Below are 56,095 nucleotides of genomic sequence, written 5' to 3'. Positions count from 1 at the left end.
TCCCCGCGGCTGGTGACGACGTAGGGGATGTCGAGGTCGCCGTACAGCTCCAGCAGCTTGTCCGGCGGGGCCAGGTCCGACTTCGTCATGACCAGCAGGGGTTCCAGGCCGCCGTCGTAGGCCGCCACCAGGCAGCGGTCGATCAGCCGGGGCCGGGGCTCGGGGTCGGCCAGGGCCGTGACGATCGCCAGCTGGTCGGCGTTGGCGACCACCACCCGCTCGTAGGGGTCGTCGTCGTCCGCGGTGCGGCGCAGCACCGAGGTGCGCTCCCCGATGCGGACGATGCGCGCGAGGGTGTCCTTCATGCCGGAGAGGTCGCCGACGAGGGCGACGCGGTCGCCCACGATCGCCGCCTTGCGGCCGAGCTCGCGGGCCTTCATCGCCATCACGACCCGGTCCTCGACGAGGCAGGTCAGACGGCCTCGGTCGACGGTGAGGACCATGCCCTCGGCCGCGTCCTCGTGCTTGGGACGGATGTGGGTGCGCGGCCGGTTGCCCTTGCGGTTGGGGCGGCTGCGGATGTCGTCCTCGTCGGTGTGCTTGCCGTAGCGGCGCATGGCGGAAGTCCCTAGGCCCCGAGCATCCCGGTCCACAGCTCCGGGAAGTCCGGCAAGGTCTTCGCCGTCGTCGCCACGTTCTCGATCCGCACGCCCTCGACCGCCAGCCCGATGACCGCGCCGGCCGTGGCCATGCGGTGGTCGTCGTAGGTGTGGAAGACCCCGCCGTGCAGGGGGCGCGGGCGGATGTGCAGTCCGTCGGCCGTCTCCGTCACGTCCCCGCCGAGCTCGTTGATCTCCTTGGTGAGCGCGGCCAGCCGGTCCGTCTCGTGCAGCCGCAGGTGGGCCACGCCCCGCAGGGTGGAGGGGGAGTCCGCGAGGGCGGCGACCGCGGCGATGCCCGGGGTCAGCTCACCGACGTCACCCAGGTCGACGTCGACGCCGTGCACCGCGCCCGAACCGGTGAACACCAGGCCGTAGTCGGTCAGTTCGCAGGAACCGCCCATCTCGGTGAAGATCTCGCGCAGCCGGTCGCCCGGTTGGGTGGTGCGCGCGGGCCAGTCGGGGATGACGACCCGGCCGCCGGTGACCAGCGCCGCCGCCAGGAACGGCTGCGCGTTGGACAGGTCCGGCTCGATCGTCAGGTCCCGGCCGAGCAGCGCGCCCGGCGTGACCCGCCAGACGTTCGGCTCGCCGCCCGACTCCGGGGTGTCCACCTGGGCGCCGACCGCGCGCAGCATGTCCACCGTCATCCGGATGTGCGGCAGGGAGGGGAGCGTCGAGCCGGTGTGGCGGACCTCGATGCCCTGGTTGAAGCGCGGGCCGGACAGCAGCAGGGCGGAGACGAACTGCGACGACGAGGACGCGTCGATCTCCACGGGACCGCCGTCCAGCGCGCCCCCGCCGTGCACCGTCAGCGGCAGCGCGCCCCGGCCGTCGTCGTCGATCCGGGCGCCGAGCACCCGCAGCGCGTCGATGACGCCGGTCAGGGGACGTTCGTACGACCGGGGGTCGCCGTCGAAGCGGACCGGGCCGTCGGCGAGCGCGGCCACCGGCGGCAGGAACCGCATCACCGTGCCGGCGTTGCCGACGTCGACCGTGGCCGGGCCGCGCAGCCCCGCGGGCAGCACCCGCCACGCCTCACCGCCGTTCTCGGGACCGCCCGCCACGGTGGAGCTCGACGACACCGTCTCCTCGATGCCCACGCCCATCGCCCGCAGCGCGTCGGCCATCAGCAGGGTGTCCCGGGAGCGGAGGGGACGGCGCAGCCAGCCCGGCTCGGAGGCGAGGGCGGCGAGGACGAGAGCACGGTTGGTGACCGACTTGGACCCCGGCACGTGGACCGTCGCGTCGACGGCTCCGCTCGCGTGCGGGGCGGGCCAGAGGGCGGTGTGGACGGGGTTTTCCGGCATGTGCCCACTCTATAAGCAGGCCGGGATCCGGGTGCGGCGCCGTTGTGGCTGGTCCGGCCCCGCGGCGGGGACGCTCGTCGTCCCCCGTGCCCCCATGTCCCCGCACCCGCATGTCCCCACGTCTCCGCACGCGCATGTCCCCACGTCCCCGCACCCGCGCGGGCGCCCCGGTGACCGGCGCTGGTGGCCACGGCCCCGCGCGGCCGTGGCGACCCCTGCGTCCCCGGGACGGGCGCGCGTCCCCACCGCCCCGGCCCCCGCGGGGGATGCCTCCGGGAGCCCGCCCCCGCGGGGAGGCTCACCCGAAGCCCCTCACCACCCCAACAGCCACCGCCCGCCCCCCATCAGGGAGCACAGGCTCACCGCGTGGAACAGGAACAGCCACAGCCCCGCCGGTACGTGCGTCAGGCGCGCGAGCTGGTCCGCGTCCGAGTCGCCCGCCCCGCCCCGCGACCGCTTCGCCTGGAGTTCGAACGCCGGCCGCACCCCGCCCAGCAGCAGGAACCACACCACCGCGTACGCGAACGCCGCCTGCACCTGGGGGCCGGTCAGCCAGGAGACCAGCAGGAAGGCGCCGCCTGTGAGGATCACGGTCAGGGCTCCGTACGCGTTGCGGATCATGACCAGCATGGCGATCAGCAGCGCGGTCGCCAGCCACAGCAGCAGGGTGATGCGGCCGGCGCCGAGCAGGGCCGCGCCGCCCAGGCCGAGCAGGGGAGGCGCGGTGTAGCCGGCGGCCGCGGTGAGGATCATGCCGAGGCCGTGCGGCTTGCCCCGGCTGACGGTCAGGCCGCTGGTGTCGGAGTGCAGCCGGATGCCGGTGAGCGTGCGGCCGGTGAGCAGGGCGACCAGGCCGTGGCCGCCCTCGTGGGCGATGGTGATCGCGTTGCGCGATATCCGCCACAAGGTGTGCGGCACCACTACGGCGAGGGCCGCCGCCACAGTGGCCAGCACCACCCACAGGTCGGGGTCGGGCTGGGTTCCCGTGAGGCGGTCCCAGAGGTCGGGCAGCGCGGTGGCGGCGGAGCTGTCCATGTGTCCCGGTGGCTCCCTCTCGTCTTGTGTCGACCGCGTCCTGTGTCGACGGGTGTCGGCGGTGTCGGCTCGTCCGGTGCGTGCCGACAGGTCTCGTCGCCCGGCTCCCGGCCCGGGGCGGTGGCCGGGGGGCGGGTGAGCCTGGCAGTGTGGCACGTATGTGCGGACGGTATGCAGCGAGTCGCAGGCCCGAGGATCTCGCAGGAATCTTTGAGATCGAGAGGTGGGAGCCCGAGGAGTCCCTGGCCCCCGACTACAACGTGGCGCCCACCAAAGAGGTCCACGCCGTCCTCGACCGCCCCCTGAAGGACGCCGGCGACCGGCGTCCGGTTCGCCAGCTGCGCAAGCTGACGTGGGGACTCGTGCCCTCCTGGGCCACGTCGCCCGAGGGCGGCGCCCGGATGATCAACGCCCGTGCGGAGACCGTCCACGAGAAGCCGTCCTACCGCCGTGCCTTCGCCGCCCGGCGCTGCATCCTGCCCGCCGACGGCTACTACGAGTGGGTCACCGGCCGGCAGGAGCGGGAGCTGGAGGTCGAGGGCAGGAAGAAGCGGCCCCGCAAGCAGCCGTACTTCGTGCTCCCGGCCGACGGCTCGGTGTTCGCGATGGCCGGGCTGTACGAGTTCTGGCGCGACCGCACCCTGCCCGACGACCACCCGCGGGCCTGGTGGGTGACCTGCTCGGTGATCACCACCGAGGCGGAGACGGCCCCGCTCGCCGTGGCCCCGGCCGACGGCCCGCACGCGCTCGCCGACATCCACCCCCGGATGCCCCTGATGCTCACCCCCGACCGCTGGGACGCCTGGCTGGACCCGGCGCGCACCGACGTCGAGGACCTGCGCTCCCTGCTGGAGCCGCCGGCGTCCGGTCTGATGCGCGCCTACCCGGTGTCCACGGCCGTCAGCAACGTCCGCAACAACGGCGCGGAGCTGCTGAAGGAGCTGGAGGGGCCCGAGGAGGGCACACTCTTCTGATGTGACTGTGACTGTGACTGTGACTGTGACTGTGCCGGCCGAGACCTGATGTGACTGTGCCGGCCGAGACCTGATGTGACTGTGACGACCGAGACCCTGATGTGACTGTGATGTGACTGTGACGACCGAGACCCTCCTCACGGACGCGGGGAACGCGCGCATCACCTGGCACCGGGCCGGGAAGGCGCGGCTGCTGCTGGCGGTGAGCCACGGCGCCGGCGGCGGCATCGAGGCCCGCGACCTCCAGGCGCTCGCCGCCGCCCTCCCCGCGCACGGCGTGACCGTGGCCCTCGTCGAGCAGCCCTGGCGGGTGGCCGGCAAGAAGGTGGCGCCCGCGCCGAAGACACTCGACGTCGGCTGGCGCGGGATCTGGCCGGCCGTCGCGAAACCCGGGCTGCCGGTGATCGCCGGCGGACGGTCGGCGGGCGCCCGCGTGGCCTGCCGCACCGCCGCCGAGCTCGGCGCCCACGCCGTGCTCGCGCTCGGTTTCCCGCTGCACCCGCCGGGCCGGCCGGAGCGGTCCCGCGCCGCCGAACTCCTCGGCGCCGGGGTGCCCACCCTGGTGGTCCAGGGCGGCAACGACCCGTTCGGCAGGCCCGCGGAGTTCCCGGAGGGGCCGTACGAGCTCGTCGAGGTGCCTCACGGCGATCACGGCCTGGCCGTGCCCAAACGGGCGGGGATCAGCCAGGAGCAGGCTCTGGAAACGGTCACCTCCGCCGTCGTCCGATGGACCGCGGGCCTGGGGTGACGGGCGGGGAATGTTGCGGCGCGGGGCGCTGTTGAGGCGGACGGAAGTGCTGAACACGCAGCACCGACGTCGTGGGAGAGGAAGTCCGCCGCATGGGTTCGACCATCTGCCCGCTCGCCGCCCACCACCACCCGGTGGACGGGCCGCGCCCGGGAGAGTCCGATTCGAGCCGCAGCAGCCGCCCGGATCTGGACTGGACGGTGCTGCACGCGGCCAAGACCACTCCTTTCGGAGCGGCGGCAGGCACCGGTCGTCGTCTATCCTCCGATTCGAGTGGGGCCGGTGTCGGTCCCGCCCGCGATCTTGAGGAGGTGGGTCCGGTCACCGGTACCGACGCAGGGACCGACAACGGCCAGGCGGAGCTGCCCGAGGGCCAGGGCGCAGGCGTGGGAGCGAGCCCGGAGTCGACCGCGGAGCGCAGCGCGCGCTTCGAGCGGGACGCGCTCGAGTTCCTCGACCAGATGTACTCGGCCGCGCTGCGCATGACGCGCAACCCGGCCGACGCCGAGGACCTGGTGCAGGAGACGTACGCCAAGGCGTACGCGTCCTTCCACCAGTTCCGCGAGGGCACCAACCTCAAGGCCTGGTTGTACCGGATCCTCACCAACACCTTCATCAACTCGTACCGCAAGAAGCAGCGCGAACCCCAGCGCAGCGCGGCCGAGGAGATCGAGGACTGGCAGCTGGCGCGCGCCGAGTCGCACATGTCGACCGGTCTGCGGTCGGCCGAGTCGCAGGCGCTGGACCACCTGCCCGACTCGGACGTGAAGGCAGCGCTCCAGGCCATTCCCGAGGAATTCCGCATCGCCGTGTACCTCGCCGATGTCGAGGGCTTTGCGTACAAGGAGATCGCGGACATCATGGGGACACCCATCGGTACGGTGATGTCCCGGCTGCACCGGGGCCGCCGGCAACTGCGCGGCATGCTCGAGGACTACGCCCGAGAGCGCGGGCTGGTGCCGGCCGGCGCCGGCAAGTCGGACGAAGCGAAAGGCTCGGGCTCATGAGCTGCGGAGAGCCGCACGAGACGGACTGCGGTGAGGTCCTCGACCATCTCTACGAGTTCCTCGACAGTGAGATGCCGGACGTCGATCGCGACAAGTTCAAGCAGCACTTCAGCGAGTGCTCGCCGTGCCTGGAGAAGTACGGGCTGGAAGAGGCGGTGAAGAAGCTCGTCAAGCGGTGCTGCGGCCATGACGACGTACCCTCCGACCTGCGTTCCAAGGTCATGGGCCGGCTCGACCTGATCCGTTCGGGACAGACCGTGCCCGAACACGACGTGACGGCCGCCCCGCAGGAGTCCTGACGACCGCCCAGCGGGAGTACCGGCGGTCGCCCAGCAGGCGTTCCGGTGGCCGTCCCGCCGGACGGGGCTGAACGGCCACGCGCCGGAGCCCTGACGAACGCCGTCACCCGAATGTGCTAATCCGCGGGTGATACGCCCATAGAGCCACCCCCCGCCACCCTAGGCTCCGGAACCTGAACCGGAGCCTGCGGAAGGCGTGGCCGGGGGGAGGGTGGCATGGGAGAGATCCCGGTGCGGGCGCGGGTGTACGTGGTCTGCGTCGCCCTCGGGGCCCTGCCCTGTCTGCTGCCGCTGCCGTCGGTGCGCACCCCCTGGTGGGCGGTCCCGCTGCTCGCCGCGCTGTACGCCGGCGGTGAGCGGATCGCCCGCCGCCGCTTCGCCGGCACCTTCTACCCCGTGCTGCTCGCCGGGGCCTTCCTGCTGCCGCCGTACGCCGCCGCGCTCGTGCCGCTGCCCGGCGCGCTGCTCTCCGCCGTCGAGCAGCGGCCCTGCCTGCCGCGGCGGATCTGCCGCGCCGCCCACCTGGCGATCGCCGTGTGGGCGGCCGCCCGCGTGCACGGCGCGCTGGACGCGCGGCACGCCGTGGAGGCCTCCGACTTCCCGCAGGTGTTCCTGCCGGCCGGAGCCGCCGTCCTGGTGTTCTGCGCGGTGCTCGCCGCGCTCGACGGCTCGATCCTCGCGCTGGCCGAGGGGCTGCCGCCGACGCGGGTGTGGTGCGGGCTGTTCCGGGGGTCGCTCGCGCCCGTCGCGGTGCACGGGCTGGCCGGGCTGATGATGGCCGTCCTCTGGCACAGCCCCTACGGGCCGGTCGCCGCGCTGCTCGTGCTCTTCCCGATGGCCGTCTCCTGGTGGATGTTCGCCCAGTACCACCGGGAACGGGCCGCCCACCAGGCCACGATCCGCGCGCTGGTGCAGGCCGTCGACATCAAGGACGGGTACACCCGCGGCCACAGCGAGCGGGTCGGACAGGCCTCGATGATGATCGCGCGCGAGCTGGGCATGGACGAGGGGCGGGTCGAGGTGCTCCGCTTCGCCGGGATCCTGCACGACGTCGGCAAGCTCGGCGTCCCCACCCGGCTGCTGCGCAAGGACGGGCCGCTGACGCCGGAGGAACGCCGGGTGATCGAACTGCACCCGGAGTACGGGCACGAGATCACCCGGGGCATCTCCTTCCTCGGTGAGGCCCGCTCGGCGATCCTCCACCACCACGAGCGGGTCGACGGCAGCGGCTACCCCTACGGGCTGGTGGGCAGCCAGATCCCCGAGTGCGCGCGGGTGGTGGCGGTGGCCGACGCCTTCGACGCGATGACCTCGACCCGGTCCTACAGCAGGGCGCGTCCGGTGGCGGTGGCCCTGGAGGAGCTCCAGCGGTGCTCGGGCTCCCAGTTCGACCCCCGGATGGTGGCCGCGCTGGTCCGGGTGATCGGCCGGGAGGGGTGGCGGCCCGTGGTCACGGCCGACGAGCCCCGGCCCACGGTGCCGCCCCCCGCCCCCGTCCCCGGCGGGTCCGGAGCGCGCCGATGACCACCCGCCGCCCCCTGGCCGCCCTGCACGGCAGCGCCGCCGTCCTGGTCGCCGGCTCCCTCCTGGTCACCTTCCGCTCGGGCGTCGAGGAACGCCCCGTCGCGCTCGCCTTCGGGGTCCTCGTCGCCGTCGGCGAGCTGACCCTTCCACCCTCCAGGCTCCTGCCGGCCGGGGCGGCCCTGAGGAGCGGGCCCGCGCCGCGCGAGGCCGCGCCGCTCGGGGCCGCCGGGGCGCTGTCGTACGCGCTGCTCGGCGAGCACGCCGGGCAGGCCTCGCACCACGGCGTCGCGCAGGTCGTCTCCGTCGTGTTCGCCGCCTCCCTGCTCGGCACCGTGCCGCACCTCGCACGCGGGGAGGGGCCCGTCCTGGACCACCTGGCCCGCCGGGTCCTGGCCGTCGGCTTCGCCGCCGTGTGCTTCCAGCCCCTCTACCACCACGGGGTGTTCGACCGCTGGAGCGGCCCTGCGTACGCCCTGCTGCTGCTCGCGCTGCTCGTCCTCACCGTGCTGTGCGACGCGGTGGTCGCGGCCGCGCTCGCGCACTCCCGCACCCGCTGGCCGTTCGCCCCGCTGCTCCGCGACGAGCTGCGGTCGGTGCCCGGGATCGGGTCGGCCGTGTGCGCGACGGGCGCGGTGATGGCGCTCGCGGTGGCCGTGGTCGGGCTGTGGGCGCTGCCCGTGTTCTCGGTGCCGCTGCTGCTCACCCAGCACTCCCTGCGCCGGTACGCCGCCGTCCGCGCCACCTACCGGCAGACCATCGCCTCCCTCGCCCGGGCCACCGAGATCGCCGGGTACACCCCCGCCGGGCACGCCCGCCGGGTCGCCGCCCTCAGCCAGGCCGTGGGCCGGGACCTGGGACTGACGGAGCCCGAGCTCACGGTCCTGGAGTACGCGGCGCTGATGCACGACATCGGCCAGCTCAGCCTCGTCGACCCGGTCCCGGCCGGGGCCACGGCCGGGCTGCCGGTCGCGGAGCAGCGGCGGATCGCGCTGCTGGGCGGGGCCGTCGTCCGGCAGACCGGGGCGGACGGGCAGGTCGCGGCGGTCGTGGAGCGGCAGGCCGACCCCTATCCCGAGCAGCCGGTCGCCGCCCGGATCGTGCGGGTGGTGAACGCCTACGAGGAGAAGGTGCGCGACGCCGGCCCCGGCGGACCGCTCACCGCGCTGGAGGAGCTGCGGCTGGGGACGGGCACGAACTACGCTCCCGAGGTGGTGGAGGCGCTCGCCCGGGTACTGGGGGACCAGGGGCGTGGCGGATGAACGCCACGGCCGGAGGGGCCCGCGAGCGGGGGTCGGGACGGTCTGACCCTCCCCGCCGATGGGTAACCCATGGGTAATGAGCGACCTTCCAGCCACACGTGGTTGGATGCGAGGGAGAGGGTGTCCGGGGGCACCGGCCAGCCCACACCACGGAACTGGCAGGCGGGAATCGTGAGGATCTTCGGCAAGGTACGGCACCGGCCCTCCGCCTCCTGGCGGCAGGCCACCGACCGCGCGTTCACCCTGATCGGCGACGGCCGGTACGAGGACGCGGGTGCGCTGCTGACACGTGCCGCCGATCTGGAGCCCTGGCTGTCGGAGTCCTGGTTCAACCTCGCCCTGCTGCACAAGTTCCGGCACGACTGGGAGCAGGCCCGCACCGCCGGACTGCGCGCGGTCGCCCTCCTCGACCGGGAGACCGGCGCCCCCGACTGGTGGAACGTCGGCATCGCGGCGACCGCCCTGCAGGACTGGCCGCTGGCCCGCCGCGCCTGGCAGGCCTACGGGCTGAACGTGCCGGGCGGTGCCGCCGTCGCCGGCGAGCCGCTCGGCATGGACCTGGGCAGCGCCGCCGTACGGCTGTCGCCCGAGGGGGAGGCCGAGGTGGTGTGGGGGCGGCGGCTGGACCCGGCCCGGATGGAGGTGCTGTCGATCCCGCTGCCGTCGTCCGGGCGGCGCTGGGGCGAGGTCGTCCTGCACGACGGGGTGCCGCACGGCGAGCGGACCACGTCCGCCGGGCACGCCTACCCCGTCTTCGACGAGATCGAGCTGTGGGCGCCGTCGCCGGTGCCGACCTGGGTGGTCCTGCTGGAGGCCGCCACCGAGTCCGACCGGGACGCGCTGGAACAGCTCGCCGGCGACGCGGGGTTCGCCGCGGAGGACTGGTCGTCGTCGGTGCGGCTGCTGTGCCGGATGTGCTCGGAGTCGCGGATGCCCTCCGACGAGGGCGACGGCGAGCACCTGGACCCGCACGACCACAGCGAACCGGGGCATCCCGGGCCGCTCGGGCACCGCACCGACGGGCAGTTGTGGGTGCCGGAGCGGGAGTGCGGGGTGGCCGCGCCGGCGTCTTTGGTGCGGGGCCTGCTGGACGGGTGGGTCGCCGACAGCCCGGACTCCAGGGACTGGCGTGATCTCGAAGAGGTCTGCTGAGGCCGCCCCCCGGCTCCGGGCCCGTCGGGGCCGGTCCCGCCCGCGCGGCGGAGCCGCAGGTCGGACCCGGCCCGGCGCCCCCTCACGGCGCCTCCCCGTACCCTGTATCCGCAACTTCACCCCCCGTTTTGAGGAAGGCATCGTCGGTCATGGCGCAGCAGGACACCGATCAGCAGCACGCGGGCGTGCTCCCCGTGGACGACGAGGGCTTCGTCATCGACACCCAGGACGCCGAGGAGCGGGAGCGGGCGTACCGCGAGCGCGGCACCTCGCGGCCGATCACCGTCGTCGGCAACCCGGTGCTCCACAAGGAGTGCGCGGACGTCACCGAGTTCGACGACGAACTGCTCAAGCTGGTGGACGACATGTTCGCCAGCCAGCGCACCGCGGAGGGCGTGGGCCTGGCCGCCAACCAGATCGGTGTCGACCTCAAGGTCTTCGTCTACGACTGCCCCGACGACGAGGGCGTGCGGCACACCGGCGTGGTCTGCAACCCCAAGCTCGTGGAACTGCCCGCGGACCGGCGCCGGCTGGACGACAGCAACGAGGGCTGCCTGTCGGTGCCGACCGCGTACGCGCCGCTCGCGCGGCCGGACTACGCCGAGGTGACCGGTCAGGACGAGAAGGGCAACCCGATCAAGGTACGCGGCACCGGATACTTCGCACGGTGTTTGCAGCACGAGACCGACCACCTCTACGGGTACCTGTACATCGACCGCCTCTCCAAGCGGGAACGCAAGGACGCGCTGCGGCAGATGGCCGAGAACGAACCTCGCTACCCCGTGGTGGCCAACGGCTGAGCCACGCTCCGCGCCCCCGCACCCACCGACGCCTGGCCGGGATCCCTCCCGGCCGGGCGTCGTTCGTGTGCCCGACGCGCGGTCGATCGCTGCTGCACATCCGCTGATCCGCAATCGGTCATCGGAGGGGCTTTCTCGTCAGGTTGAGGGAGCGAATGCAGCAAATCCGTTCCCAGAGCGGTCAGTTGTAGTGCTGAATGGATGTGCGGGGATACGCAACGGCGCACGCCCGGCATGGCGGGAGAGGTGTGCGCCACTGGCGGCTGAGAGGGGTTGTTCGTGCCAGCTTTCCCATACAGCACCACATACAGCACCACATGCAGCACCACGGCGACGGTGACCGCGGTCGCGGTCCCGCCCTCGCTCTCCCTCCCGGTCGTCGAGGCGGTGTTTCCCCGGCAACTGCACCCGTATTGGCCCCGGTTGCAGGAGAAGACGCGCGCCTGGCTGCTGGAAAAGCGGCTCATGCCGGCCGACAAGGTCGCCGAATATGCCGACGGCCTGTGCTACACCGACCTGATGGCGGGGTACTACCTCGGTGCCTCCGAGGAGGCCCTCCAGGCCATCGCCGACTACAGCGCCTGGTTCTTCGTCTGGGACGACCGCCACGACCGCGACGTCGTGCACGGCCGGACCGGCGACTGGCGGAGGCTGAGGTCCCGCCTGCACGCGGCGCTGGACGCGCCGAACGCGCACCTGCGTCACGAGGATCCGCTGGTCGCCGGGCTGGCGGACAGCGTGGGCCGGCTGTTCTCCTTCCTCCCCGGCACCTGGAACGCCCGGTTCACCCGGCACTTCCACGCCGTCATCGAGGCCTACGACCGGGAATTCCGCAACCGCGTCGAGGGGCGGATCCCGGCCGTCGAGGAGTACCTCGCGCTGCGCCGGCTCACCTTCGCCCACTGGATCTGGACGGACCTGCTGGAGCTGAGCGCGGGGCACGAAATACCGGAACCGATACGAAAACATCCGGCCTATCGGCGGGCAGCCCTGCTGAGTCAGGAATTCGCCGCCTGGTACAACGACCTCTGCTCGCTTCCCAAGGAAATAGCGGGCGATGAGGTGCACAATCTCGGAATCAGTCTCGTCACCCATGAGGGAATGAGCCTGGAAGAGGCTGTCGAGGATGTCCGGCGGCGCATCGAGCAATGCATATCGGAGTTCCTTGCCGTGGAGAAGGACGTACTGCGGCTGGCCGACCGGCTGGACGACGGGACGGTCCACGGAAAGCAGGTGAGCACCGCCGTCGGTGCCTGTCTCGCGAACATGCGCAACTGGTTCAGCTCCGTCTACTGGTTCCACCACGAGTCGGGCCGCTACAGGGTCGACAGCTGGGACGACCGGTCCACCCCTCCGTACGTCAGCAACGAACCGGCAGGTGAGAAATGACCGTCGAGTCGGTGAACCCCGCGACGCCCGACGCCCCGGAACTGCGAGAGCCGCCCCTGGCCGGCGGCGGGATTCCGCTTCTCGGCCACGGCTGGAGGCTCGCCAGGGATCCGCTGGCCTTCATGACCCGGCTGCGCGACCACGGCGACGTCGTCCGCATCAGGCTCGGCCCCAAGACGGTGTACGCCGTCACCGCCCCCGCCCTCACCGGGGAGCTGGCCCTCAGCCCCGACTACATCATCGCCGGACCCCTGTGGGAGTCCCTGGAGGGCCTGCTCGGCAAGGAGGGCGTGGCCACCGCCAACGGGCCGACGCACCGGCGCCAGCGGCGCACCATCCAGCCCGCGTTCCGGCTCGACGCCATCCCGGCCTACGGGCCGATCATGGAGGAGGAGACGCACGCGCTCGCCGAGCGCTGGAAGGGCGGCGGGACGATCGAGTGCACCTCGGAGTCGTTCCGCATCGCGGTCCGCGTCGCCGCCCGCTGCCTGCTGCGCGGCCGGTTCATGGACGAACGAGCGGAGCGGCTGTGCACCGCCCTCGCCAGTGTGTTCCACGGTACGTACCAGCGCATGGTGGTACCGCTCGGGCCGCTGTACAAACTACCGCTTCCGGCCAATCGGGAATTCAACCGGGCCCTGGCCGATTTGCATCTCCTGGTCGACGAGATCATCGCCGAACGCCGGGCGTCCGGTCAAAGGCCGGACGATTTGCTGACGGCATTGCTGGAAGCGAAGAACGACAATGGCGACCCCATCGGGGAACAGGAGATCCACGATCAGGTCGTCGCGATACTCACCCCCGGCAGCGAAACCATCGCGGCCACGATCATGTCTCTGCTGCTGGTCCTCGCCGACCACCCGGAACACGCCGACAAAGTACGGGCCGAGGTCGAGGCCGTAACCGCGGGGCGGCCCGCCGCATTCGAGGACGTGCGCAAGCTGACGCACACCAACAACGTCGTCATGGAAGCCATGCGTTTGCGTCCCGCCGTATGGATATTGACGCGGCGGGCGGTCACCGACACCGAACTCGGCGGGTATCGCATTCCGGCCGGTGCCGACATCGTGTACAGCCCGTACGCGATCCAGCGCGACCCCCGTTCCTACCGGCGGCATCTGGACTTCGACCCCGACCGGTGGCTTCCCGAGCGCTCGGGCGACGTCCCGAAGTACGCCATGCGGCCCTTCGGGGTGGGCAACCGCAAGTGCCCCAGCGACCACTTCTCCATGGCCCTGCTCACGCTGGTCACGGCGGTGCTCGCGAAGACGTTCCGCTTCGAGCAGGTCGCCGGCTCCGACGACGCGACCCGGGTGGGCATCACCCTGCGCCCGCAGCGGCTGCTGCTGGCGCCGGTGCCCCGCCGAGAGGACGCTCCTCCGGCGGACCGTCAGGCGGCCGAAGGCCCGCGGAACGTGCGCCGGTAGGCGTTCGGGGTGATGCCCAGGGCCCGCACGAACTGGTGCCGCAGCGCCGCCGCCGTCCCGAAACCGGCCCGCCCGGCGATCGCGTCGACCGTCTCGTCCGTCGCCTCCAGCAGGTGCTGGGCGAGCAGGACGCGCTGGCGCAGGATCCAGCGGTAGGGGGTGGTGCCGGTCTCCTGCTGGAAGCGGCGGGCGAAGGTGCGCGGCGCCATGTGGGCACGGGCCGCCAGCTGCTCCACGGTGACCTCCCGGTCGAGGTGCCGCTCCATCCAGGCGAGCACCTCGCCCACCGTGTCGCACCGCGACCGGGGCAGCGGCCGCTCGACGTACTGGGCCTGCCCGCCGTCGCGGTGCGGCGGTACGACCATCCGCCGGGCGATCCCGTTGGCGACCTCGGGCCCCTGCTCCTTGCGCACCAGGTGCAGACAGGCGTCGATCCCGGCGGCCGTGCCGGCCGAGGTGATCACGGGGTCGTCGTCGACGTAGAGGACGTCGGGCTCGACGCTCGTGCGCGGATACCGCCGGGCGAGCTGCTCCGCGTGCCGCCAGTGCACCGCGCAGCGCCGCCCGTCCAGCAGCCCCGCCGCGCCCAGCACGAACACCCCGGAACAGACGCTCAGCACCCGCGTCCCGCGGTCCACGGCCCGCCGCAGCGCGTCGAGCAACTCGGGCGGGTAGTCGCGCACCAGGTACGACTCCCCGGCCGGCACGGCGATCAGGTCGGCGCTCTCCAGGCGTTCCAGACCGTGCTCCGTGTGCACGCCGAAGCCCGCGGGGGTGGTCAGCGTGGGCCCCTCCGCGGAGGCGACCGCGAAGTCGTACACCGGCAGCCCCTCGTCACTGCGGTCGATGCCGAACACCTCGCACACCACACCGAGTTCGAAGGGGTGCACGCCGTCGAGGACGACCGCGGCCACGTTCTTCAGCATGCCGCCAGTGTGCCGCGCGAGTGGCAGTAATTTGAAGGTGCAGGGCAGTTCTGCCGCTGTCATGAGCGTCACGGGAGCTCGATGCTTACCCCCATGAACGCACTCAGCCCCTACCTCACGGTCCTGGCTCTCTTCCTCCTCCTCGCGGGTCCGGCGCTCGTGGGACTGGCCCGCGAACGCCGGATCGACCGTCAACTGCGGTCGGCGAGGGCTCAGAAGTCCTCGTCGAGGTCGACCGTGCCCTCCACGGCCACCTGGTACGCCGACACCCGGCGCTCGAAGAAGTTGGTCAGCTCCTGAACGCCCTGCAGCTCCATGAAGGAGAACGGGTTCTCCGAGCCGTACACCGGGGCGAAGCCGAGGCGCGTGAGGCGCTGGTCGGCGACGCACTCCAGGTACTGCCGCATCGAGTCGGTGTTCATGCCCGGCAGGCCGTCACCGCACAGATCGCGGGCGAACTGCAGCTCGGCCTCGACGGCCTCCCGCAGCATGTCGGTGACCTGCTGCTGGAGCCGGTCGTCGAAGAGGTCCGGCTCCTCCTTGCGGACGGTGTCGACGACGTCGAACGCGAAGGACATGTGCATGGTCTCGTCCCGGAACACCCAGTTGGTGCCGGTGGCGAGGCCGTGCAGCAGGCCCCGGCTGCGGAACCAGTAGACGTACGCGAAGGCGCCGTAGAAGAACAGGCCCTCGATGCACGCGGCGAAGCAGATCAGGTTGAGCAGGAAACGGCGCCGGTCGGCCCGGGACTCCAGGCGGTCCAGCTTCTCCACCGAGTCCATCCAGCGGAAGCAGAACTCGGCCTTCTCGCGGATGGAGGGGATGTTCTCGACGGCGGCGAAGGCGGCCGCGCGGTCCTCCGGATCGGGGAGGTAGGTGTCCAGGAGGGTCAGGTAGAACTGGACGTGGACCGCTTCCTCGAAGAGCTGCCGGCTGAGGTAGAGCCGCGCCTCGGGGGAGTTGATGTGCTTGTACAGCGTCAGCACCAGGTTGTTCGCGACGATCGAGTCGCCGGTCGCGAAGAAGGCGACCAGCCGGCCGATCAGGTGCTGTTCGGCCGGGGTGAGCTTGGCGAGGTCGGCCACGTCCGAGTGGAGGTCGACCTCCTCCACGGTCCAGGTGTTCTTGATGGCGTCCCGGTAGCGCTCGTAGAAGTCCGGGTAGCGCATGGGGCGCAGAGTCAGCTCGAAGCCGGGGTCGAGAAGGTTCTTCACGGTGGAGCTCATTACTGGCAGGCCTCGCAGGACTCGGGGTTTTCCAGGGAACAGGCGACGGCGTCCTCGGGCGCCGGCCGCTGGACGGGAACGGTGGCCTGTGCGGCGCGGGCGATGCGGGTCGCCGGGCGCGAGCGCAGGTAGTACGTCGTCTTGAGGCCCGACTTCCAGGCGTACGCGTACATCGAGGAGAGCTTGCCGATGGTCGGCGTCTCCAGGAACAGGTTCAGGGACTGCGCCTGGTCCAGGTACGGGGTGCGGGCGGCGGCCATGTCGATCAGGCCGCGCTGCGGGATCTCCCAGGCGGTGCGGTAGAGGGCGCGGACGTCGGCCGGGATCCAGGTGAAGTCCTGCACCGAGCCGCCCGAGTCGCGCAGCGCCTCGCGGGTGCGCGCGTCCCAGACGCCGAGCTCCTTGAGGTCCCGCACCAGGTAGGAGTTGACCTGGAGGAACTCGCCGGACAGCGTCTCGCGCTTGAACAGGTTGGACACCTGCGGCTCGATGCACTCGTAGACGCCCGCGATCGACGCGATGGTGGCGGTCGGCGCGATGGCGAGGAGCAGGGAGTTGCGCAGCCCGGTGGCGGCGATGCGCTCGCGCAGGGCCGCCCAGCGCTCCGGCCAGGTGAACTCGACGCCGTAGTGGTCCGGGTGCAGGACGCCCCGGGCGGTGCGGGTCTTCTCCCAGGCCGGCAGCGGGCCGTTGCGTTCGGCGAGGTCGGCGGAGGCCTCGTACGCGGCGAGCATGACGCGCTCGGCGATCCGGGTGGAGAGCGCCTTGGCCTCGGGGGAGTCGAAGGGCAGGCGCAGCTTGAAGAAGACGTCCTGGAGGCCCATCGCGCCGAGGCCGACCGGGCGCCAGCGGGCGTTGGAGCGGCCCGCCTGCTCGGTCGGGTAGAAGTTGATGTCGACGACGCGGTCGAGGAAGGTGACGGCGGTGCGGACGGTGTCGTCCAGCCGCTGCCAGTCGATGCCGTCGCCGTCGACGAAGGCGCCGAGGTTCACCGATCCCAGGTTGCAGACCGCCGTCTCCCCGTCGTCGGTGACCTCCAGGATCTCCGTGCAGAGGTTGGAGGAGTGCACGACGTGGCCCGGCGTCGCGGTCTGGTTGGCGGTGCGGTTGGCGGCGTCCTTGAAGGTCATCCAGCCGTTGCCGGTCTGCGCGAGGGTGCGCATCATCCGGCCGTACAGCTCGCGCGCCGGGATCGTCTTCCGCGCCAGGCCCGCCGCCTCGGCCTCGCGGTAGGCCGCGTCGAACTCCTCGCCCCACAGGTCGACCAGTTCGGGCACGTCGGAGGGGGAGAAGAGGGACCACTGCGCGTCGGCGTCCACCCGGCGCATGAACTCGTCGGGGATCCAGTGCGCGAGGTTCAGGTTGTGCGTACGGCGGGCGTCCTCGCCGGTGTTGTCGCGCAGCTCCAGGAACTCCTCGATGTCGGAGTGCCAGGTCTCCAGGTAGACCGCGGCCGCGCCCTTGCGCCGGCCGCCCTGGTTCACGGCGGCGACGGAGGCGTCGAGGGTCTTCAGGAACGGGACGATGCCGTTGGAGTGCCCGTTGGTGCCGCGGATGAGGGAGCCGCGGGAGCGGATCCGGGAGTACGACAGCCCGATGCCGCCGGCGTGCTTGGAGAGGCGGGCGACCTGGTGGTAGCGGTCGTAGATCGAGTCCAGCTCGTCCTGGGGGGAGTCGAGGAGGTAGCACGACGACATCTGGGGGTGCCGGGTGCCGGAGTTGAAGAGCGTGGGGGAGGAGGGGAGGTAGTCCAGGCGGCTCATGAGCCCGTAGAGCGCGGCGACCTCGTCCACGGCCCGCGTGGTGTCGTCCTCGGCGAGTCCGGCGGCGACGCGCAGCAGGAAGTGCTGGGGCGTCTCGACGACCTTGCGGGTGATCGGGTGGCGCAGGAGGTAGCGGCTGTGCAGGGTGCGCAGGCCGAAGTACCCGAAGCGGTCGTCGGCGTGCGGGTCGACCAGCGCGTCGAGCCGCGCGCCGTGCAGCCGTACGAACGCGGCGGTCCGGTCGGCGATCAGCCCCTCCCGGTGTCCCACCGCGACCGACCCGGTGAAGGAGGTGACGCCCTGGGAGGCGGCCTCGGCGCGGATGCCGAGGGTGAGCAGACGGGCGGCCAGCCGGGAGTAGGCGGGGTCCTCGGAGATGAGGCCGGCGGCCGCCTCCGTGGCCAGCTCGCGCAGTTCCGTCTCGTCCGCCCGCGCGGAGCGGCCCCGCAGGGCGGCGGCGGCGACCCGGCCCGGGTCGGCGTCGGGCAGGTCGGCGGTCAGCTCGGTCAGGGTCCGCAGCAGGGCGGTACCGGGACCGTCGGTGTCCTGCGGGGTGACTGAGGCCGGATCGGCTGGCGCGATGGTCACGTGGGGCTCTCCCTCGCTCGGCAAGGGGCCTGGCGGAGAGCAGGGGGGCAGCACACGAGCGCGCACGGCGTCGCGTCCACCGGCCCACTCCACGAGGCCCGGACGTCAAGGCACCCGAGCCGGACGGCCGGGCGCACTGTCGGCAGGTCCTCGGACTGGACAGGTGTGCGCACACGGGTAGGGGCGCACACCTGTACACCGTTGCGGGACAGTTCCGGATTCGCACCGGATTCCCCTGCGGCGACAGCGAGCACGAGCATACATCTTGTGCTCGCCCGTCACGCCACCCCCAGATGTTGTGTTGCGAGTGATCTCAGAGCGTCAACCGGTAGGCCATGAGAGTGATGTCGTCCAGGTGCGGCACGGGATTCCAGTCCCGCTCGGGTGTGCGGACGAAGCCCAGGCGCTCGTAGAGCCGGTGGGCGGTGTGCATGGCCCGCTGGCTCGACAGCACGACGGCCGTGCAGCCCCGCGTGGTCCGCGCACGCTCGACACAGGCCCGCACGAGGGCCTCGCCGGCGCCCCGGCCGCGCTGCTCGCGGGCGACCGCCAGCGCGCGGATCTCGGCCTCGCCGGGGCGGGCGATGTCGGCGACGGGCCCGGGGCCCGGTACGAAGGTGACCCCGCCCAGGAGCAGGTCGCCCGCCACGGCCACGAGGACGGTGGCGGCGGCCGCCCGCGCGGCCACGTCCTTCAGCACGGGCAGGTACGGGTCGCCCTCGCCGTAGTCGAGGAGTCCGTCGTCGAGGTAGGCGCGGGCGGTCAGGTCGCCGAGGCCGGCGTACTCGGAGGGTTCCGCTTCCCGGATCCGTATGTCCATGGCGCGCAGTCTGCCCCACGCACACGACGGTGGGCCGCCGGATTTCTCCGCCGGCCCACCGCGAGCTCTGCCGCGTGTGACGTTCTGGCTAGTGGGACGTTCTGGCTAGTGGGACGTTCCGGCGGTCGCCGGCGGCAGCTCCACCTGGACGCCCGGGTCGCCGGCGTCCGCCGTGTAGTCCTCCGGGCTCGTCTCGTCGACGCCCTCCGGGGCCTTCAGCGCCTTCAGGACGAAGGTCAGGACCACCGTCACCACCACGTTCAGCACGAACGCCGTCAGACCGATGTACCCGATCTCGCCGATGCCGGGGATCTCCTTCGCCGACCCGCCGAAGTGCTTCTGGGTGGGGGAGGCCACGCCGTACGCGGCGAGCGTGCCGTAGGCCATGCCGACGGCCCAGCCCCCGAGCAGCGCCCAGCGGTGGAACCAGCGGGTGAACAGGCCGCCGACCAGGGCCGGGAAGGTCTGCAGGATCCAGATGCCGCCGAGGAGCTGGAAGTTGATGGCCACCGTCTTGTCCATCGTCAGGACGAAGGCCAGGGCGCCCACCTTCACCAGCAGCGAGACCAGCTTGGAGACGCGGGTCTCCTCCTTGGGCGTGGCGTCCGGCTTGATGAAGTCCTTGTAGATGTTGCGGGTGAACAGGTTCGCGGCCGCGATGGACATGATCGCCGCCGGGACCAGCGCGCCGATGCCGATCGCGGCGAAGGCCACGCCCGCGAACCAGTCCGGGAACATGTCCTCGAACAGCTGCGGGATGGCCAGCTGCCCGTTGGTGACCTTGACCCCGGCCGCGATCGCCATGAAGCCCAGCAGGGCCAGCAGGCCGAGCATGAGGGAGTACAGCGGCAGGATCGTGGTGTTGCGGCGGATCACCTCACGGCTCTTCGAGGACAGCGTCGCGGTGATCGAGTGCGGGTACATGAAGAGCGCCAGCGCGGAGCCCAGGGCCAGCGTGGCGTACGTCCACTGACCCGCCTCGGCCGGCACCAGCGCGCCGCGCGGCTTGTCCGTCGCCGGGTTGACCTGCGCGAACGCGTCACCCGCCTGGGCGAAGACGTCGTCGAACCCGCCCAGCTTGATCGGGATGTAGATGATCGCCACCGCGATCACGATGTAGATCAGCGTGTCCTTCACGAACGCGATCAGGGCGGGGGCGCGCAGCCCCGACGAGTACGTGTACGCGGCCAGCACGCCGAAGGCGAGCAGCAGCGGCAGGTCCTTGACGAACCAGTTGGTGTTCTCGCCGCCGCCGACGCCCATCACGTCCAGCACGGCCTGGATGCCGACGAGCTGGAGCGCGATGTACGGCATGGTCGCGAGGATGCCGGTGAGGGCCACGGCCAGCGACAGGCCCTTGGACCCGAACCGGCCGCGCACGAAGTCCGAGGTGGTGACGTACCCGTGCTTGTGCGAGACCGACCACAGGCGCGGCAGGAAGGTGAAGATCAGCGGGTAGACCAGGATCGTGTACGGGACGGCGAAGAAGCCGGACGCGCCGGCCGCGTAGATCGCCGCCGGGACCGCCACGAACGTGTAGGCCGTGTACAGGTCGCCGCCCAGCAGGAACCAGGTGATCCAGGTGCCGAACGACCGGCCGCCCAGACCCCATTCGTCGAGGCTGTGCTCGTTCTCGGCCCTGCGCCAGCGGGCCGCGAGGAAGCCCATGACGGTCACGGCCAGGAAGAAGAGGACGAAGACGGCGAGCGCGACGCCGTTCACACCGTCGTTCACCGGGACGCACCCCCGCCCGAGGCCCTGCGGGCGCGCTGGTCACGCCGCCACAGCTGGTACGCGATCACCGTGAGCGCGGTGGAGACCAGCACCCAGGCCATCTGGTACCAGTAGAAGAAGGGGACGCCGATCAAGGTCGGCTCCACCTTCGCGTACGAGCCGACCCACAGCATCGCCACGAAGGGCGCGAACAGGCAGAGGGCGATGACGACGCGCACGGGCGTCACCACCGGACCTCTTGAGACTTCTGATGCTTCCGACATCGGGCGGCTCCATCCCCTCGTTGATCGCGCGGGCAACGCACGCGAAATGTAGGGGACGAATAAACGTCGACGGAAGACCTCGTCCGGATACCGGGCCCTTCGGTCCTGCCCGCTCCGCCCGCGCCGGGGCGGGCCGCCTACTCCTGCGGGCGCTTCAGCCGGGCCACGAACTTGTACCGGTCCCCCCGGTAGACGGACCGCACCCACTCCACCGGCTTGCCCTCCTTGTCCAGGGAGTGCCGGGACAGCATCAGCATCGGCAGGCCCACGTCGGTGCCGAGCAGACCCGCCTCGCGCGGGGTGGCCAGCGAGGTCTCGATGGTCTCCTCGGCCTCGGCGAGGTGGACGTCGTAGACCTCGGCGAGGGCGGTGTAGAGGGAGGTGTACTTCACCAGCGACCTGCGCAGGGCGGGGAAGCGCTTGGCCGACAGATGCGTCGTCTCGATCGCCATGGGCTCGCCGTTGGCCATGCGCAGCCGCTCGATGCGCAGCACGCGTCCGCCGGCGGTGATGTCGAGGAGCCCGGCCAGCCGGTCGTCGGCCGTGATGTAGCCGATGTCCAGGAGCTGGGAGGTGGGTTCGAGGCCCTGGGCGCGCATGTCCTCGGTGTACGAGGTGAGTTGCAGCGCCTGGGAGACCTTCGGCTTGGCGACGAACGTGCCCTTGCCCTGGATGCGCTCCAGCCGGCCCTCGACCACCAGCTCCTGAAGGGCCTGGCGCACGGTCGTGCGCGAGGTGTCGAACTCGGCCGCGAGGGTCCGCTCGGGCGGCACCGGGGTGCCGGGCGACTGGGTCTCCGTCATGTCGAGCAGGTGCTTCTTCAGGCGGTAGTACTTGGGCACGCGCGCGGTACGGACGGTAGCCCCACCCTCGTTCTCCGCACTGCTGACGTCGGTACTCATGGCCTGCCTTCCCGGCTCCGGGTGCCGAACGGCCGACATCCCATCGGCCGCGGCTCACATCGTGGCACGGGTTCGTGGGCGGGGTGACCGGTGCGGGTGACCTCGCACGCTCCGTGATCCCCTCTGTATACCCGCGGGACCCGTCTTGGTCTAGTCCAGCACGCCGCCGGGGGGCGGTGGTTCGTTCCGCGCGGGGCCTCCGGCAGGCGCCCCAGAAATTGAAAAGTCCCTGCATATCGCGGTCGCGTAACGGACGACTCCACGCCCGTGAAGCACCCTTGACAGCCCTATTGGTCTGAGCCAAGCTCCCCCGTACTGGTCTACACCATTGGTCCAGGTCCTGGCCCCACGGACGGTACGCGTTGACGCTCGACCGCGGCGGGGAGGCAGGGGGGTTTGTGGCATCCCTGAGGAGGATGGCGTGAAGCGCAAGCTGATAGCCGCGATCGGTATCGCGGGCATGATGGTCTCCATCGCGGCGTGCGGGGACAGTGACAACGGGGGCTCGGACAAGGGCACCGAGGCCAAGGAACTGACGGTCTGGCTCACCGTCGACGCCCAGAACAACTGGCCCGAACTGGTGAAGGCCGCCGACGCGGCGGTGCAGAAGGAGCACCCCGGCCTCGAGATCAACCACGAGTACTACGGCTGGCCGGACAAGAACGCCAAGCTCGACGCGGTCCTCGCCACCGACAAGGCCCCCGACGTCGTCGAGATGGGCAACACCGAGATGCTCGGCTACATGGTCAAGGGCGCCTTCGCCCCCCTCGACGCCTCGCGGTTCGACAACTCCTCCGCCTGGCTGGACGGCCTCAAGGCCTCGGTGACCTACGAGGACAAGACCTACGGCGTCCCGTACTACGCCGGCGGCCGTGTCGGCAACTGGCGCAAGGACCTCTTCGCCGCCGCGGGCGTGAAGACCGCCCCGACCACGTACGCCGAGCTGACGGCCGCCCTGGACAAGGTCCAGGAGAAGGAGGGCGACACCTTCAGCGCCTGGTACCAGCCCACCCGCGACTGGTACGCGGCCATGTCCTTCGTCTACGACGCCGGCGGCTCCATCGCGGTCGAGTCGGGCGGCGAGTGGAAGGCCAACCTCTCCTCGCCGGAGTCCGTCAAGGGCCTCAACGAGTTCAAGAAGATCGTCGACGCCTACATGCACGGCGACAAGACCAAGGACGAGTCCGACCGCTACATCGTCTACGGCCAGGGCAAGTCCGCCATGATCTTCGGCGCCGCCTGGGAGGGCGCGACCGCCGAGGCCCCGGAGAACGACAAGACCGGCAAGCTCAAGGGCAACCTGGAGAACTTCGTCGTGCCCGGCCCCTCCGGCAAGAACCTCCCGGTCTTCCTGGGCGGCTCCGACCTCGCCGTGCCGGTGAAGTCGGACGCGCAGGACCTCGCCGCCGAGTGGATCAACGCCTTCACCGGCCCCTCCGGCCAGAAGGGCCTGATGGCCAAGGGCAACCTGCCCAACAACAAGACCGACCTCGCGACCCTGAAGAGCGACCCCGAGACGGTCGTGCCGGCCACCGCCGCCGAGTCCAACTGGTTCGTCCCGATGGCCCCGGGCTGGGGCCAGGTCGAGAAGGCCCAGGTGCTGCAGACCATGCTCCAGAACATCGGTACCGGCAAGAAGACGGTCGAGGAGGCCGCGAAGGAGGCGGACGCCGCGATCGACAAGGTCATCAACACCAAGTGACCTGAGAGCAGGGCCCGGCCCCCGGGGGCCGGGGGCCGGGGGCCGGGGCCCTGCTTCCCGTACGACCGAGGGACCGCTGAGGAGCGCGCGGATGAGTGCCGCAGACACGACCACTGCCGAAGTGCCGCCCATGCGGCCGTCACCGCTCCCGGGCGCGGGAGCGAAGTCCCCGCACCGACCACCCCGCGGGCGGGCCCCGGGCGGGACCCCGGTCCCCTGGCTGCTGCTCGCCCCCTGTCTGCTGGTCCTGCTGCTGGTGATGGGCTATCCGCTGGTCCGCCTGGTCACCCTGTCCTTCCAGAAGTTCGGGCAGTCCCAGCTGTGGGGCTTCCAGCCGGCCGAGTCGGTCGGCTTCGACAACTTCACCGCCGTGCTGGGCGACGGCGAGTTCTGGGCGGTCGTCCTGCGCACGATCGTCTTCGCGGCCGGCTGCGTGATCTTCACGATGGTCGCCGGCATGCTGATCGCGCTGCTGCTCCAGCGGGTCTCCGGCTGGGTCAGGACGCTGGTCAACATCGCCCTGGTGGCGAGCTGGGGCATGCCGATCATCGTCGCCACGACCGTCTTCAAGTGGCTCTTCGACGCCGACTACGGCATCCTCAACGCGGTCCTGAGCAAGCTGCCCGGTGTCGAGCTGATCGGCCACAACTGGTTCGCGAGCGGACCGCAGGGCCTCGCCGTGATCATGCTCCTGGTGGTCTGGGGAGCCGTCCCGTTCGTCGTCATCACCCTCAGCGCCGGCCTCACCCAGGTCCCCAAGGAGCTGGAGGAGGCCGCCCGCCTCGACGGCGCGGGCAGCTGGGGCGTCTTCCGGTACGTCACCCTGCCCGTCCTCAAGCCGATCGTCGTGATGCTCACGACCCTGTCGGTCATCTGGGACATGGGCGTCTTCCCGCAGGTCTTCGTGATGCGCAACGGCCATCCCGAGGCCGAGTTCCAGCTTCTGACGACGTACTCCTACGACCGCGCCTTCGTCGTCAACGACTACGCCCAGGGCTCGGCGATCGCCCTGATCACCGTACTGCTGCTGCTCGGCGTGGTCGCCGTCTACATGCGCCAGATGCTGAAGATCGGAGAGGTCGAATGAGCACGGTTTCCGCTCCGGGGCGGTCGAAGCTCGGCTGGAACCTCCTCGGTCTCCTCGTCTTCGTCACCGCCGGCTTCCCCGTCTACTGGATGCTCAACACCGCGTTCAAACCGGCGAAGGACGCCATCGACCCGGACCCGAGCCTGCTGCCCACGGGCCTCACCCTGGCCAACTTCGGCCGGGCGCTGGACATCGCCGACTTCTGGGGACCGGTCGCCCGCAGCCTGGTCGTCTCCCTGACGGTCGTCGCGATCGGCGTCGCCGTCGGCATGCTGGCCGCCCTCGCCATCTCCCGGTTCGCCTTCCGCGGCCGCAAGATCGTGATCGTCGGCATCCTGGCCGTCCAGATGGTCCCGCTCGTCGCCATGATCATCCCGGTCTTCCTGCTCCTGAACGACCTGGGCCAGTACGACCGGCTGACCGGCCTGATCATCACCTACCTGACCTTCATCCTCCCCTTCACGGTGTGGACGCTGCGCGGCTTCATCGTCAACATCCCCAAGGAGCTGGAGGAGGCCGCGATGGTCGACGGCTGCTCCCGCACCGGCGCCTTCCTCCGCGTCGTCTTCCCGCTGCTGGCCCCGGGCATGGTCGCCACCTCGGTCTACGGCTTCATCCAGGCCTGGAACGAGTACCTCTACGCCCTGATGCTGCTCAGCCAGAAGAACCAGACCGCGACCGTCTGGCTCGGCAACTTCACCACCAAGCACGGCACCGAGTACGCCCCGATGATGGCCGGCGCCACCATGATGGCCGTACCGATCGTCGTCCTCTTCCTCCTCGTCCAGCGCAAGATGGCCGCGGGTCTGACCGCGGGCGCCGTGAAGGGATAACGCCCCGATGACGACACTCGCCAGCGGCACCGACACTCTGACGCGCGACGCCCTGACGGTCCTCCAGCCCGGTTTCCCCGGCACCACCGCCCCCGACTGGCTGCTGCGCCGCCTGGGTGAGGGCCTCGCCTCCGTCGGCCTGTTCGGCCGAAACATCGCCTCCCCCGAACAACTCGCCTCACTGACCGCCCAGTTGCGCGCGGAACGCGACGACGTACTCGTCGCCATCGACGAGGAGGGCGGCGACGTCACCCGCCTGGAGGTGCGCACCGGCTCCAGCTTCCCCGGCAACCACGCGCTGGGCGCGGTGGACGACGTGGAGCTGACCCGGCAGGTCGCCCACGAACTCGGCCGGCGACTCGCCGCCTGCGGGGTCAACTTCAACTGGGCCCCCTCGGCCGACGTGAACTCCGACCCCGGCAACCCCGTGATCGGCGTCCGCTCCTTCGGCGCCGACCCCGCCCTGGTGGCCCGGCACACCGCCGCCTACGTCACCGGCCTGCAGACGGCGGGCGTCGCCGCCTGCACCAAGCACTTCCCGGGCCATGGCGACACCGCCGTCGACTCCCACTACGCCCTGCCCCGCGTCGACGCCGGCCCCGAGCTGCTGGCCGCGCGCGAGCTGGCCCCCTTCCGCGCCGCGATCGCCGCCGGCACCCGCGCGGTGATGAGCGCCCACATCCTCGTCCCCGCCCTGGACCCCGACCGGCCGGCGACGCTGTCCCGCCCCGTCCTGACCGACCTCCTGCGCGGCGACCTCGGCTACGACGGCCTGATCGTCACCGACGGCATGGAGATGCGGGCCGTCGCCGCCACCTACGGCATCGAACGCGGCAGCGTCCTCGCCGTCGCCGCCGGCGCGGACGCCATCTGCGTGGGCGGCGGCCTCGCCGACGACGAGACGGTACGCCGCCTGCGCGACGCGCTCGTCACGGCCGTCCGCACGGGCGAACTGCCCGAGGAGCGCCTGGCGGACGCGGCACGGCGGGTACGGGCGCTGGCCCGCTGGTCGGCCTCCACCGCCGTGTCCGCCGACGGGGGCGCGCCGCGCGCCGACGTGGGTCTGGCCGCCGCCCGCCGCGCCCTGCGCCTCACCGGCGCGGACCGCTTCACACCGCTCACCGACGCCCCGTACGTCGCCGCCCTCACGCCCGTCGCCAACATCGCCGTCGGCGACGAGACACCGTGGGGCGTGGCCGCCGAGCTCGCCCGTCTCCTGCCGGGCACCGCGACGGGCAGCTTCACCGGCGAGCACGCGGGGCGCGCGGCGCTGGCCGCGGCGGGGGAGCGGCGCATCGTGGCCGTGGTCCGCGACGAACACCGCCACCCGTGGATGGCGGCGGCCCTGGACACGCTCCTCGCCGCCCGCCCCGACACGCTCGTCGTCGAGATGGGCGTCCCCCAGGCCGCTCCCCGCGGCGCCCTCCACCTCGCCACCCACGGCGCGGCCCGCGTCTGCGGCCGGGCGGCGGCGGAGGTCATCGCGGGCGGCCGGTGACCCGCCGGTCCGCCGCACGCCGAAGGCGCCGGCCCCCTTCCGGGACCGGCGCCTTCGGCGTGCGTGACGACAGGGCCTGGCTAGATGCCCTGCCACCGCGGCTTGTTCGCGTACGTGTGCCGGAAGTACTCGGCGAGCTTCAGCTTGGACGCGGCGGCCTCGTCCACGACGACCGTGGCGTGCGGGTGCAGCTGGAGCGCGGAGGCGGGGCAGACCGCGGCGACCGGCCCTTCGACGGTCGCCGCGACCGCGTCCGCCTTGCCCTCGCCCGTCGCGAGCAGCACCAGGTGCCGCGCCTCCAGGATGGTGCCGATGCCCTGTGTGATGACGTGGTGCGGGACCTGCTCGATGTCACCGTCGAAGAACCGGGCGTTGTCGACGCGGGTCTGCTCGGTCAGCGTCTTGATCCGCGTCCGCGAGGCGAGCGAGGAGCACGGCTCGTTGAACCCGATGTGCCCGTCGGTGCCGATGCCGAGCAGTTGCAGATCGACCCCGCCGGCCTCGGCCAGCGCCCGGTCGTACGCCTCGCACGCCGACGGCACGTCCTCGGCCGTGCCGTCGGGGCCGAGGAACGCGTCCATGCCGATGCCGAGCGGCTCCAGCACCTCCCGCCGCAGCACGGAGCGGTAGGACTCCGGATGGTCGGCGGGCAGCCCCGCGTACTCGTCGAGCTGGGCGATCCGCGCCCGTGAGGTGTCCACGGCACCGGAGCGCACCCTGGTCGCGAGCGCCTGGTAGATCGGCAGCGGGGTGGACCCGGTGGCCACGCCGAGCAGGGCGTCGGGCTTGCGTCGCAGGAGCTGGGCCATGGCCTCGGCGATGAGTTCGCCGCCCGACCTGGCGTCCGGAACGATGACAACTTCCACGCTGGGCCTGCCGTTCTGGAGAGAGAGCTGAGGGCTGGAAGGAGGGTGTGGGGAGGGGCTCGACACGGGCGACTGGAAGGCTAATGTGGTTTAGACCAATCTAGCAGAGGGGGGTCCCGCGGGCACGGCGCACGACGGCGGCCGGCCGGTGCGCGGGACCGTCCGGCGCACGCCCCGGCGCCGACGCGACGGCGCGAGCGGGAGGAACGCGACGCGTTCGCGGAAATTGCCCCGTCCAACGGCCCCGCGGAGCAACCCGCACAGGCTAGGCTGCGGGGTGGACGCCAGGGCGTCCGACCAGTCACCCGGAGCCGGGCCGCCGGTACGCGGACCGATTCCGGCGCACCACCTCCGGCGCATGGACACAGGCAAGTGGTCCAGTCCACAATCGTGTGGACGTCGTGCGAAGGAGCACCACCGCACTTCCGCCTTCCCCGCACAGGAGGGCGGACCGAGGATCCGGAGCTCTCTGCCCTGACTGCCCCGGCTCCTCACCTTTCGGCCGACCGGGACCGCACACCCCACGGCCGGGATTGCTCCGGGCTGCGGTGCCGGGAGGGTTGAGGGTCCCTCTCAGGCGCCGCGGCCCGCGGGTGTTTTTCGGCCAGGTCCGGCGACCCGGGTACGCTCGCAGACGTGCCCTCCATGAACGAACTCGTACGCCAGCACACCGCACTCGGCGACTCCGACCTCGAGTGGCTCCACCTGCTGGTCTCGGAGTGGCAGCTGCTCTCCGACCTCTCCTTCGCCGACCTGGTCCTGTGGGTCCCCACCCGCGACGGCACCCGCTACGTCTCCGTCGCCCAGATGCGCCCCAACACCGGGCCCACCTCCTACCAGGACGACATGGTCGGCCACCTCGTGCCCCGAGGCCGCCGCCCCCTGCTGGACGCCGCCCTGGACGAGGGCCGGATCGTGCGCGAGGGCGACCCGGAGTGGCGCGAGGAGGTTCCCGTCCGGGTCGAGTCCATCCCCGTCCGGCGGGAGGGCCGTGTCCTGGGCGTCATCGCCCGCAACACCAACCTGCTCACCGTGCGCACCCCGAGCCGTCTGGAGCTGACCTACCTCCAGAGCGCCTCCGACCTCGCGCAGATGATCGCGGCCGGCTCCTTCCCCTTCCCCGACCAGCAGATGGACATGGACGCGGCCCCCCGGGTCGGCGACGGCCTGATCCGCCTCGACGCTGACGGCATCGTCCAGTACGCCTCCCCGAACGCGCTGTCCGCCTACCACCGCATGGGCCTCGCCTCCGACCTGGTCGGCCAGCACCTCGGCCAGATCACCGCCGAACTCGCCCCGACCCGGGGCCCGGTCGACGAGGCGCTCGCCAAGGTCGCCAGCGGCTGGGCGCCCCGCGAGTTCGAGATCGAGGCCCACGACGGGGTCATCCAGTTCCGCGCGATCCCGCTCAAGCCCAAGGGCGCCCGCATCGGCTCCCTCGTCCTGCTCCGGGACGTCACCGAACTGCGACGCCGCGAGCGAGAGTTGATCACCAAGGACGCCACCATCCGGGAGATCCACCACCGGGTGAAGAACAACCTCCAGACGGTGGCGGCCCTGCTGCGCCTCCAGGCCCGGCGCATCGAGTCCGAGCGCGGCCGGGAGGCCCTGGAGGAGGCAGTGCGCCGGGTCGGCTCGATCGCCATCGTGCACGAGACGCTGTCCCAGAACCTGGACGAGCGGGTGGAGTTCGACGAGATCGCCGACCGCGTCCTCGCCATGGTGGCCGAGATCTCCCCGGGCAAGGTCACCGGCCGCCGCAGCGGACGCTTCGGCATCCTGGACGCGGAGGTCGCCACCCCGCTCTCCATGGTCCTCACCGAGATCCTCCAGAACGCCCTGGAGCACGGCTTCCGCGAGGGCGACACCGGCACCGTCGAGGTGTCCGCCGTCCGGGGCGGCTCCACCAAGGAGGCGCGGCTGCTGGTCACCGTCCAGGACGACGGCGTCGGCCTGCCCGCCGGCTTCGACCCGCACACCTCCGGCAACCTCGGCCTGCAGATCGTACGGACGCTGGTCGAAGGGGAGTTGGGTGGCACCTTCGACATGGTCCCGGCCCCGGAGCGCGGCACACAGGTCATCCTGGACATCCCGGTGCAGGCGCAGAAGTAGGGCCCCGCACACAGCACGAAGCCCCGGACCCCGGTACACAGCACGAAGCCCCGGACCGTTCCAGGTCCGGGGCTCGAATGCTCGTTGCCAGCGATTGCTGCGCATCGGGGGTACTGCGCGCTGCGGCTCGGGGGCGGGAGTTGCGTACTCGCTGTACGCGCCGCCAAGCTCAGGCTGTGTGCGGGGCGGGTGTTGTCAGGCGGAGGCCTGACGGGCCCGGTTGCGGGCGGCGCGGCGCTTCATCGCGCGGCGCTCGTCCTCGCTGAGACCACCCCAGACGCCGGAGTCCTGGCCGGACTCGAGCGCCCACTGCAGACACTGCTCGATAACGGGGCAGCGACGGCAGACGGCCTTGGCTTCCTCGATCTGCAGCAGCGCAGGACCGGTGTTGCCGATGGGGAAGAAGAGCTCGGGGTCTTCCTCGCGGCAAACGGCGTTGTGACGCCAGTCCATGGCTGCTACCTCTCCTTGGTATTACGTGCAAGTTGCTTGTGAATGTGAACGCTTTCACGAATCCCTCAACAAGTGAAGGGCCACCAGCCAGGTTCCCTGGCGTGGTCCTGTGGATTGAAGAGGGGTTCTGGTGATCAGTGGAGGCTGGTGTTGCGGGCCGTCCCGATCGCCACGTAGAGACTCGCAAACCTCAGCGGCGGATACAACCCCTTCCGGAAAGTTTTTTTTGATTCCTCGGTGTCGACTAGGTCACAGCCGTACTTCCATGGGGTGGATCCTGGCCTAAACGTTCGAGTGAAAGGACTTCAGCCCTTTCTGCTCACACAATCACACGCAGTGCACGGCGTACGCCTGTGAACGTCACGCTGGTGCGGAGCCCCAGGTGGTCACCGTCCATCTGGAGAGGCAGCGGCACCTTCGAATGCAAGGTGAACTGGTCCAGGTCGTGCAGGGACACGGCGTGCTTGCCATAGGGGCCCCGCTCGGGGGACGAAGTGAGCAACTGGGTCCCATATCGGACAACCGCGGCGGTGGACAGGCGGCTGAGACCGAATACGTCGAGCCCGGTATCGAACGAAGCCTTAGGTGACGCGTACACCGGGCGATTGCCCAGATAGGTCCACGGAGCCGTGTTGCAGACGATGGACAGCACCAAATCGGTCACCGGCTCGGCGCCCGCACGCTCCAGGGTGATCGAGCCGTGCCGCCGCTGCGGTTCGCCCAGGAGCTGGCGCACGGCCTGGCGGACGTAGAGAGCGTGTGTGGATTTCCTGCCGCGTTCGCGGTGCTGCTCGACCCGGCCCACCACACCCGCGTCGAAGCCGAGCCCGGCGTTGAAGGTGAACCAGCGGGCCGGCACCGCCTCGTCCTCCGTGCCGGGCGTGCCCGAGGTCAGCCCCAGCCCGACCGTGCGCTCCCGGCCCTCGCGCAGCGCGTCCAGCAGGGCACCGGTCGACTCCACGGGATCGTTGGGCAGACCGAGGGCGCGGGCGAAGACGTTGGTGGAGCCGCCGGGGACGACGGCGAGGCCGGGCAGGCGCTCGGGGTCGGGCCCGGCGTGCAGCAGGCCGTTGACCACCTCGTTGATCGTGCCGTCGCCGCCCAGGGCGACGACCATGTCTATGTCCTCGCTCTGCGCCGCCTGCCGGCCCAGATCGCGCGCGTGCCCCCGGTACTCGGTGGTGACCGCCTCGAGCTTCATCTCGCTCGCGAGCGCGTGGATGAGGACGTCACGCGTCCGTGCACTCGTAGTGGTGGCTGCCGGGTTGACCACGAGAAGTGCACGCATGGAGGGCAGCGTACCTACTGGGTGGTACCCGGGCCCAGGCCGTTCGGAGATCGGGCGGGAGAGCCGCCGTGAGCCTCGACACGGACTGGTCCCGGCCCTGTGCGGGTACCCGCGGGCGTGCCGGGCGTGAGGGCTACCCTTCAGGAGTGAGCAGTGAGCAGCCCCCCGCCGCCCCCGAAACCGCAGGCCCCCGCCCGCGCCGTCTGACGTACGCCGCCGGGCTCGCCGCCCTGGAGGGGCTGGCGCTGCTCGTCGGCGGCGTGTGGGTGCTCGTCCTCGGGATCACCGGGGACCCGGACGACCGGCAGCAGGCCGTCACCGGCGGGGTGACGCTGATGGTGCTCGCGCTGCTGCCGCTGCTCGCCGCCCGCGGGCTGCTGGGCCGCCGCGGCTGGAGCCGGGGTCCGGCCGTCATCACGCAGATCATCGCGCTGCCCGTCGCCTACAACCTGCTCCAGGCCGACAGCATGGCGATCCCGGCCGGGATCGCGCTCGCGTTCGTGGCGGTCGCGGCGCTGGTGCTGCTGGTCAACGGCGAGACGACCCGGGCCCTCGGGATCCGGGGGCCCGGCGGCGCGCGGAACGCGGAGCACGCGGAGAACGGGGCGAGCGCGGAGAACGGGGCGAGCGCGCGGAACGCGCGGAACCACGCGCGGAACCAGGACGACGGCCGTAAGCCGGGGAACGCCCGCAAGCGCAAGTAGGCCGGGCCCTACTCCTCCACGAGCAGCTTCTCCCGCAGCTGAGCCAGTGTCCGCGCCAGCAGGCGCGAGACGTGCATCTGGGAGATGCCCACCTCCTGCGCGATCTGCGACTGGGTCATGTTGCCGAAGAAGCGCAGCAGCAGGATCCGCTTCTCGCGGGGCGGAAGGTCCTCCAGCAGAGGCTTGAGCGACTCGCGGTACTCGACGCCCTCCAGCGCCTCGTCCTCCGCGCCCAGCGTGTCCGCCACGGCCGGGGACTCGTCGTCGGTGTCGGGGACGTCGAGGGACAGCGTGGAGTACGCGTTGGCGGACTCCAGGCCCTCCAGGACCTCCTCCTCCGAGATCGCCAGCTTCTCGGCGAGCTCATGGACGGTGGGGGAGCGGCCGTGCAGCTGGGACAGCTCGGCCGTCGCCGTCGTCAGCGCGAGCCGCAGCTCCTGGAGTCTGCGCGGCACCCGCACCGCCCAGCCCTTGTCGCGGAAGTGCCGTTTGATCTCGCCGACGACCGTCGGGGTCGCGTACGTGGAGAACTCCACTCCGCGGTCCGGGTCGAAGCGGTCGACCGACTTGATCAGCCCGATGGTGGCGACCTGGGTGAGGTCGTCCAGCGGCTCACCGCGGTTGCGGAAGCGGCGCGCGAGGTGCTCGACGAGCGGCAGGTGCATGCGGACCAGCTGGTTGCGCAGCTCCGCGTACTCCGGGCTGCCCTCCGTCAGGGAGCGCAGCTCGAGGAACATCGCCCGCGCCCCGCTGCGGTCCTGCGGCTCGCGAACCTGCGGCTCGCGAACCTGCGGTGCGCGGTCCAGGGGCGCGTGCCGCGTGCCCGGCACGCCCTGATCGTCGTCTCGCTCGTGCTCGCTCATCGTCCCGCCCGTCGCCCTCTGTCGAGCCCTCGCCTCCGCCCGGCCGGGGGTCGCCCCGATCCGCCTCTCCCGAGGTGAGCCCTGCACGGCACCGTCCGGGAAGCCGGCCTGCGCGGAGGACGCGTCGTCCTCCGGGTGCGGCCGGGCCTGCTCGGGAATGCCGTCGACACCGTCCGTCGTGCGTCGGGAACCGCCCGGCGAGACCGGATTCCCGGCGCTCCCGGCCGGCAGCTCCCGTGTGCCGCGCTCTTCGTCCCGCACCGGACCGTCCCCGTTCCTCACGCCGGCCCGGGTCCCGCGCCGCGCTGTTTGTAGAGGCTGATCGAAACGGTTTTGTCCTCGTCCACGGCGGAGGAGACCTTGCCGGCCAGGGCGGACAGCACGGTCCAGGCGAAGGTGTCGCGCGAGGGCGCGTGGCCGTCGGTGGTCGGCGCCGAGACGGTGACCTCCAGCGAGTCGTCGACCAGGCGGAAGACGCAGCTGAGCACCGAGCCGGGCACGGCCTGCTGGAGCAGGATCGCGCATGCCTCGTCCACCGCGATGCGCAGGTCCTCGATCTCGTCCAGGGTGAAGTCCAAACGGGCCGCGAGGCCGGCCGTGGCCGTCCGCAGCACCGACAGGTAGGCACCCGCAGCCGGCAGCCGGACTTCCACGAAGTCCTGGGTCGCGGGCTCGCCTGCGATCTGGGACACCCTCACCTCCAAGGTGGTACAAGTCTTCGGGGGCCGAGGGTCGCCCCCCGGGGTAACGCGTGTGTGGTGCAGCGGTGACGCTACCGCGCCCTCAAGTGTCCTGTCCCAGGACCCCAACCCCCTGGCGTCACTCACAGTAAAGCTGTGAACACGCTCCGTGTCTAGGGGGTCTGCGGACCCAAAAGGGAAGAGGGCGCGCCGGGTTGACGTACCCAGGCGCCTGATGCCCGAACCGTACCCGCCGGACGGCCGGACCGTCCCCGGGCGCCCGGCTCAGACAAGGACGTGGTCGACGAAACACCAGCGCCAGTCCTCACCCGGTTCGAAGGTCCGCATGACCGGATGGCCGGAGTCCTTGTGATGGCCCGTGGCGTGGCGGCCCGGCGAGGAGTCGCAGCAGCCCACATGGCCGCACGTCAGACACAGCCGCAACTGCACCGGGTGGGTGCCGTCCCGCAGGCACTCCGGACAGGTCTCGCTGATCGGAACCGGATCGGGGTGCGGCAGCGCGTCGGCGTGCGTGCACTGTTTCATGATTGCCAGGTTACGACGGGCGTGCGGACGCCCGCGCGGAAAAACGAGGGTGGGCGGGACATGGACGTGATGCCACTGCTGTTGCTGGTGGCGGGCAGTACGGCGATCGCCGCGGCGGCCCGGCGCACCCCGGTGCCCGCCCCGCTGCTCCTGGTCGGCGTCGGCCTGGCCGTGTCGTACGTCCCGGGAGTCCCCGACTACGCCCTCGACCCCGAGGTCGTCCTCCCCCTCCTGCTGCCGCCGCTGCTGTACACCTCGGCGACCGACAGCTCCTACCTCGACCTGCGCGCGCAGGCGCGGCCCGTGGCGCTGCTGTCGGTCGGGTACGTGCTCTTCGCGACGGTCGTCGTCGGCTGGGCCGCCCACCTGCTCGTGCCCGGGCTGCCGCTGACCGCGGCACTGGTGCTGGGCGCGGTGGTGGCGCCGCCGGACGCGGTCGCGGCGACGGCGGTGGCGCGCCGGCTGGGCCTGCCGTCCAGGATCACCACCATCCTCCAGGGCGAGTCCCTGCTGAACGACGCCACCGCGATCACCGCCTACAAGGTGGCCCTCGCCGTCGTCGTCGGCGAGGGCGTGTCCTGGGCCGGCGGCATCGAGGAGTTCCTGGTGGCGGCGGTCGGCGGCACCGCCGTCGGCCTGATCCTGATGGCCCCGCTGCACTGGCTGCGCACCCGCCTGAAGGAACCGCTCCTGCAGAACACCCTGTCCCTCCTCATCCCGTTCGTCGCCTACGCGGCCGCCGAGCAGTTCCACGCCTCCGGCGTCATCGCCGTGGTCGTCGTCGCCCTCTACCTCGGCCACCGCGCGTGGGAGGTCGACTTCGCCACCCGCCTCCAGGAGGAGGCCGTGTGGAAGATGGTCGCCTTCATCCTGGAGTCGGCGGTCTTCGCCCTGATCGGCCTGCAACTCCCGGTCGTCCTGCGGGGCCTGGGTGCCTACGAGGGCATGGCCGCCGCCTGGTACGCGGTCGCCCTCTTCCTGGTGGTCGTCGCGTGCCGCTTCCTGTGGGTGTATCCGGCGACCTTCCTGCCGCGGCTGCTGTCGGCGCGCATCCGCGCGCGCGAGGAGAACCCGACCTGGCGCGGGCCGATCGTCATCGCCTGGGCCGGCATGCGGGGCGTGGTGTCCCTCGCCATCGCCTTCTCCGTCCCGCTCACCGTCGACCACGGCGAGCAGCCCTTCCCGCACCGCGACCTCATCCTCTTCCTGACCTTCACCACGGTCATCGGCACCCTGGTCGTGCAGGGCCTGACCCTGCCCCCGCTGATCCGGCTGCTGAAGTTCCCCGACCGCGACCCGCAGGCCGCGACGCTCGCCGAGGCCAACGCCCAGGCGCAGGCCTCCCGGATCGCCGAGGAACGCCTGGACACCCTCCTCGCCGACGAGCGCAACGCCCTGCCCCCGCCCCTCGCCGACCGCCTGCGCACCGTCCTGGAACGCCGCCGCAACGCCGTCTGGGAGCGCCTCGGCCAGGTCAACGCGGTCACCGGCGAGACCGTCGACGACACCTACCGCCGCCTGGCCCGCGAGATGATCAGCGCCGAACGCGAGGTCTTCGTCCGCCTCCGCGACGGCCGCTACATCGACGACGAGATGCTCCGCGCGCTGCTGCGCCGGCTGGACCTGGAGGAGGCGGCGGCCCACCGGGAGGCACAGTAGCCGCCGGCCGCGACGGTCAGCCGCCGAACGGCGCCCCCGTCACCACGGCCACGAGCCGGGTGCCCCGCGCGAAGGCGCCCTCCTCGGCGAGGACGACAAGTGCGTAGAGCAACTTGGCGACATAGAGACGTTCGACCGGCAGGCCGTGGCGGCTGCCGAAGTCCTCGGCGAAGGCGTCGAGGGCGGGGCCGGTGCGGGCGTAGCCGCCGAAGTGGAAGCGGTCGTCCAGGCGCCAGTCGCCCCGGGGGCCGCCGAAGGCCGCCGTCTGCAGCGCCCGGACCTCGTCGCCGAGGAAACCGCCCCGGAGCACCGGCACGCCCAGGGCGCGCGTGCCGGGGGCGAGGCCGGCGGCCAGGCCCGCGAGGGTGCCGCCCGTGCCGCACGCGACGGCGACGACGTCGGCGTGGCCCGTGAGCTCCTCGCCCAGCGCCCGGCAGCCGCGGACCGCCGCCGCGTTGCTGCCGCCCTCGGGGACGACGTACGCGTCCTCGGCGCCGGCCGCGCGCAGGACGGCGGCGAGGGTGTCGGGGTCGGTCTTGCGGCGGTAGGCCGAGCGGTCCACGAAGTGCAGCCGCATGCCGTCGGCCGCGCAGCGGGCGAGGGAGGGGTTCAGCGGCCGGTCCGCGAGCTCGTCACCGCGTACGACGCCGACGGTGGGCAGGCCCAGCAGCCGGCCGGCGGCGGCCGTGGCCCGCAGGTGGTTGGAGTAGGCGCCGCCGAAGGTGACGACCGTCCGGCCCGCCGCCGCCTCCAGGTTGGGCGCGAGCTTGCGCCACTTGTTGCCGACCAGCTCCGGGTGGATCAGATCGTCCCGCTTGAGCAGCAGCCGTACGCCGTGCCGGGCGAACCGGTCGTCGGACACCTCGTGCAGAGGGGAGGGAAGCCGGGGGCGCAGGGCGGCGGCGGGGTCGGTCACCCGGCCATTGTCGAACACCGTTCGGTGCGCGAAGAACGCGCTGTGCCCAGTCGTCGTTGATCCATTCCCGCTCTTTCGTGTAATAGCACGAGCGCTCTGAGCGATGGAAGGGTTGCCCCCGAAACGAATGCACCGGCGCAGTTCGGCGCCCTGTGCATGATCGGGAGGGCATTTCTCTATGTCGGTAGGCGAAGAGGTCCGCACCACGCAGGTCAAGCCGCAGCAGAGTCTCGGCACCGCGGCCGCGCGGAACCTGGCCACCACCACCAAGTCCGTGCCGCAGATGCAGGAGATCAGCTCCCGCTGGCTGCTGCGGACGCTGCCTTGGGTGGATGTGCAGGGCGGCACGTACCGGGTGAACCGGCGGCTGACGTACGCGGTCGGAGACGGCCGCATCACGTTCGTCAAGACCGGCGACCGCGTCGAGGTCATCCCCGCCGAGCTGGGCGAACTGCCCGTCCTGCGCTCGTACGACGACGAGGAGGCGCTCTCGGAGCTGGCCTCCCGCTGCCGCCAGCGGGAGTACGCCGCGGGCGAGGTCATCGCCTCCTTCGGCAGCCAGGCCGACGAGGTCTACCTGCTGGCGCACGGCAGGGTCGAGAAGATCGGCACCGGCCCCTACGGCGACGACCAGGTCCTCGGGGTCCTGGCCGACGGCGCCTACTTCGGCGACCAGGCGCTGCTCGACGGCGACTCCATCTGGGAGTACACCGCGCGCGCCCACACCGCCAGCACGGTGCTGATCCTGTCCCGCGAGGACTTCGAGCAGGTCGCGGAACGCGCGGACTCCCTGCGCGAGCACCTCCACCAGCAGCGCACCATCCCTCAGCAGCGCACCAACAGGTACGGCGAGAAGGCCGTCGACCTCGCCGCCGGCCACGCCGGCGAGCCGGACATCCCGCACACGTTCGTCGACTACGACGCCCGGCCGCGCGAGTACGAACTGAGCATCGCCCAGACCGTGCTGCGCATCCACACGCGCGTGGCCGACCTGTACAACCAGCCGATGAACCAGACCGAGCAGCAGCTGCGGCTCACGGTCGAGGCGCTGAAGGAGCGCCAGGAGCACGAACTGGTCAACAACCGGGACTTCGGGCTCCTCCACAACTGCGAGTACGACCAGCGGATCCAGCCGCACGACGGCGTGCCCAGCCCGGACGACATGGACGAGCTGCTCAGCAGGCGCCGCGGCACCAAGCTCTTCCTCGCCCACCCGCGCGCGATCGCCGCGTTCGGCCGCGAGCTGAACAGGCGCGGCCTCGTCCCGGAGACGATCGACGTCGGCGGCAACCGGATCCCCACCTGGCGCGGGGTACCGATCTACCCGTGCAACAAGATCCCGGTCACCGAGGCCCGGACCAGCTCGATCATCGCCATGCGTCTCGGCGAAGAGGACCAGGGCGTGATCGGCCTGCGCCAGTCCGGCATCCCCGACGAGATCGAGCCGAGTCTGTCCGTGCGGTTCATGGGCATCAACGAACAAGCCATCATCAAGTACCTGGTCACGGCCTACTACTCGGCCGCCGTGCTGGTACCGGACGCGCTGGGTGTCCTGGAGAACGTCGAGATCGGCCGCTGGCAGTGACCTCTCCCGTCCGGACGCCGTGTCCCCGCCCCCCGGGGCGGGTACGTCCTGGGCGTACGCGCCGGGCGGCAGCGCATCCGCCACCGTTCGCGGACCCTGCGAGGGGGACTCGATGACCGACTTCGTGACGGAGACCAGGCCGCACTCCGAGGAGACGGGCGGAAGGCGGGAGCCCATCGCAAGCCGTGGTGACAGCGAATCCGGAGCGTTCGACGGGCAGGAGGCGACGGCGATCCTGGAGGAGGCCCGGGCGTCGGTCGACCCCGCCCTGCGCACCGCCCTGGACGCCCTGCCCCGCGCACTGCGCCGGATCGCGCTCTACCACTTCGGCTGGGAGCACGCGGACGGCACACCGGCCGCCGGCAACGCCGGCAAGGCGATCCGCCCGGCGCTCGTGCTCACCGCGGCCGACGCCCTCGGCGGCCCGGCGGCCCGGGCGGCGGCCGTACCGGCCGCCGCGGCGGTGGAACTGATCCACAACTTCACCCTGCTCCACGACGACGTCATGGACCGTGACACCACACGGCGTCACCGCCCCACCGCCTGGACCGTGTTCGGCGACGCCGACGCGATCCTCGCCGGGGACGCGCTCCAGGCACTGGCCCTCGGACGGCTGGCCGAGGACCCGCACCCGGCGTCCGCGGCGGCCGTCGCCCGCCTCGCCGCCTGCGTGGTGGAGCTGTGCGCCGGACAGCAGGCGGACACGGCCATGGAGAAGCGGGCCCCCACCGAGGTCACCCTCGACGAGGTGCTCACCATGGCCGAGGCCAAGACGGGGGCGCTGCTCGGCTGCGCCTGCGCGCTCGGTGCCCTGTACGCCGGGGCGCCCGAGGCGGACGTCGAGGCGCTGGACGCGTTCGGCCGTCAGGCCGGGCTCGCCTTCCAGTTCATCGACGACGTGATCGGCCTGTGGGGCGACCCGCGGCGCACCGGCAAGCCGGCGGGGGCGGATCTCGCGGCCCGCAAGAAGTCCCTGCCGGTGGTCGCCGCGCTCGCCTCCGGCACCCCGGCCGCCGAGGAACTGGCCGAGCTGTACGCGGCCCCCTACGACCAGGGGGACCTGGAACGGACCACGCGCGCCGTCGAGCGGGCCGGCGGGCGCGCCTGGGCACTGGAGCAGGCGGCCGACCGGATGGCCCGGGCCATGTCCGAACTGGCCCGGGCGGTCCCGGAGCCCGAGTCGGCGGGCGGTCTGCTGTCCCTGGCGGAGTTCGTGACGCGGCGCACCACATGACGGCGCCGCCCCGCTGACCCGGGGCCCGGGATCCGCGCGGCTCCTGACCCCGCACGGCGACCGGGACCCCGGCCCGCGGGTCCCGCACACCACCTCACGGTGTCGCGGGACCCGCCTCGGCGCGTCCGGGGCCGGACCGGCGGTCCCCGGCCCCTCCGTCCCCTCCCGCGTGCCGGCCCGCCCGGCCGAGCCAGCCTCCTCGCCCGTGCCGACGCACGACAGCGGTGACCGGCCTACCCTGGTGGCATGGACAGGGAACATCAGGTCTGTCCCAGCTGCGGGCAGTCCGTGGACACCGTCGTCCGGCGCCACAAGACACTGGGCGCCTGGGTCCCGCGCTGGGGCGCGGGCCGCTGCCACAACCCCGACTGCGAGGCGTACGTCGAGCCGGGTGCCGAGCTGCACGGCCACCAGGAGCGGCACGGCCGTCCGGAGGGCCACGGCCGCGCCGGGCACACCGGCGGACCCGGTGGTGCCGAGCGGGAGCCCGCCGAAGGCCCGGATTCGGCGGATTCGGGCGCCTCGGCCGACCGCACCGACCCGGACGAGGACGCCGGAATCCCTCCCGCCCCGATCTCCTGACGCGTGTCCGAGGGGCCATCGTGGTTTCATGGCCGGACAGCGGGGAGGGGTGGACATGACAGAGGCAGGTGGGCGCCGCCGCCGCTTATGGCGGTGGGCCGTGGTCGTCTGGGCGGTGACGGCGGCCGTCGGAGGAGGCCTGACCCTCTGGCTCCAGGACGCCTCCGCACCGACGGGACCGAGCGGCCGGCAGAGGGACGACGTACTCACGCCGCTCCTGGGGAGCGAGGTGACCGACAGCCCGTGCCGGCCGTACGGGTCGGTCCCGCCGGACACGGTGGTCCTGTGCGCCTTCGCGGAGAAGCGCTAGCGGAGAGCGCTAGGCGTCGGCCGTCGTCCGCGGCGGTCCGCCCGTCTGCGGGTCCCGCCCGGTCAGGCAGTACAGGCCGCCCGCCGGGTCGCGCATCACCGTCCAGTGGGCGTGGGAGGCGACGAGGACGGCACCGAGCCGTTCGTGCCGGGCGCGGACCGCGTCGATGTCCGGGCCGCAGGCCAGGTCGAGGTGGGCGGACAGGGGGCGTTCGTCGTCCAGCCGCTGGAGGAGGAGACGGACCGGCAGTCCGGCGGGCGGCGCGATCGAGTGGAACTCCGGCAGGGAACCCGGCCGGGACGTCCAGTCCGGCAACAGGGCGCGCCAGAAGGCGACTTCGTCGGCGTACACGGACGGCGGGACGTCCAGGCACACCTGGTCCAGACGGCTGCCGGACACCACGGGCGGCCGTACGGACTCGCCGTGCCAGGGGACCGCGCAGAACAACTGACCGGCGGGAGAGCGCAGGACGGTCCAGCCGTCGTGCGGGGCGACCGCCTCGGCACCGAGGGCCAGCGCGGCACCGACGAGGCCGGGCACGTCCTCGACACAGAGGTCCAGATGCGCTCCACCCCCGCCCCCGGCGACCCGCTGCACCTTCACGCACCCGTCCGCGCCCTCCGGCAGCAGCGTGGCGAACTCGCCCCGCTCGCCCCGCGGTTCGGACAGGCGCGTGGCCGTGACGGCGGTCCAGAACACACAGGCCCGCTCGAAGTGCTCGGCGGGCCGGTCGACGAAGGCGTAGGCCCACCGGACGGGGATGCTCATGGGGGTGATGGTAGGCGTCGGAAGCCGCGACACGGCCGGCCTCACCTACGTCATGCCGAAGGGGCCCGGTCCTGACGCCGACCGGGCCCCTTCGTGATGTCCCTCCGCCCGCGGTGGTGCACCGACCGCCGGCCGTGGAACGGCCTGAGGGTGTCAGGCCTTCTTGGTCTCCCAGAAGATCTTGTCGATCTCCGCGATCAGCTCCAGGGCCTTCTCGCCGGTCTTCGGGTCCGTCGAGGCCTTGGCGGCCGACAGGGCCTTCAGGGTGTCGTTGACCAGCTGGTGCAGCTGCGGGTACTTCTCGAAGTGCGGGGGCTTGAAGTAGTCGCTCCACAGCACGGAGACGTGGTGCTTCGCGAGCTCGGCGCGCTGCTCCTTGATGACAGTGGCGCGAGCCTGGAAGTGCGGGTCGTCGTTGGCGGCCATCTTCTCCTGCACGGCCTTCACCGACTCCGCCTCGATGCGGGCCTGGGCCGGGTCGTACACGCCGCAGGGCAGGTCGCAGTGCGCGCTGACCGTGACCTTGGGGGCAAACAGGCGGGAAAGCATGGAGCATTCCTTCCTCGTGATCGTCTTCTCAGGTGGGACATTACTCCCTGCGAGACGGGTTTTCGCGAGTGCCCCCATGGGCTTAGGACAAAAGTCCGGGGTCAGACTGAGACTGGTGGAGGATGGGAGCAGGGGAGGTGTCGGCGATGCCGGAGCCGTCGCAGGAGACCGGGCGGGGGAGGGCGGCCGCGCCCTTCGGGCTGGCCGAGGTGACCGGCCCGTCCATGGTGCCCACGCTGCACCACGGGGACCAGCTGGTGGTGCGGTACGGCGCCCGGGTCAGGCCCGGGAACGTCGTCGTGCTGCGGCACCCCTTCCAGCAGGACCTGCTGGTCGTCAAGCGGGCCGCCGAGCGCCGCGACGGCGGCTGGTGGGTGCTCGGGGACAACGCGTACGCGGGGGGTGACAGCACCGACTACGGGACCGTGCCCGACGAGCTGATCCTCGGCACGGTGCGGTTCCGCTACCGGCCGCTGAAGCGGGATCAGCGCTCGCCGCTCGCGGTGCTGCGCTGGGCGCTGTCGGCGGCCAGGCCGGTACTGGCCGACCGGTCGGCCTCCAGGCGTTTGCGGGCGCGGTAGGCGGCCACGTTGGCGCGGGTGGCGCAGCGGTCGGAGCAGTAGCGCCGGGAGCGGTTCGTGGAGGTGTCGAGGTAGGCGTGGCGGCAGGGCGCGGCCTGGCACAGGCCGAGGCGGTCCACGCCGTACTCCGTCAGGTGGAACGCCAGGCCCATCGCGGCGATGGCCGCGTACCCGGCGGTCGCGTTCGACGGGTGGTCGGCGAGGTGCATGTGCCACAGCGGGCGGCCGTCGTCGTCGCGGACGTCGTGCCCGGAGATCTGCGGGCTCACCGGGAACTCCAGCAGCAGGGAGTTCAGCAGGTCCACGGCGAGGGTCTCGTCGCCGCCGTCGGCCGCCTCGAAGACCGCGCGCAGCCGGGTCCGTACCGAGCGGAAGCGGGTGACGTCCGCGTCGGTGGCGCGGCGGGCCGCCGACTGGTTCGCGCCGAAGAGGTCGCGGACGGCCTCGACCGAGGTCAGCGAGTCGTTGCCCCGGGCCGGTTCCTCGCTGTTGACGAGGCGCACGGCGTAATCCGAGTAATAGGCCAGTTCCACTTGTAGTCCTTACGGAAGCGCTCTATGGTCGGGAGGCGGACGGAGTAACGGCCGGTCGTGTATCCAGGGTATTACGCGACCGAGGGGACGGAGGGGCGCGATGACGGACGGGCAGGCCATCACGACCGGTACCGACTGGGCGGCCTGGCAGGAGAGCTGGGACCGGCAGCAGGAGTGGTACATGCCCGACCGGGAGGACCGCTTCCGGATCATGCTCGACATGGTCGAGGCGCTCGTCGGCACCGCGCCCCGCGTCCTGGACCTCGCCTGCGGCACCGGCACCATCACCGCCCGGCTGCTCGCCCGCCTCCCCGGCGCCACCAGCACCGGCGTGGACCTCGACCCGGCCCTCCTCGCCATCGCCGAGGGCACCTTTGCGGGGGACGACCGCGTCACCCTGGTGACCGCCGACCTCAAGGACCCGCACTGGCCGGCGGCACTGCCGTACGACTCCTACGACGCCGTCCTCACCGCCACGGCCCTGCACTGGCTGCACAGCGAACCCCTCGCGGCCCTCTACGGTCAGGTCGCGGAACTCGTCCGCGACGGCGGTGTCTTCATGAACGCGGACCACATGATCGACGAGTCCACGCCCCGGATCAACGCGGCCGAGCGCGCCCGGCGCCACGCCCGCATGGATCAGGCCAAGGCGGCCGGCGCCGTCGACTGGGCCGAGTGGTGGCAGCTCGCCGCCGCCGACCCCGTCCTCGCCGGGCCCACCGCCCGCCGCTTCGCGATCTACGGCGAGCACGCCGACGGCGAGATGCCCTCGCCCGCCTGGCACGCGCGCGTGCTGCGCGAGAAGGGGTTCGCCGAGGCCCGCCCGGTGTGGGCCTCGCCGTCGGACACACTGCTCCTCGCCCTCAAGTAGGACCCGCCGCGCGCCCCGGGCCTCGCGCGGCGACCGGGGGCGGACAGGCGGGCGGCCACACGAAAGCGGCCACACGAAAGGGGCGGTACGGGAGTCCCCCCGTACCGCCCCGTGGTGTCGGACCTCGGTCCGTTACAGCACCTTGGACAGGAAGGCCTGCGTCCGCTCGTGCTGCGGGTCCGTCAGGACATCGCGCGGGTTGCCGGACTCGACCACCACACCGCCGTCCATGAAGACCAGGCTGTCGCCGACCTCGCGGGCGAAGCCCATCTCGTGGGTGACGACGACCATCGTCATACCGGACTCGGCCAGGTCGCGCATGACGTCGAGGACGTCGCCGACCAGCTCCGGGTCGAGGGCCGAGGTCGGCTCGTCGAACAGCATCAGCTTCGGGTCCATGGCCAGGGCCCGGGCGATGGCCACGCGCTGCTGCTGGCCGCCGGAGAGCTGCGAGGGGTAGTTCTGCGACCGGTCGGCCAGGCCGACCCGGTCCAGCAGCTGCAGGGCGCGCTCCCTGGCCTCGGCCCGGCTCACGCCCTTGACCTGGACCGGGGCCTCCATGACGTTCTCCACCGCCGTCATGTGCGGGAACAGGTTGAACCGCTGGAACACCATGCCGATGTCCCGGCGCTGGAGCGCGACCTCGCTGTCCTTGAGCTCGTACAGCTTGTCGCCCTTCTGGCGGTAGCCGACCAGATGGCCGTCGACCCAGAGCCGGCCCGCGTTGATCTTCTCCAGGTGGTTGATGCACCTCAGGAAGGTGCTCTTGCCGGAGCCCGAGGGGCCGATGAGGCAGAACACCTCGCCGGAGCGCACCTCCAGGTCGATGCCCTTGAGCACCTCGATCGCGCCGAAGGACTTGTGGACGCCCTCGGCCTTCACCATGGCGGTCATGCCGCACCAGCCCTTCCGCTCGTCAGCGACGTCAGGTTCGCCTTGACCTTCTGCCACGGGGTCGGCGGCAGACTGCGGGACGAACCACGCGCGTAGCGGCGCTCCAGGTAGTACTGGAAGACGCTGAACACGCTGGTCATGACCAGATACCAGAGAGACGCCACGAAGAGCATCTCCATCACCGCGTACGAGGTGGAGCCGATCGTCGAGGTGGCCCGCAGCAACTCGTTGTACGTCACCGCGTACACCAGCGACGAGGTCTTCAGCATGTTGATGAACTCGTTGCCCGTCGGCGGCACGATCACCCGCATCGCCTGCGGGATGACGATCCGCCGCAGCGTCTTGCCGTGGCTCATGCCGAGCGCGTGCGCGGCCTCCGTCTGGCCCTCGTCGACGGCCATCAGGCCGGCGCGGCAGATCTCCGCCATGTACGCGGCCTCGTTCAGGCCGAGGCCCAGCAGGGCGCACATGAACGGCGTCATGACGTCCGTCATCTCGTCCTTGTAGAGCGGACCGAGATTCAGCAGGGGGAAGATCAGCGCCAGGTTGAACCACAGCAGGAGCTGGACGTAGACCGGGGTCCCGCGGAAGAACCAGATGTAGACCCAGGCCACCCAGCTCGTCACCGGGTTCTTGGAGAGCCGCATCACGGCCAGCACGATGCCGAGGACCACGCCGAGCACCATCGCGAGGACGCTGATCAGCAGGGTGCGGCCGGCACCGGCCAGGACCGTGGTGTCGAACAGCTTGTCGCCGACCGCGGCCCACTGGATCTTCTCGGCCGTGGCGAAGGCGTTGACCAGCAGGGCCACCAGCGCCAGGACCACGACGGCGCTCACATAGCGGCCGTAGTGGCGGACCGGAATGGCCTTGATCGCCTCGGGCGGAACGGTTCCGCTCTCCTTGGTGACGCCGGCCGTCGGCTGCGCGCCCGCCGGTGTCTTGTCGAACTTGTCAGTCACGGTGACTGCCCTTCAGTGCTGCTCGGACGGTCACTTGCCGCCGTTGATCGCGGCCTTGTCGATGGCGCCGCTCTCGGCGCCCCACTTCTCCAGCACCTCCTGGTACGTGCCGTCCTCGATGATCGCGTTGACGGCCGCCTCCAGCGCGGAGGTGAGCTGCTTGTTGTCCTTGTCCACGGCGATGCCGAACGGACCGGCGTCGACCTGCTCGCCGACGACCTCGAAGGCCTTGCCGCCGTCGGCCTTGCGGGCCAGGTCGACCGCGACCGGGTAGTCGTTGACGCCGGCGACGGCGCCGCCCGACTTCACCCGGGTCTGGGCCTCGGTGTCGTTCTCGAACGACTCGATCGTGATCTTCTTCTTGCCGCCGTCGGTACAGGCCTTCGACTGCTTCTGCAGTGCCTCCTCGTACGTCGTGCCGCGCTGCACGGCGGCCGTCTGGCCGCAGAGGTCCTCGATCGAGCCGATGTTCTTCGGGTTGCCCTTCTGCACGTACACGGCGGTGCCGGCCGAGAAGTAGTCGACGAAGTCGACACCCGGGCCGAGCTTCTTGCCGCTGTCGTCCAGGCCCTGCTGGCGCGCCTTGTTGTCCGTGATGGACGACATCGCGATGTCGTAGCGGCCGGAATTGAGGGAGGTGATCAGGCCGTCGAAGGAACCGGAGGTGAACTTGAACTCCACGCCCAGCTTCTCGCCCAGCGCGGCGGCGATGTCGGGGTCGACACCGACGATCTTGCCGCTCTCCTGGTACTCCATGGGGGCGTACTCGGCGTTGGTGCCGACCTGGATGACGCCCGCCTTCTGGATGTCGGCGGGCAGCTTCGAGAACAGCGGTGCCGCGTTCCCGCTGGTCGACGTCTCGGAGGAGCTCCCGCCATCGGTCTGGTCACCGCAGCCGGTGAGCAGCAGGGCGCCCGCGACCGCGAGGGAACCGACCGCGGCTAGCCGGGTGTGCGCGGCGGTGGAACGGCGGATGGAGCGTGCGGTCATGGTCAGTGCCTCCGGCGGGTGGATGGAGATGCCGATGGGTCGACGAGAACACACACCTTTGGGTGTCGCGACCTCGTGCGATTACGGCATCTTGCCATTCGGACGGCGCCGTTCAGGGGGCCGCCCATGTCAAAATCGGATAACGGGCGCCCCTCGAACCGCACCAGTCCGGTACAACACGACCGGGTCGGACCGCACCTTCTGCGGGAATCCATCCGTCCGGCCGCAAGATCTTCGGCATATCCCGCCAGGTGGTCGGACGTGGTGTGGCGTGTGAGTCATTCGGTGCCTGTGTCAAGGGCTCGGCCGGGAAATCCTCCTCCCCGCAATCATGAGTCATGTCACTGGCATATGACAGCGCGAGAGGGCTGTGGGGGTCCTGCAAGAACCGGCATGTGACCTTGCACGGATTGGACTCGTCGTCGGTGCTGTCCGTCCGGTAAGAAGGTTCTTTACACCCCTCATCCGGGGCCCAGGGCGCGTGTGCGGCGCGCCCGACGCGCAGGCGCCCGTACGTGTCACCACCGCTGGGTCCTGCGCGGTGCCCGCCCACTTCTCAACCAGGAGTGGCCACCCTCAACCATGAACACCTAAGGGGTAAGACACAGTGGCAGCGGAGATCGTCAATCCTCGCAGCGAGAGTGAAACCGACCATACGGGCCAGGAGGGCGGTGCGGAGCCCCTCGACTCGTTCGACCCGGCGTTCGCGTTGCACCGCGGCGGAAAGATGGCCGTGCAGGCCACCGTCCCGGTCCGTGACAAGGACGACCTGTCCCTCGCCTACACGCCCGGCGTCGCGCGCGTGTGCACCGCGATCGCGGAACAGCCGGAGCTGGTGAACGACTACACCTGGAAGTCGTCCGTCGTCGCCGTCGTCACCGACGGCACGGCGGTCCTCGGGCTCGGTGACATCGGGCCGGAGGCGTCCCTGCCGGTGATGGAGGGCAAAGCGATCCTGTTCAAGCAGTTCGGCGGCGTCGACGCGGTCCCGATCGCGCTGGCCTGCACGGACGTGGACGAGATCGTCGAGACCGTGGTGCGCCTCGCGCCCTCGTTCGGCGGAGTGAACCTGGAGGACATCTCGGCGCCGCGGTGCTTCGAGATCGAGCGCCGGCTCCAGGAGCGGCTCGACATCCCGGTCTTCCACGACGACCAGCACGGCACGGCGGTCGTCACGCTGGCGGCACTGCGCAACGCGGCGCGGCTGAGCGGGCGGACCATCGCGGACCTGCGGGCCGTCATCTCGGGCGCCGGCGCGGCCGGTGTCGCCATCGCGAAGATGCTGGTCGAGGCCGGCATCGGGGACGTCGCGGTCACCGACCGCAAGGGCATCGTCTCCGCGGACCGGGAGGACCTGACCGACGTCAAGCGCCAGCTGGCCGGGTTCACCAACAAGGCCGGGCTGACCGGGTCGCTGGAGAACGCGCTGGCCGGCGCGGACGTCTTCATCGGCGTCTCCGGCGGTACGGTCCCGGAGGAGGCGGTGGCCTCGATGGCGAAGGGCGCGTTCGTCTTCGCCATGGCCAACCCGAACCCCGAGGTGCACCCCGACGTCGCCCACAAGTACGCGGCGGTCGTCGCGACCGGGCGCTCGGACTTCCCCAATCAGATCAACAACGTGCTGGCGTTCCCGGGCATCTTCGCCGGCGCGCTGCAGGTGCGGGCGTCCCGGATCACCGAGGGCATGAAGATCGCGGCAGCGGAGGCGCTGGCGGGTGTCGTCGGTGACGACCTCGCCGCGGACTACGTCATTCCGTCGCCCTTCGACGAGCGGGTGGCGCCGGCGGTCACGGCGGCCGTCGCCGCGGCGGCTCGTGCCGAGGGGGTCGCGCGTCGCTGACGCGGATCCGTGAACGGCCCCGCCCGTGTCCGGGCGGGGCCGTTCCCCTGTTCAGGCCCGCCGCCCGTCCGGGTGGCGCCGGGCGGGGGTGCGGCCGGCGCGGGAGGGCAAGAGGGCATTGCTCACAGCGCCGCCCGGTTTCCGTCGGGGTGCGGGGAACCTATCGTCGTGTGCATGTTCGCCGTCTACGCCGCTCGAATCGACCGTGACCAGCCGCTGAACGGCCTGGAGTCGGGGGAGCGTCCGGCTCCCGTGGGCCGGCCCGGCTGGAGTGCCGTCCGGGTCCGTGCCGCCTCCCTCAACCACCATGACCTCTGGTCCCTGCGGGGCGTGGGCCTCGCCGAGGACAAGCTGCCGATGATCCTCGGCTGTGACGCCGCGGGTGTCGACGAGGACGGCAACGAGGTCGTCCTGCACTCCGTGATCGGGCAGAGCGGGTACGGGGTCGGCCCCGACGAACCCCGCTCCATCCTCACCGAGCGCTACCAGGGCACCTTCGCCGAGCAGGTCGCCGTGCCGACCTGGAACATCCTGCCCAAGCCCAAGGAGCTCTCCTTCGAGGAGGCCGCCTGCCTGCCCACCGCCTGGCTGACGGCCTACCGCATGCTCTTCACCAACGCCGGGGTCCGCCCGGGCGACTCGGTCCTCGTCCAGGGCGCCGGGGGCGGTGTCGCCACGGCCGCGATCGTCCTCGGCCGGGCCGCCGGGCTGCGGGTCTTCGCTACCAGCCGGGACGAGGCCAAGCGGAAGCGGGCTCTGGAGCTCGGCGCCGTCGAGGCGGTCGAGCCGGGGGCGCGGCTGCCGCAGCGGGTGGACGCGGTGATCGAGACCGTCGGGGCCGCCACCTGGTCCCACTCCGTGAAGTCCCTGCGGCCCGGCGGCACGCTCGTCATCTCCGGTGCCACCAGCGGTGACCGGCCCTCCCACGCGGAGCTGACCCGCATCTTCTTCCTCGAGCTGAAGGTCGTCGGCTCCACGATGGGCACCAAGGACGAGCTGGAGGACCTGCTCGCCTTCTGCGCCGCCACGGGCGTCCGGCCCGTCATCGACGAGGTGCTTCCCCTCGACCGCGCCCGTGAGGGCTTCGAACGGCTCGCGTCCGGCGAGCAGTTCGGCAAGATCGTGCTCACCTCCGGCTGAGGAGGCGGCATCCGGGCGAAGCCGTCGCCGACGGGTGCTCATCGGGCGGGTACGGGCCACCGGGCCCGCCCGATGAGCACCCGCCGCGCACCCCCACACCTCCCTCACCAGGGTGCTGTACGGCGGGGGAGAGGCGCAGGCGGGCGCTCACGTCGTGGGTGCCCGCAGGATCACCCCGATGTGAGCCGCCGCCGTCGACAGATGCCGGCGGGCGTCGCGGAGTTGGTCCGCCGTGACGCCGTGGTCGCGGGCCGCGTCGCGGATGTCGTCGCGGAAGCGGTCCAGCAGACGGTCCAGGTCGCGGGCCGGGTCGCCGCTGGGGGCCTCGTGGGCCCAGTCCGGCTCGTAGCCGGCGGGGAAGTCCGCCGGTGTCTCCGAGTACGCCGGTCCCCTGGCCGTCGTCCCGTCCGGGCCGGTGCTGCCGCTGCCGCGTCCGAACCCGAAGTCCTTGCCGAACTCCTTCCCGACGTCCTTGCCGAACTCGCCGAACTCCTTGGCCAGCTCGGTGAGCCCCTCCCGGACTCCGGTCGGCCAGTCGCCCCGGGCGAAGTGGTCCTGGACCTGTTCCTGGACGCGTCGCGCTATGCGCTGCACCTCCTCCTGGGCCTGGACACGCGCCCGGTCCTGGGCCTCCTTGGCCTGACGCCGGGCCCGCTGGGCCTCCTCGCGGGCCCGCCGGCTCTCGTCCTTGGCCCGGCGCGCCTGCTCCTTCCACTCCTGCTTGACGCGGCGCATCTCCTCCTTGGCGGCCCGCCACGCCTCCTTGTCGCCGTACTCCCCTGCCTCCCCGAGGTCGCCGGGGGCCGGCCCGGCGCCCTGGCGTGCCTGGGAGGCCGCTGCCCGCATCTCGCGGCGCAGATCGCCCGCGGCGCCGCGTACGTCGGCCCGGATCTCCGCGGCGAGCTCCGCGACCGACTCGCGGATCTCCAGCTCCAGGTCGGCCAGTTCGCCGCTGCGGTCGGCCAGCTCGGCCCGGCCGGCGTCCGTGATGGCGTACACCTTGCGGCCGCCCTCGGTGGTGTGGGTGACCAGGCCCTCGGCCTCCAGCTTGGCCAGGCGGGGGTAGACCGTGCCCGCCGACGGCGCGTAGAGCCCCTGGAAGCGCTCCTCCAGGAGACGGATCACCTCGTAGCCGTGGCGCGGAGCCTCGTCCAGGAGCTTCAGCAGGTAGAGGCGGAGGCGGCCGTGGGCGAAGACGGGGGGCATGTCAGAGCACCTTCTTGTCGGTCGTGCTGTCGGCCGGGCCGTCGGAGGAGGTCGCGTCGGCCGGGCCGCCTGAGGCATTGTCCCCCGGGGCGGCGGGTGTCGGAGCGGCCGCCTCCGGCTCCCAGGGCTCGTCCTCCGTCTGCGGGCGGCGCAGCAGGGCGATCGAGCCGGAGACCGTCGTCGCCTTCAGGCTGCCGTTGCCCGCGCCGAGCCGGCCGGTGATGCGTTTGGCCCCCCAGCGCCCGTTGACCCGCAGGTCCTCGAAGGCGTTGGAGACGGCGCCGCTCGCCGTGTGGGCCTCCACCTCGGCGTCCGCCGGGTGGGGCAGCCGGATGGCGATCTCACCGGAGACGCTGGCCAGGCTGACGGTGGTGGGGCGGCTCGCCGGATCGAGGTCGACGATCATCGATCCGCTCACCGAGTCGGCCTTCACGGAGGAGCCGGCCTCGACCACCGTCAGGTCCCCGGACACCGAGTGGAAGCGGAGGTCGCCGGTGAGGGCCTGGGCCTCCACGTTCCCCGAGACCGTGTCGGCGCGTACCGGGCCCGTGAGCCTCACCAGGGTCGTGTCCCCGGAGACTCCCTTCACCTCGGCGTGCCCGTCGATGCCGGAGACGACCGCCCCTGCGCTCACCGCGCCCACCTCGACACGGGTGTGCGCGGGCACGGCCAGGGAGACGACGGTGCTGCGCCGCCAGCCCCTGCGGTCGAGCCATGTGAGGAAGCCCTTCCAGGGCAGGTCCTCGTAGGCCACGGTCAGTATCCCGTCGCGGTGGGTCACCACCAGAGGTGGTCCCTCGATGTGCGAGACCTCCAGGCGGGCGGGGCCCTCGTCGGTCCCCACCACGTTCACCGTGCCGTCGACGACGCGGACGTGCAGTTCGCGCACCGGCTCGTCGAATGAGAGCTTGCCGGGCTCGGCGACGGACCACTCGGACATGGCTGACCTCCTCGACGGCGCGACGCGCCATATCGCGTTCCCTAACAATCACGATATATCGCGGTGCGGGGAAGTCAAGACACCCGATGCGGTGAACGGGGCCGTCGGGCCGCACGGACCAGCAGGCGGGCGGCACGGACCAGCCGTCGGGCGGCACGGACCAGCCGTCAGGCGGCACGGACCAGCCGTCAGGCCGCACGGACCGACGGACACCGCACCGCCGCGCAGACGCACAGACGCCGAAGGGCGCCCCGAAGGGCGCCCACACGTACGGCGAGAGGGGCCGACGGACCGCCGCCGGCCGCCCGGCGGCGGCTACTCGTCGTCCTCGTCGTCCAGCCGGGCCAGCCACGTCGCCAGCCGCTCCACCGGGACCTCGAAGTCCGGGTTCAGATCGACGAACGTCCGCAGCTGCTCGGCGAGCCACTCGAAGGTGATCTCCTCCTCGCCGCGCCGCTTCTCGAGTTCCTCGATGCCTCGGTCGGTGAAGTACACGGGTTGTTCTCCTGGGGGATGGGCCTGGTCCGCGGGTGCTACGACTCCAGGGTATGCGGCACCCCGCTGCCGCAGGCGCACACGGCAGCGGCCCCGCCGCCGTGGAGGCGACGGGGCCGCTGCACGCGCTACCGGTGCTCAGCGGTGTTCAGAGGCTCAGGCCTCGAACACCTCCCGCACCAGCTGCTCCTGCTCCGCCTGGTGCCGCTTGGCCGAGCCGACCGCCGGGGACGAGCCGTGCGGCCGCGAGATGCGGCGCAGGCGCTCGCCGTGCGGCACGTCGGCGCCGACGGCCAGGTCCAGGTGGTCGATCAGGTTCAGGGCGATGAACGGCCAGGCGCCCTGGTTGGCCGGCTCCTCCTGGGCCCACAGGTACTTCTCGGCGTTCGGGTACTTGGCGATCTCCGCCTGGAGCTCCGCACCCGGCAGCGGGTACAGGCGCTCGATGCGGATGATCGCGGTGTCCGTGACGCCGCGCTTCTGACGCTCGGCCTCCAGGTCGTAGTAGACCTTGCCGGCGCAGAAGACGACCTTCTTGACGGCGTTCGGCTCGACCGAGGCGTCGCCGATGACCGGGCGGAACTGGCCGCTCGTGAACTCCTCCGCCTTCGACGCGGCGGCCTTCAGGCGCAGCATCGACTTCGGGGTGAAGACGACCAGCGGCTTGTGGTGCGGGTTGTGCACCTGCCACCGCAGGAGGTGGAAGTAGTTCGACGGCAGGGTCGGCATCGCGACCGTCATGTTGTTCTGGGCGCAGAGCTGGAGGAAACGCTCCGGGCGGGCGGACGAGTGGTCCGGGCCCTGGCCCTCGTAGCCGTGCGGGAGGAGCAGGGTGACGCCGGAGGTCTGGCCCCACTTCTGCTCGGCGGACGAGATGAACTCGTCCACGACCGTCTGCGCGCCGTTGACGAAGTCGCCGAACTGCGCCTCCCACATCACGAGCGCGTCGGGGCGGGCCAGCGAGTAGCCGTACTCGAAGCCCATCGCCGCGTACTCGGAGAGGAGGGAGTTGTAGACGTTCAGCCGCGCCTGCTCCTCGGAGAGGTACATCAGCGGCGTGAACTCCTCGCCGGTCTCCCGGTCGATGATCACCGCGTGGCGCTGGCCGAAGGTGCCGCGCTGGGAGTCCTGGCCGGCCAGGCGGACCGGGACGCCCTCCAGGAGGAGGGAGCCGACGGCGAGGGTCTCGCCCATGCCCCAGTCGATGGTGCCGTCCTCGACCATGGCCGCCCGGCGCTGGAGCTGCGGCAGCAGACGCGGGTGGGCGGTGATGTGGTCGGGGACGTTGACCTGGGACTCGGCGATGCGCTTGACGGTCTCGGCGGAGACCGCGGTGTTCACCGCGACGGGGAAGCCGTCCTGCGGCGCCTCGGAGTCGCCGGACGCCGGCTGCGAGGTGGCCTCACGGACCTCCGTGAAGACCTTCTCCAGCTGCCCCTGGTAGTCCTGGAGCGCCTGCTCGGCCTCTTCCAGGGTGATGTCGCCGCGACCGATGAGGGACTCGGTGTACAGCTTGCGCACCGAGCGCTTCTTGTCGATCAGGTCGTACATCAGCGGCTGGGTGAAGGCCGGGTTGTCCGACTCGTTGTGACCGCGGCGGCGGTAGCAGATGAGGTCGATCACCACGTCCTTGTTGAACGCCTGGCGGAACTCGAAGGCGAGCCGCGCGACGCGGACCACGGCCTCCGGGTCGTCGCCGTTCACGTGGAAGATCGGGGCCTCGATCATGCGGGCCACGTCCGTCGCGTACATGGAGGAACGCGAGGACTCGGGGGCCGCGGTGAAGCCGACCTGGTTGTTGATGACGATGTGGACCGTGCCGCCGGTGCGGTAGCCGCGCAGCTGCGACATGTTCAGGGTCTCGGCCACCACGCCCTGGCCCGCGAAGGCCGCGTCGCCGTGGATCGCCACCGGCAGGACGGTGAAGTCCGTGCCGCCCTTGTTGATGATGTCCTGCTTGGCGCGCGCGACGCCCTCCAGGACCGGGTCCACGGCCTCCAGGTGCGAGGGGTTCGCGACCAGGGAGACCTTGATCTGCTCGCCGTCCAGGCCGGTGAAGGTGCCGTCGGCGCCCAGGTGGTACTTCACGTCGCCGGAGCCGTGCATCGACTTCGGGTCGAGGTTGCCCTCGAACTCGCGGAAGATCTGCGCGTACGACTTGCCGACGATGTTGGCGAGGACGTTCAGGCGGCCGCGGTGGGCCATGCCGATGACGACCTCGTCCAGGCGGGACTCGGCCGCCGAGTCGATGACCGCGTCGAGCAGCGGGATGACGGACTCGCCGCCCTCCAGCGAGAAGCGCTTCTGGCCGACGTACTTGGTCTGGAGGAAGGTCTCGAAGGCCTCCGCCGCGTTCAGCCGGCGCAGGATGCGCAGCTGCTCCTCGCGCTCCGGCTTGCTGTGCGGGCGCTCGATGCGGTCCTGGATCCACTTGCGCTGCTTGGGGTCCTGGATGTGCATGAACTCGATGCCGGTGGTGCGGCAGTACGAGTCGCGCAGCACGCCGAGGATGTCGCGCAGCTTCATCAGGGACTTGCCGGCGAAACCGCCGACCGCGAACTCGCGCTCCAGGTCCCACAGGGTGAGCCCGTGCTCGGTGATGTCCAGGTCGGGGTGCTTGCGCTGCTGGTACTCCAGCGGGTCGGTGTCGGCCATGACGTGGCCGCGGACCCGGTAGGAGTGGATCAGCTCGAAGACGCGGGCGGCCTTGGTGACGTCGTCGTCGTGGCTGGCGTCGATGTCCTTGAGCCAGCGGACCGGCTCGTAGGGGATCCGCAGGGCCTCGAAGATGTCGTCGTAGAAGCCGTTCTCGCCCAGCAGCAGGTTCGCCACCGCGCGCAGGAACTCGCCCGACGCGGCGCCCTGGATGACCCGGTGGTCGTAGGTCGACGTGAGCGTCATGACCTTCGAGATGCCGAGCTTGTTCAGGGTGTCCTGGGAGGTGCCCTGGAACTCCGCCGGGTAGTCCATGGAGCCGACACCCATGATCACCGACTGGCCGGGCATCAGGCGCGGGACGGAGTGGACGGTGCCGAGGCCGCCGGGGTTGGTCAGGGAGACCGTGACGCCGGTGAAGTCGTCCATCGTCAGCTTGTTGTCGCGGGCGCGACGGACGATGTCCTCGTAGGCCTGCCAGAACTCGAAGAAGTTCAGCGTCTCGGCCTTCTTGATGGCGGCCACGACGAGCTGGCGGTCGCCGTTGGGCTTCACCAGGTCGATGGCCAGGCCGAGGTTGACGTGCGGCGGCTTGACGAGGGTCGGCTTGCCGTCCTTCTCGCCGAACGACCAGTTCATCGACGGCATGGCCTTGATGGCCTGCACCATCGCGAAGCCGATCAGGTGCGTGAAGGAGATCTTCCCGCCCCGGGCGCGCTTCAGGTGGTTGTTGATGACGATGCGGTTGTCGAACAGCAGCTTCACCGGGACCGCGCGCACGGACGTGGCCGTGGGCAGCTCCAGGGAGGCGTTCATGTTCTTGGCGACCGCGGCGGAGGGGCCGCGCAGCGTCACGAACTCGGGGCCCTCGGGTGCCGCGGTGGCCGGCGCGGCCTTGGCGGCCGGCTTGGCCGCGGGCGCGGCGGGCTTCGCGGGCGCCGGAGCGGCGGCCGCGGGCTTCGGGGCGGCGGGCGCGGCCTGGGCCGGAGCGGCCGGAGCGGCCGGAGC

Annotated in this window: 51 protein-coding genes, 1 pseudogene and 1 riboswitch (1 of these 53 cut by a window edge); of the genes and pseudogenes, 25 read left to right on the top strand and 27 right to left on the bottom strand. The window is 71.6% G+C overall.

The genetic code is table 11. The features are described from left to right. From rsgA to ACFV9M_RS27430, 3 genes are all read right to left on the bottom strand, one after another. Window positions 1-557, bottom strand: the 5' portion of a protein-coding gene (gene rsgA, locus ACFV9M_RS27440; RefSeq protein WP_385061858.1) for a ribosome small subunit-dependent GTPase A. Its footprint begins 454 nt before the window's first position; the window shows 557 of its 1,011 coding nt (coding positions 1-557); its start codon is at window positions 555-557; its stop codon lies beyond the left edge, outside the window. Between the two features lie 11 nt (window positions 558-568). Beyond that, complete coding sequence (aroA, locus tag ACFV9M_RS27435) at window positions 569-1,909, bottom strand: 3-phosphoshikimate 1-carboxyvinyltransferase (RefSeq protein WP_385061856.1); 1,341 nt, start codon at window positions 1,907-1,909, stop codon at window positions 569-571. A gap of 312 nt (window positions 1,910-2,221) precedes the next feature. After that, window positions 2,222-2,944, bottom strand: a complete 723-nt coding sequence (locus ACFV9M_RS27430; RefSeq protein ID WP_385061854.1) for a M50 family metallopeptidase — start codon at window positions 2,942-2,944, stop codon at window positions 2,222-2,224. Window positions 2,945-3,102: 158 nt separating this feature from the next. Between ACFV9M_RS27430 and ACFV9M_RS27425 the strand changes: the two genes are divergently transcribed. The 10 genes from ACFV9M_RS27425 to ACFV9M_RS27380 all read left to right on the top strand — a co-directional run bounded on the left by ACFV9M_RS27425 (window position 3,103) and on the right by ACFV9M_RS27380 (window position 13,523). Then, the gene (locus ACFV9M_RS27425) at window positions 3,103-3,918 is read left to right on the top strand and encodes an SOS response-associated peptidase (protein WP_385061852.1); all 816 of its coding nucleotides are present in this window, start codon (window positions 3,103-3,105) and stop codon (window positions 3,916-3,918) included. Between the two features lie 118 nt (window positions 3,919-4,036). Beyond that, window positions 4,037-4,666 (top strand): alpha/beta family hydrolase, encoded by a 630-nt coding sequence (locus tag ACFV9M_RS27420; RefSeq protein ID WP_385061851.1) that lies wholly within the window; start codon window positions 4,037-4,039, stop codon window positions 4,664-4,666. A gap of 311 nt (window positions 4,667-4,977) precedes the next feature. Beyond that, window positions 4,978-5,673, top strand: a complete 696-nt coding sequence (locus ACFV9M_RS27415; protein ID WP_385061941.1) for a sigma-70 family RNA polymerase sigma factor — start codon at window positions 4,978-4,980, stop codon at window positions 5,671-5,673. After that, window positions 5,670-5,972 carry a mycothiol system anti-sigma-R factor gene (rsrA, locus tag ACFV9M_RS27410; RefSeq protein WP_385061849.1) on the top strand — a complete coding sequence of 101 codons (303 nt, stop codon included), beginning with the start codon at window positions 5,670-5,672 and terminating at the stop codon, window positions 5,970-5,972. Before ACFV9M_RS27415 ends, rsrA begins: the two co-directional genes overlap by 4 nt. Before the next feature lie 216 nt (window positions 5,973-6,188). Beyond that, window positions 6,189-7,496 (top strand): HD-GYP domain-containing protein, encoded by a 1,308-nt coding sequence (locus ACFV9M_RS27405; protein ID WP_385061847.1) that lies wholly within the window; start codon window positions 6,189-6,191, stop codon window positions 7,494-7,496. Further along, the gene (locus ACFV9M_RS27400; protein WP_385061845.1) at window positions 7,493-8,755 is read left to right on the top strand and encodes an HD-GYP domain-containing protein; all 1,263 of its coding nucleotides are present in this window, start codon (window positions 7,493-7,495) and stop codon (window positions 8,753-8,755) included. Before ACFV9M_RS27405 ends, ACFV9M_RS27400 begins: the two co-directional genes overlap by 4 nt. 171 nt (window positions 8,756-8,926) lie before the next feature. Continuing rightward, on the top strand, window positions 8,927-9,907 hold the full coding sequence (locus ACFV9M_RS27395; protein WP_385061843.1) for a tetratricopeptide repeat protein: 981 nt from the start codon (window positions 8,927-8,929) through the stop codon (window positions 9,905-9,907). Window positions 9,908-10,056: 149 nt separating this feature from the next. Beyond that, window positions 10,057-10,707, top strand: coding sequence for a peptide deformylase (gene def, locus ACFV9M_RS27390; RefSeq protein ID WP_385061841.1), 651 nt, complete (start codon window positions 10,057-10,059; stop codon window positions 10,705-10,707). A gap of 279 nt (window positions 10,708-10,986) precedes the next feature. Further along, on the top strand, window positions 10,987-12,096 hold the full coding sequence (gene cyc1 / locus ACFV9M_RS27385) for an epi-isozizaene synthase (RefSeq protein ID WP_385061839.1): 1,110 nt from the start codon (window positions 10,987-10,989) through the stop codon (window positions 12,094-12,096). After that, window positions 12,093-13,523, top strand: a complete 1,431-nt coding sequence (locus ACFV9M_RS27380) for a cytochrome P450 (protein WP_385061837.1) — start codon at window positions 12,093-12,095, stop codon at window positions 13,521-13,523. Before cyc1 ends, ACFV9M_RS27380 begins: the two co-directional genes overlap by 4 nt. Here ACFV9M_RS27380 and ACFV9M_RS27375 read toward each other — a convergent pair. From ACFV9M_RS27375 to ACFV9M_RS27345, 7 genes are all read right to left on the bottom strand, one after another. Beyond that, the gene (locus tag ACFV9M_RS27375) at window positions 13,487-14,449 is read right to left on the bottom strand and encodes a GlxA family transcriptional regulator (RefSeq protein WP_385061835.1); all 963 of its coding nucleotides are present in this window, start codon (window positions 14,447-14,449) and stop codon (window positions 13,487-13,489) included. The genes ACFV9M_RS27380 and ACFV9M_RS27375 overlap by 37 nt on opposite strands. A 212-nt stretch (window positions 14,450-14,661) precedes the next feature. After that, window positions 14,662-15,675: a ribonucleotide-diphosphate reductase subunit beta gene (locus tag ACFV9M_RS27370; RefSeq protein WP_385061834.1), complete on the bottom strand. Its 1,014-nt coding sequence runs from the start codon at window positions 15,673-15,675 to the stop codon at window positions 14,662-14,664. Continuing rightward, complete coding sequence (locus ACFV9M_RS27365; protein ID WP_385061832.1) at window positions 15,675-18,026, bottom strand: ribonucleoside-diphosphate reductase subunit alpha; 2,352 nt, start codon at window positions 18,024-18,026, stop codon at window positions 15,675-15,677. Before ACFV9M_RS27365 ends, ACFV9M_RS27370 begins: the two co-directional genes overlap by 1 nt. A gap of 123 nt (window positions 18,027-18,149) precedes the next feature. Next, window positions 18,150-18,299: riboswitch (cobalamin riboswitch) on the bottom strand. A gap of 40 nt (window positions 18,300-18,339) precedes the next feature. Then, complete coding sequence (locus ACFV9M_RS27360; RefSeq protein ID WP_385061830.1) at window positions 18,340-18,846, bottom strand: GNAT family N-acetyltransferase; 507 nt, start codon at window positions 18,844-18,846, stop codon at window positions 18,340-18,342. Window positions 18,847-18,951: 105 nt separating this feature from the next. Next, the gene (gene mctP, locus ACFV9M_RS27355; RefSeq protein ID WP_385061828.1) at window positions 18,952-20,580 is read right to left on the bottom strand and encodes a monocarboxylate uptake permease MctP; all 1,629 of its coding nucleotides are present in this window, start codon (window positions 20,578-20,580) and stop codon (window positions 18,952-18,954) included. Then, window positions 20,577-20,843, bottom strand: a complete 267-nt coding sequence (locus tag ACFV9M_RS27350) for a DUF3311 domain-containing protein (protein ID WP_385061826.1) — start codon at window positions 20,841-20,843, stop codon at window positions 20,577-20,579. Before ACFV9M_RS27350 ends, mctP begins: the two co-directional genes overlap by 4 nt. A 137-nt stretch (window positions 20,844-20,980) precedes the next feature. After that, window positions 20,981-21,745, bottom strand: a complete 765-nt coding sequence (locus tag ACFV9M_RS27345; RefSeq protein WP_385061824.1) for a GntR family transcriptional regulator — start codon at window positions 21,743-21,745, stop codon at window positions 20,981-20,983. 421 nt (window positions 21,746-22,166) lie between these two features. Between ACFV9M_RS27345 and ACFV9M_RS27340 the strand changes: the two genes are divergently transcribed. The 4 genes from ACFV9M_RS27340 (at window position 22,167) to ACFV9M_RS27325 (ending at window position 26,865) form a co-directional block, all read left to right on the top strand. Then, the gene (locus tag ACFV9M_RS27340) at window positions 22,167-23,447 is read left to right on the top strand and encodes an extracellular solute-binding protein (protein ID WP_385061822.1); all 1,281 of its coding nucleotides are present in this window, start codon (window positions 22,167-22,169) and stop codon (window positions 23,445-23,447) included. A 91-nt stretch (window positions 23,448-23,538) separates the two neighbouring features. Beyond that, a complete protein-coding gene (locus ACFV9M_RS27335) occupies window positions 23,539-24,534 on the top strand; it encodes a carbohydrate ABC transporter permease (RefSeq protein ID WP_385061820.1) in 996 nt (331 codons plus the stop codon). After that, window positions 24,531-25,367, top strand: a complete 837-nt coding sequence (locus ACFV9M_RS27330) for a carbohydrate ABC transporter permease (RefSeq protein ID WP_385061818.1) — start codon at window positions 24,531-24,533, stop codon at window positions 25,365-25,367. Before ACFV9M_RS27335 ends, ACFV9M_RS27330 begins: the two co-directional genes overlap by 4 nt. A 7-nt stretch (window positions 25,368-25,374) precedes the next feature. Beyond that, on the top strand, window positions 25,375-26,865 hold the full coding sequence (locus ACFV9M_RS27325) for a glycoside hydrolase family 3 protein (protein WP_385061816.1): 1,491 nt from the start codon (window positions 25,375-25,377) through the stop codon (window positions 26,863-26,865). Between the two features lie 80 nt (window positions 26,866-26,945). On the opposite strand, the gene nagB is transcribed toward ACFV9M_RS27325, so the two are convergent. Further along, complete coding sequence (nagB, locus tag ACFV9M_RS27320; RefSeq protein WP_385061814.1) at window positions 26,946-27,731, bottom strand: glucosamine-6-phosphate deaminase; 786 nt, start codon at window positions 27,729-27,731, stop codon at window positions 26,946-26,948. A gap of 645 nt (window positions 27,732-28,376) precedes the next feature. On the opposite strand from nagB, the gene ACFV9M_RS27315 reads away from it, so the two are divergent. Then, window positions 28,377-29,843: a sensor histidine kinase gene (locus ACFV9M_RS27315; protein WP_385061939.1), complete on the top strand. Its 1,467-nt coding sequence runs from the start codon at window positions 28,377-28,379 to the stop codon at window positions 29,841-29,843. A 195-nt stretch (window positions 29,844-30,038) separates the two neighbouring features. Here ACFV9M_RS27315 and ACFV9M_RS27310 read toward each other — a convergent pair whose 3' ends face one another. Beyond that, window positions 30,039-30,296 carry a WhiB family transcriptional regulator gene (locus tag ACFV9M_RS27310; protein WP_003992873.1) on the bottom strand — a complete coding sequence of 86 codons (258 nt, stop codon included), beginning with the start codon at window positions 30,294-30,296 and terminating at the stop codon, window positions 30,039-30,041. 319 nt (window positions 30,297-30,615) lie between these two features. Continuing rightward, complete coding sequence (locus ACFV9M_RS27305; protein WP_385061812.1) at window positions 30,616-31,584, bottom strand: diacylglycerol/lipid kinase family protein; 969 nt, start codon at window positions 31,582-31,584, stop codon at window positions 30,616-30,618. A gap of 146 nt (window positions 31,585-31,730) precedes the next feature. Between ACFV9M_RS27305 and ACFV9M_RS27300 the strand changes: the two are divergent. Further along, window positions 31,731-32,162: pseudogene (locus ACFV9M_RS27300) on the top strand (hypothetical protein); the annotation flags it as partial. Window positions 32,163-32,296: 134 nt separating this feature from the next. On the opposite strand, the gene ACFV9M_RS27295 reads toward ACFV9M_RS27300, so the two are convergent. From ACFV9M_RS27295 to ACFV9M_RS27285, 3 genes are all read right to left on the bottom strand, one after another. Next, complete coding sequence (locus ACFV9M_RS27295) at window positions 32,297-33,433, bottom strand: RNA polymerase sigma factor SigF (protein ID WP_385061810.1); 1,137 nt, start codon at window positions 33,431-33,433, stop codon at window positions 32,297-32,299. Then, complete coding sequence (locus ACFV9M_RS27290; RefSeq protein WP_004925829.1) at window positions 33,430-33,843, bottom strand: anti-sigma regulatory factor; 414 nt, start codon at window positions 33,841-33,843, stop codon at window positions 33,430-33,432. The genes ACFV9M_RS27295 and ACFV9M_RS27290 overlap by 4 nt, the downstream gene beginning before the upstream one ends. Window positions 33,844-34,116: 273 nt before the next feature. Then, window positions 34,117-34,377 (bottom strand): UBP-type zinc finger domain-containing protein, encoded by a 261-nt coding sequence (locus ACFV9M_RS27285; protein ID WP_385061808.1) that lies wholly within the window; start codon window positions 34,375-34,377, stop codon window positions 34,117-34,119. A gap of 60 nt (window positions 34,378-34,437) precedes the next feature. Here ACFV9M_RS27285 and ACFV9M_RS27280 point away from each other — a divergent pair, with 60 nt between their 5' ends. Beyond that, window positions 34,438-36,036, top strand: coding sequence for a Na+/H+ antiporter (locus tag ACFV9M_RS27280; protein WP_385061806.1), 1,599 nt, complete (start codon window positions 34,438-34,440; stop codon window positions 36,034-36,036). A gap of 16 nt (window positions 36,037-36,052) precedes the next feature. Here the strand turns inward: ACFV9M_RS27280 and ACFV9M_RS27275 are convergent, their stop codons facing one another. Next, the gene (locus tag ACFV9M_RS27275) at window positions 36,053-36,952 is read right to left on the bottom strand and encodes a 1-aminocyclopropane-1-carboxylate deaminase/D-cysteine desulfhydrase (RefSeq protein WP_385061805.1); all 900 of its coding nucleotides are present in this window, start codon (window positions 36,950-36,952) and stop codon (window positions 36,053-36,055) included. 178 nt (window positions 36,953-37,130) lie between these two features. Between ACFV9M_RS27275 and ACFV9M_RS27270 the strand changes: the two genes are divergently transcribed. The 4 genes from ACFV9M_RS27270 to ACFV9M_RS27255 all read left to right on the top strand — a co-directional run bounded on the left by ACFV9M_RS27270 (window position 37,131) and on the right by ACFV9M_RS27255 (window position 40,663). After that, window positions 37,131-38,537 carry a family 2B encapsulin nanocompartment shell protein gene (locus tag ACFV9M_RS27270; RefSeq protein ID WP_385061803.1) on the top strand — a complete coding sequence of 469 codons (1,407 nt, stop codon included), beginning with the start codon at window positions 37,131-37,133 and terminating at the stop codon, window positions 38,535-38,537. A 112-nt stretch (window positions 38,538-38,649) separates the two neighbouring features. Then, window positions 38,650-39,771 (top strand): family 2 encapsulin nanocompartment cargo protein polyprenyl transferase, encoded by a 1,122-nt coding sequence (locus tag ACFV9M_RS27265; RefSeq protein ID WP_385061801.1) that lies wholly within the window; start codon window positions 38,650-38,652, stop codon window positions 39,769-39,771. Between the two features lie 246 nt (window positions 39,772-40,017). Then, window positions 40,018-40,353 (top strand): hypothetical protein, encoded by a 336-nt coding sequence (locus ACFV9M_RS27260; protein ID WP_385061799.1) that lies wholly within the window; start codon window positions 40,018-40,020, stop codon window positions 40,351-40,353. A gap of 100 nt (window positions 40,354-40,453) precedes the next feature. Beyond that, window positions 40,454-40,663, top strand: coding sequence for a hypothetical protein (locus ACFV9M_RS27255; RefSeq protein ID WP_385061797.1), 210 nt, complete (start codon window positions 40,454-40,456; stop codon window positions 40,661-40,663). A gap of 9 nt (window positions 40,664-40,672) precedes the next feature. On the opposite strand, the gene ACFV9M_RS27250 is transcribed toward ACFV9M_RS27255, so the two are convergent. Further along, on the bottom strand, window positions 40,673-41,425 hold the full coding sequence (locus ACFV9M_RS27250; protein WP_385061937.1) for a VOC family protein: 753 nt from the start codon (window positions 41,423-41,425) through the stop codon (window positions 40,673-40,675). Between the two features lie 159 nt (window positions 41,426-41,584). Further along, window positions 41,585-41,980 carry a superoxide dismutase, Ni gene (sodN, locus tag ACFV9M_RS27245; protein WP_385061796.1) on the bottom strand — a complete coding sequence of 132 codons (396 nt, stop codon included), beginning with the start codon at window positions 41,978-41,980 and terminating at the stop codon, window positions 41,585-41,587. A gap of 146 nt (window positions 41,981-42,126) precedes the next feature. Between sodN and sodX the strand changes: the two genes are divergently transcribed. Then, complete coding sequence (gene sodX / locus ACFV9M_RS27240) at window positions 42,127-42,561, top strand: nickel-type superoxide dismutase maturation protease (protein WP_385061794.1); 435 nt, start codon at window positions 42,127-42,129, stop codon at window positions 42,559-42,561. On the opposite strand, the gene ACFV9M_RS27235 is transcribed toward sodX, so the two are convergent. Then, the gene (locus ACFV9M_RS27235) at window positions 42,465-43,094 is read right to left on the bottom strand and encodes a CGNR zinc finger domain-containing protein (protein ID WP_385061792.1); all 630 of its coding nucleotides are present in this window, start codon (window positions 43,092-43,094) and stop codon (window positions 42,465-42,467) included. The two genes, sodX and ACFV9M_RS27235, sit on opposite strands and share 97 nt — an antisense overlap. A 100-nt stretch (window positions 43,095-43,194) precedes the next feature. Here ACFV9M_RS27235 and ACFV9M_RS27230 point away from each other — a divergent pair, with 100 nt between their 5' ends. Next, window positions 43,195-43,965 carry a class I SAM-dependent methyltransferase gene (locus ACFV9M_RS27230; RefSeq protein WP_385061790.1) on the top strand — a complete coding sequence of 257 codons (771 nt, stop codon included), beginning with the start codon at window positions 43,195-43,197 and terminating at the stop codon, window positions 43,963-43,965. Between the two features lie 132 nt (window positions 43,966-44,097). Here the strand turns inward: ACFV9M_RS27230 and ACFV9M_RS27225 are convergent, their stop codons facing one another. From ACFV9M_RS27225 to ACFV9M_RS27215, 3 genes are read right to left on the bottom strand one after another with little or no spacing between them, the layout of a single operon-like run. Continuing rightward, window positions 44,098-44,859 carry an amino acid ABC transporter ATP-binding protein gene (locus ACFV9M_RS27225; protein ID WP_385061788.1) on the bottom strand — a complete coding sequence of 254 codons (762 nt, stop codon included), beginning with the start codon at window positions 44,857-44,859 and terminating at the stop codon, window positions 44,098-44,100. Next, window positions 44,856-45,821, bottom strand: coding sequence for an amino acid ABC transporter permease (locus tag ACFV9M_RS27220; RefSeq protein ID WP_385061786.1), 966 nt, complete (start codon window positions 45,819-45,821; stop codon window positions 44,856-44,858). Before ACFV9M_RS27220 ends, ACFV9M_RS27225 begins: the two co-directional genes overlap by 4 nt. 30 nt (window positions 45,822-45,851) lie before the next feature. Beyond that, on the bottom strand, window positions 45,852-46,811 hold the full coding sequence (locus ACFV9M_RS27215; protein WP_385061784.1) for an ABC transporter substrate-binding protein: 960 nt from the start codon (window positions 46,809-46,811) through the stop codon (window positions 45,852-45,854). A gap of 607 nt (window positions 46,812-47,418) precedes the next feature. On the opposite strand from ACFV9M_RS27215, the gene ACFV9M_RS27210 reads away from it, so the two are divergent. Beyond that, entirely contained in the window at window positions 47,419-48,651 is a 1,233-nt protein-coding gene (locus ACFV9M_RS27210; protein ID WP_385061782.1) for an NADP-dependent malic enzyme, read from the top strand. 174 nt (window positions 48,652-48,825) lie between these two features. Then, a complete protein-coding gene (locus ACFV9M_RS27205) occupies window positions 48,826-49,791 on the top strand; it encodes a zinc-binding dehydrogenase (RefSeq protein WP_385061780.1) in 966 nt (321 codons plus the stop codon). A 147-nt stretch (window positions 49,792-49,938) separates the two neighbouring features. On the opposite strand, the gene ACFV9M_RS27200 is transcribed toward ACFV9M_RS27205, so the two are convergent. From ACFV9M_RS27200 to ACFV9M_RS27185, 4 genes are all read right to left on the bottom strand, one after another. Then, a complete protein-coding gene (locus ACFV9M_RS27200; protein ID WP_385061778.1) occupies window positions 49,939-50,997 on the bottom strand; it encodes a helix-turn-helix transcriptional regulator in 1,059 nt (352 codons plus the stop codon). Between the two features lies 1 nt (window position 50,998). Continuing rightward, the gene (locus ACFV9M_RS27195; protein WP_385061776.1) at window positions 50,999-51,937 is read right to left on the bottom strand and encodes a DUF4097 domain-containing protein; all 939 of its coding nucleotides are present in this window, start codon (window positions 51,935-51,937) and stop codon (window positions 50,999-51,001) included. 315 nt (window positions 51,938-52,252) lie between these two features. Further along, a complete protein-coding gene (locus tag ACFV9M_RS27190; protein WP_028420339.1) occupies window positions 52,253-52,432 on the bottom strand; it encodes a DUF6104 family protein in 180 nt (59 codons plus the stop codon). Window positions 52,433-52,588: 156 nt separating this feature from the next. Continuing rightward, window positions 52,589-56,095: multifunctional oxoglutarate decarboxylase/oxoglutarate dehydrogenase thiamine pyrophosphate-binding subunit/dihydrolipoyllysine-residue succinyltransferase subunit (locus tag ACFV9M_RS27185; protein WP_385102557.1), on the bottom strand; the 3,507-nt coding region annotated here is incomplete at its 5' end.

The organism is Streptomyces sp. NPDC059895 (assembly GCF_042731035.1).
GTDB lineage: Bacteria > Actinomycetota > Actinomycetes > Streptomycetales > Streptomycetaceae > Streptomyces.
The sequence above is the reverse complement of the archived record's forward strand: the minus strand, read 5'-3'. Positions and strand labels throughout refer to the sequence as shown.

Bases quoted from the DNA above. Each gene is read 5' to 3' on its own strand.
- rsrA (WP_385061849.1), top strand. From the start codon at position 5,670: ATGAGCTGCGGAGAGCCGCACGAGACGGACTGCGGTGAGGTCCTCGAC.
- ACFV9M_RS27260 (WP_385061799.1), top strand. From the start codon at position 40,018: ATGGACAGGGAACATCAGGTCTGTCCCAGCTGCGGGCAGTCCGTGGAC.
- ACFV9M_RS27330 (WP_385061818.1), top strand. From the start codon at position 24,531: ATGAGCACGGTTTCCGCTCCGGGGCGGTCGAAGCTCGGCTGGAACCTC.
- ACFV9M_RS27360 (WP_385061830.1), bottom strand. From the start codon at position 18,846: ATGGACATACGGATCCGGGAAGCGGAACCCTCCGAGTACGCCGGCCTC.
- ACFV9M_RS27345 (WP_385061824.1), bottom strand. From the start codon at position 21,745: ATGAGTACCGACGTCAGCAGTGCGGAGAACGAGGGTGGGGCTACCGTC.
- aroA (WP_385061856.1), bottom strand. From the start codon at position 1,909: ATGCCGGAAAACCCCGTCCACACCGCCCTCTGGCCCGCCCCGCACGCG.
- ACFV9M_RS27305 (WP_385061812.1), bottom strand. From the start codon at position 31,584: ATGCGTGCACTTCTCGTGGTCAACCCGGCAGCCACCACTACGAGTGCA.
- ACFV9M_RS27370 (WP_385061834.1), bottom strand. From the start codon at position 15,675: ATGAGCTCCACCGTGAAGAACCTTCTCGACCCCGGCTTCGAGCTGACT.
- ACFV9M_RS27310 (WP_003992873.1), bottom strand. From the start codon at position 30,296: ATGGACTGGCGTCACAACGCCGTTTGCCGCGAGGAAGACCCCGAGCTC.
- ACFV9M_RS27405 (WP_385061847.1), top strand. From the start codon at position 6,189: ATGGGAGAGATCCCGGTGCGGGCGCGGGTGTACGTGGTCTGCGTCGCC.
- ACFV9M_RS27215 (WP_385061784.1), bottom strand. From the start codon at position 46,811: ATGACCGCACGCTCCATCCGCCGTTCCACCGCCGCGCACACCCGGCTA.
- ACFV9M_RS27400 (WP_385061845.1), top strand. From the start codon at position 7,493: ATGACCACCCGCCGCCCCCTGGCCGCCCTGCACGGCAGCGCCGCCGTC.
- sodN (WP_385061796.1), bottom strand. From the start codon at position 41,980: ATGCTTTCCCGCCTGTTTGCCCCCAAGGTCACGGTCAGCGCGCACTGC.
- ACFV9M_RS27430 (WP_385061854.1), bottom strand. From the start codon at position 2,944: ATGGACAGCTCCGCCGCCACCGCGCTGCCCGACCTCTGGGACCGCCTC.
- ACFV9M_RS27280 (WP_385061806.1), top strand. From the start codon at position 34,438: ATGGACGTGATGCCACTGCTGTTGCTGGTGGCGGGCAGTACGGCGATC.
- ACFV9M_RS27225 (WP_385061788.1), bottom strand. From the start codon at position 44,859: ATGACCGCCATGGTGAAGGCCGAGGGCGTCCACAAGTCCTTCGGCGCG.
- ACFV9M_RS27270 (WP_385061803.1), top strand. From the start codon at position 37,131: ATGTCGGTAGGCGAAGAGGTCCGCACCACGCAGGTCAAGCCGCAGCAG.
- ACFV9M_RS27195 (WP_385061776.1), bottom strand. From the start codon at position 51,937: ATGTCCGAGTGGTCCGTCGCCGAGCCCGGCAAGCTCTCATTCGACGAG.
- ACFV9M_RS27205 (WP_385061780.1), top strand. From the start codon at position 48,826: ATGTTCGCCGTCTACGCCGCTCGAATCGACCGTGACCAGCCGCTGAAC.
- sodX (WP_385061794.1), top strand. From the start codon at position 42,127: ATGCCGGAGCCGTCGCAGGAGACCGGGCGGGGGAGGGCGGCCGCGCCC.
- ACFV9M_RS27265 (WP_385061801.1), top strand. From the start codon at position 38,650: ATGACCGACTTCGTGACGGAGACCAGGCCGCACTCCGAGGAGACGGGC.
- ACFV9M_RS27425 (WP_385061852.1), top strand. From the start codon at position 3,103: ATGTGCGGACGGTATGCAGCGAGTCGCAGGCCCGAGGATCTCGCAGGA.
- ACFV9M_RS27325 (WP_385061816.1), top strand. From the start codon at position 25,375: ATGACGACACTCGCCAGCGGCACCGACACTCTGACGCGCGACGCCCTG.
- ACFV9M_RS27230 (WP_385061790.1), top strand. From the start codon at position 43,195: ATGACGGACGGGCAGGCCATCACGACCGGTACCGACTGGGCGGCCTGG.
- ACFV9M_RS27285 (WP_385061808.1), bottom strand. From the start codon at position 34,377: ATGAAACAGTGCACGCACGCCGACGCGCTGCCGCACCCCGATCCGGTT.
- ACFV9M_RS27335 (WP_385061820.1), top strand. From the start codon at position 23,539: ATGAGTGCCGCAGACACGACCACTGCCGAAGTGCCGCCCATGCGGCCG.
- ACFV9M_RS27380 (WP_385061837.1), top strand. From the start codon at position 12,093: ATGACCGTCGAGTCGGTGAACCCCGCGACGCCCGACGCCCCGGAACTG.
- ACFV9M_RS27350 (WP_385061826.1), bottom strand. From the start codon at position 20,843: ATGTCGGAAGCATCAGAAGTCTCAAGAGGTCCGGTGGTGACGCCCGTG.
- ACFV9M_RS27375 (WP_385061835.1), bottom strand. From the start codon at position 14,449: ATGCTGAAGAACGTGGCCGCGGTCGTCCTCGACGGCGTGCACCCCTTC.
- ACFV9M_RS27200 (WP_385061778.1), bottom strand. From the start codon at position 50,997: ATGCCCCCCGTCTTCGCCCACGGCCGCCTCCGCCTCTACCTGCTGAAG.
- def (WP_385061841.1), top strand. From the start codon at position 10,057: ATGGCGCAGCAGGACACCGATCAGCAGCACGCGGGCGTGCTCCCCGTG.
- ACFV9M_RS27315 (WP_385061939.1), top strand. From the start codon at position 28,377: ATGAACGAACTCGTACGCCAGCACACCGCACTCGGCGACTCCGACCTC.